Origin of the sequence: Pseudomonas sp. NPDC088885, from assembly GCF_044750025.1 — a bacterium.
GTDB lineage: Bacteria > Pseudomonadota > Gammaproteobacteria > Pseudomonadales > Pseudomonadaceae > Aquipseudomonas > Aquipseudomonas rustica.
In genome coordinates this window covers 1-57270 of the sequence record NZ_JBIVJB010000023.1, presented here as the reverse complement: position 1 = coordinate 57270, position 57270 = coordinate 1, and the positions used below count along the sequence as shown (strand labels likewise).

The 57270-nt window shown below is 58.8% G+C and carries 53 protein-coding genes (1 of these 53 only partly in view); 33 read left to right on the top strand and 20 right to left on the bottom strand.

Annotation, left to right across the window (positions count from 1 at the left end; genetic code table 11):
- The 3 genes from ACIP1X_RS12725 to ACIP1X_RS12715 form a co-directional block, all read left to right on the top strand.
- Positions 1-837: the 3' portion of an acyl-CoA dehydrogenase family protein gene (locus tag ACIP1X_RS12725; RefSeq protein WP_400752521.1), read on the top strand. The gene continues 813 nt to the left of window position 1, outside the view; the window shows 837 of its 1650 coding nt (coding positions 814-1650); its start codon lies beyond the left edge, outside the window; it ends in the stop codon at positions 835-837.
- A gap of 169 nt (positions 838-1006) precedes the next feature.
- Positions 1007-2506, top strand: coding sequence for an AMP nucleosidase (gene amn / locus ACIP1X_RS12720; RefSeq protein ID WP_162130776.1), 1500 nt, complete (start codon positions 1007-1009; stop codon positions 2504-2506).
- Positions 2507-2579: 73 nt separating this feature from the next.
- Positions 2580-3215, top strand: coding sequence for a pseudouridine synthase (locus ACIP1X_RS12715; protein ID WP_400752518.1), 636 nt, complete (start codon positions 2580-2582; stop codon positions 3213-3215).
- On the opposite strand, the gene ACIP1X_RS12710 is transcribed toward ACIP1X_RS12715, so the two are convergent.
- Both ACIP1X_RS12710 and ACIP1X_RS12705 read right to left on the bottom strand, forming a co-directional pair.
- Positions 3210-3419: a DUF2788 domain-containing protein gene (locus ACIP1X_RS12710; protein ID WP_003228500.1), complete on the bottom strand. Its 210-nt coding sequence runs from the start codon at positions 3417-3419 to the stop codon at positions 3210-3212. The two genes, ACIP1X_RS12715 and ACIP1X_RS12710, sit on opposite strands and share 6 nt — an antisense overlap.
- Positions 3420-3684: 265 nt before the next feature.
- Positions 3685-4164, bottom strand: a complete 480-nt coding sequence (locus ACIP1X_RS12705; RefSeq protein WP_008081091.1) for an Lrp/AsnC family transcriptional regulator — start codon at positions 4162-4164, stop codon at positions 3685-3687.
- Positions 4165-4611: 447 nt separating this feature from the next.
- On the opposite strand from ACIP1X_RS12705, the gene ACIP1X_RS12700 reads away from it, so the two are divergent.
- Complete coding sequence (locus ACIP1X_RS12700) at positions 4612-5724, top strand: DUF6515 family protein (protein ID WP_400752515.1); 1113 nt, start codon at positions 4612-4614, stop codon at positions 5722-5724.
- On the opposite strand, the gene ACIP1X_RS12695 is transcribed toward ACIP1X_RS12700, so the two are convergent.
- Together ACIP1X_RS12695 and ACIP1X_RS12690 are read right to left on the bottom strand one after the other, a co-directional pair.
- Positions 5718-6614, bottom strand: a complete 897-nt coding sequence (locus tag ACIP1X_RS12695; protein ID WP_400752513.1) for a cation diffusion facilitator family transporter — start codon at positions 6612-6614, stop codon at positions 5718-5720. The two genes, ACIP1X_RS12700 and ACIP1X_RS12695, sit on opposite strands and share 7 nt — an antisense overlap.
- Positions 6615-6626: 12 nt before the next feature.
- The gene (locus ACIP1X_RS12690; RefSeq protein ID WP_034153788.1) at positions 6627-7046 is read right to left on the bottom strand and encodes a hypothetical protein; all 420 of its coding nucleotides are present in this window, start codon (positions 7044-7046) and stop codon (positions 6627-6629) included.
- A 362-nt stretch (positions 7047-7408) separates the two neighbouring features.
- Here ACIP1X_RS12690 and hrpB point away from each other — a divergent pair, with 362 nt between their 5' ends.
- Positions 7409-9925, top strand: a complete 2517-nt coding sequence (gene hrpB, locus ACIP1X_RS12685) for an ATP-dependent helicase HrpB (protein ID WP_400752510.1) — start codon at positions 7409-7411, stop codon at positions 9923-9925.
- A 44-nt stretch (positions 9926-9969) separates the two neighbouring features.
- On the opposite strand, the gene ACIP1X_RS12680 is transcribed toward hrpB, so the two are convergent.
- The gene (locus ACIP1X_RS12680; RefSeq protein ID WP_400752507.1) at positions 9970-11379 is read right to left on the bottom strand and encodes an amino acid permease; all 1410 of its coding nucleotides are present in this window, start codon (positions 11377-11379) and stop codon (positions 9970-9972) included.
- A 328-nt stretch (positions 11380-11707) separates the two neighbouring features.
- Between ACIP1X_RS12680 and ACIP1X_RS12675 the strand changes: the two genes are divergently transcribed.
- The 8 genes from ACIP1X_RS12675 to ACIP1X_RS12640 all read left to right on the top strand — a co-directional run bounded on the left by ACIP1X_RS12675 (position 11708) and on the right by ACIP1X_RS12640 (position 21104).
- Entirely contained in the window at positions 11708-12721 is a 1014-nt protein-coding gene (locus tag ACIP1X_RS12675; RefSeq protein ID WP_400752504.1) for a TauD/TfdA family dioxygenase, read from the top strand.
- A 4-nt stretch (positions 12722-12725) separates the two neighbouring features.
- Positions 12726-14309 (top strand): phenylalanine aminomutase (D-beta-phenylalanine forming), encoded by a 1584-nt coding sequence (locus ACIP1X_RS12670; RefSeq protein ID WP_400752501.1) that lies wholly within the window; start codon positions 12726-12728, stop codon positions 14307-14309.
- Positions 14306-15436, top strand: coding sequence for a pyridoxal phosphate-dependent aminotransferase (locus ACIP1X_RS12665; RefSeq protein ID WP_400752498.1), 1131 nt, complete (start codon positions 14306-14308; stop codon positions 15434-15436). Before ACIP1X_RS12670 ends, ACIP1X_RS12665 begins: the two co-directional genes overlap by 4 nt.
- A gap of 23 nt (positions 15437-15459) precedes the next feature.
- On the top strand, positions 15460-16200 hold the full coding sequence (locus ACIP1X_RS12660; protein ID WP_400752495.1) for an alanyl-tRNA editing protein: 741 nt from the start codon (positions 15460-15462) through the stop codon (positions 16198-16200).
- A complete protein-coding gene (locus tag ACIP1X_RS12655; RefSeq protein ID WP_400752493.1) occupies positions 16193-17125 on the top strand; it encodes a hypothetical protein in 933 nt (310 codons plus the stop codon). Before ACIP1X_RS12660 ends, ACIP1X_RS12655 begins: the two co-directional genes overlap by 8 nt.
- 141 nt (positions 17126-17266) lie before the next feature.
- The gene (locus ACIP1X_RS12650) at positions 17267-18649 is read left to right on the top strand and encodes an FAD-binding oxidoreductase (RefSeq protein ID WP_400752490.1); all 1383 of its coding nucleotides are present in this window, start codon (positions 17267-17269) and stop codon (positions 18647-18649) included.
- 38 nt (positions 18650-18687) lie between these two features.
- Positions 18688-19923: an acetyl-CoA carboxylase biotin carboxylase subunit family protein gene (locus ACIP1X_RS12645; protein WP_400752487.1), complete on the top strand. Its 1236-nt coding sequence runs from the start codon at positions 18688-18690 to the stop codon at positions 19921-19923.
- Entirely contained in the window at positions 19920-21104 is a 1185-nt protein-coding gene (locus ACIP1X_RS12640; protein WP_400752484.1) for an MFS transporter, read from the top strand. The genes ACIP1X_RS12645 and ACIP1X_RS12640 overlap by 4 nt, the downstream gene beginning before the upstream one ends.
- Positions 21105-21119: 15 nt before the next feature.
- Here ACIP1X_RS12640 and ACIP1X_RS12635 read toward each other — a convergent pair whose 3' ends face one another.
- On the bottom strand, positions 21120-22034 hold the full coding sequence (locus ACIP1X_RS12635) for a LysR family transcriptional regulator (protein WP_400752481.1): 915 nt from the start codon (positions 22032-22034) through the stop codon (positions 21120-21122).
- A 221-nt stretch (positions 22035-22255) separates the two neighbouring features.
- On the opposite strand from ACIP1X_RS12635, the gene ACIP1X_RS12630 reads away from it, so the two are divergent.
- The 4 genes from ACIP1X_RS12630 to ACIP1X_RS12615 all read left to right on the top strand — a co-directional run bounded on the left by ACIP1X_RS12630 (position 22256) and on the right by ACIP1X_RS12615 (position 26871).
- Positions 22256-23746 (top strand): aldehyde dehydrogenase, encoded by a 1491-nt coding sequence (locus ACIP1X_RS12630; protein WP_400752478.1) that lies wholly within the window; start codon positions 22256-22258, stop codon positions 23744-23746.
- A 500-nt stretch (positions 23747-24246) separates the two neighbouring features.
- The gene (locus tag ACIP1X_RS12625) at positions 24247-25233 is read left to right on the top strand and encodes an ABC transporter substrate-binding protein (RefSeq protein WP_400752475.1); all 987 of its coding nucleotides are present in this window, start codon (positions 24247-24249) and stop codon (positions 25231-25233) included.
- A gap of 10 nt (positions 25234-25243) precedes the next feature.
- Entirely contained in the window at positions 25244-26047 is an 804-nt protein-coding gene (locus tag ACIP1X_RS12620) for an ABC transporter permease (RefSeq protein ID WP_400752472.1), read from the top strand.
- On the top strand, positions 26035-26871 hold the full coding sequence (locus tag ACIP1X_RS12615) for an ABC transporter ATP-binding protein (protein WP_400752469.1): 837 nt from the start codon (positions 26035-26037) through the stop codon (positions 26869-26871). Before ACIP1X_RS12620 ends, ACIP1X_RS12615 begins: the two co-directional genes overlap by 13 nt.
- Before the next feature lie 134 nt (positions 26872-27005).
- Here ACIP1X_RS12615 and ACIP1X_RS12610 read toward each other — a convergent pair whose 3' ends face one another.
- Positions 27006-28085: an endonuclease/exonuclease/phosphatase family protein gene (locus ACIP1X_RS12610; protein ID WP_400752467.1), complete on the bottom strand. Its 1080-nt coding sequence runs from the start codon at positions 28083-28085 to the stop codon at positions 27006-27008.
- Between the two features lie 75 nt (positions 28086-28160).
- Positions 28161-28835 (bottom strand): YciC family protein, encoded by a 675-nt coding sequence (locus ACIP1X_RS12605; RefSeq protein ID WP_212545766.1) that lies wholly within the window; start codon positions 28833-28835, stop codon positions 28161-28163.
- A gap of 178 nt (positions 28836-29013) precedes the next feature.
- On the opposite strand from ACIP1X_RS12605, the gene ACIP1X_RS12600 reads away from it, so the two are divergent.
- From ACIP1X_RS12600 to ACIP1X_RS12580, 5 genes are all read left to right on the top strand, one after another.
- Positions 29014-29760 (top strand): DUF2076 domain-containing protein, encoded by a 747-nt coding sequence (locus ACIP1X_RS12600; protein WP_400752465.1) that lies wholly within the window; start codon positions 29014-29016, stop codon positions 29758-29760.
- 263 nt (positions 29761-30023) lie between these two features.
- The gene (locus ACIP1X_RS12595; RefSeq protein WP_007949802.1) at positions 30024-30503 is read left to right on the top strand and encodes an NYN domain-containing protein; all 480 of its coding nucleotides are present in this window, start codon (positions 30024-30026) and stop codon (positions 30501-30503) included.
- A gap of 24 nt (positions 30504-30527) precedes the next feature.
- On the top strand, positions 30528-31133 hold the full coding sequence (locus tag ACIP1X_RS12590) for a PolC-type DNA polymerase III (protein WP_212550836.1): 606 nt from the start codon (positions 30528-30530) through the stop codon (positions 31131-31133).
- Between the two features lie 231 nt (positions 31134-31364).
- Positions 31365-32300, top strand: a complete 936-nt coding sequence (gene yedA, locus ACIP1X_RS12585; protein ID WP_400752462.1) for a drug/metabolite exporter YedA — start codon at positions 31365-31367, stop codon at positions 32298-32300.
- 52 nt (positions 32301-32352) lie between these two features.
- Positions 32353-33690, top strand: a complete 1338-nt coding sequence (locus ACIP1X_RS12580) for a DEAD/DEAH box helicase (RefSeq protein WP_007909704.1) — start codon at positions 32353-32355, stop codon at positions 33688-33690.
- A 187-nt stretch (positions 33691-33877) separates the two neighbouring features.
- Here ACIP1X_RS12580 and ACIP1X_RS12575 read toward each other — a convergent pair whose 3' ends face one another.
- Together ACIP1X_RS12575 and ACIP1X_RS12570 are read right to left on the bottom strand one after the other, a co-directional pair.
- Positions 33878-35113 carry a TIGR03862 family flavoprotein gene (locus ACIP1X_RS12575; protein ID WP_400752460.1) on the bottom strand — a complete coding sequence of 412 codons (1236 nt, stop codon included), beginning with the start codon at positions 35111-35113 and terminating at the stop codon, positions 33878-33880.
- Positions 35114-35393: 280 nt separating this feature from the next.
- Positions 35394-36314 carry a histone deacetylase gene (locus ACIP1X_RS12570; RefSeq protein WP_400752457.1) on the bottom strand — a complete coding sequence of 307 codons (921 nt, stop codon included), beginning with the start codon at positions 36312-36314 and terminating at the stop codon, positions 35394-35396.
- An 83-nt stretch (positions 36315-36397) separates the two neighbouring features.
- Between ACIP1X_RS12570 and ACIP1X_RS12565 the strand changes: the two genes are divergently transcribed.
- The 3 genes from ACIP1X_RS12565 (at position 36398) to ACIP1X_RS12555 (ending at position 38532) form a co-directional block, all read left to right on the top strand.
- The gene (locus ACIP1X_RS12565; RefSeq protein ID WP_053124084.1) at positions 36398-36967 is read left to right on the top strand and encodes a GNAT family N-acetyltransferase; all 570 of its coding nucleotides are present in this window, start codon (positions 36398-36400) and stop codon (positions 36965-36967) included.
- A gap of 105 nt (positions 36968-37072) precedes the next feature.
- Positions 37073-37942, top strand: coding sequence for an acyl-CoA thioesterase II (tesB, locus tag ACIP1X_RS12560; protein ID WP_053124082.1), 870 nt, complete (start codon positions 37073-37075; stop codon positions 37940-37942).
- A complete protein-coding gene (locus tag ACIP1X_RS12555) occupies positions 37939-38532 on the top strand; it encodes an HAD family hydrolase (RefSeq protein WP_400752455.1) in 594 nt (197 codons plus the stop codon). Before tesB ends, ACIP1X_RS12555 begins: the two co-directional genes overlap by 4 nt.
- Before the next feature lie 143 nt (positions 38533-38675).
- Here ACIP1X_RS12555 and ACIP1X_RS12550 read toward each other — a convergent pair whose 3' ends face one another.
- From ACIP1X_RS12550 to ACIP1X_RS12530, 5 genes are all read right to left on the bottom strand, one after another.
- Positions 38676-39626 (bottom strand): alpha/beta hydrolase family protein, encoded by a 951-nt coding sequence (locus ACIP1X_RS12550; RefSeq protein ID WP_400752452.1) that lies wholly within the window; start codon positions 39624-39626, stop codon positions 38676-38678.
- Positions 39627-40517 carry a neutral zinc metallopeptidase gene (locus ACIP1X_RS12545; protein WP_400752449.1) on the bottom strand — a complete coding sequence of 297 codons (891 nt, stop codon included), beginning with the start codon at positions 40515-40517 and terminating at the stop codon, positions 39627-39629.
- A 120-nt stretch (positions 40518-40637) separates the two neighbouring features.
- Positions 40638-41486, bottom strand: a complete 849-nt coding sequence (locus ACIP1X_RS12540) for a neutral zinc metallopeptidase (RefSeq protein ID WP_400752446.1) — start codon at positions 41484-41486, stop codon at positions 40638-40640.
- A 146-nt stretch (positions 41487-41632) separates the two neighbouring features.
- Positions 41633-42466: an aldo/keto reductase gene (locus ACIP1X_RS12535; RefSeq protein ID WP_400752443.1), complete on the bottom strand. Its 834-nt coding sequence runs from the start codon at positions 42464-42466 to the stop codon at positions 41633-41635.
- Positions 42450-44189 (bottom strand): FAD-dependent oxidoreductase, encoded by a 1740-nt coding sequence (locus ACIP1X_RS12530; RefSeq protein ID WP_400752441.1) that lies wholly within the window; start codon positions 44187-44189, stop codon positions 42450-42452. Before ACIP1X_RS12530 ends, ACIP1X_RS12535 begins: the two co-directional genes overlap by 17 nt.
- 177 nt (positions 44190-44366) lie before the next feature.
- On the opposite strand from ACIP1X_RS12530, the gene ACIP1X_RS12525 reads away from it, so the two are divergent.
- The 4 genes from ACIP1X_RS12525 (at position 44367) to ACIP1X_RS12510 (ending at position 48275) form a co-directional block, all read left to right on the top strand.
- A complete protein-coding gene (locus tag ACIP1X_RS12525; RefSeq protein WP_400752438.1) occupies positions 44367-45143 on the top strand; it encodes an IclR family transcriptional regulator in 777 nt (258 codons plus the stop codon).
- A gap of 243 nt (positions 45144-45386) precedes the next feature.
- Complete coding sequence (locus ACIP1X_RS12520; RefSeq protein WP_400752435.1) at positions 45387-46448, top strand: Gfo/Idh/MocA family protein; 1062 nt, start codon at positions 45387-45389, stop codon at positions 46446-46448.
- Positions 46449-46450: 2 nt separating this feature from the next.
- A complete protein-coding gene (locus tag ACIP1X_RS12515; protein ID WP_400752432.1) occupies positions 46451-47266 on the top strand; it encodes a sugar phosphate isomerase/epimerase family protein in 816 nt (271 codons plus the stop codon).
- A 118-nt stretch (positions 47267-47384) separates the two neighbouring features.
- Positions 47385-48275 (top strand): DMT family transporter, encoded by an 891-nt coding sequence (locus tag ACIP1X_RS12510; protein ID WP_159813620.1) that lies wholly within the window; start codon positions 47385-47387, stop codon positions 48273-48275.
- An 87-nt stretch (positions 48276-48362) separates the two neighbouring features.
- On the opposite strand, the gene ACIP1X_RS12505 is transcribed toward ACIP1X_RS12510, so the two are convergent.
- Positions 48363-49700, bottom strand: coding sequence for an MFS transporter (locus ACIP1X_RS12505; RefSeq protein ID WP_212550823.1), 1338 nt, complete (start codon positions 49698-49700; stop codon positions 48363-48365).
- Positions 49701-50059: 359 nt separating this feature from the next.
- On the opposite strand from ACIP1X_RS12505, the gene quiC reads away from it, so the two are divergent.
- Positions 50060-51961, top strand: a complete 1902-nt coding sequence (quiC, locus tag ACIP1X_RS12500) for a 3-dehydroshikimate dehydratase QuiC (RefSeq protein WP_400752429.1) — start codon at positions 50060-50062, stop codon at positions 51959-51961.
- Positions 51962-52062: 101 nt separating this feature from the next.
- Positions 52063-52740, top strand: a complete 678-nt coding sequence (locus ACIP1X_RS12495; protein ID WP_400752427.1) for a TetR family transcriptional regulator — start codon at positions 52063-52065, stop codon at positions 52738-52740.
- Between the two features lie 78 nt (positions 52741-52818).
- On the opposite strand, the gene ACIP1X_RS12490 is transcribed toward ACIP1X_RS12495, so the two are convergent.
- On the bottom strand, positions 52819-53673 hold the full coding sequence (locus ACIP1X_RS12490; RefSeq protein ID WP_400752425.1) for a shikimate dehydrogenase: 855 nt from the start codon (positions 53671-53673) through the stop codon (positions 52819-52821).
- A gap of 5 nt (positions 53674-53678) precedes the next feature.
- Positions 53679-54119 (bottom strand): type II 3-dehydroquinate dehydratase, encoded by a 441-nt coding sequence (aroQ, locus tag ACIP1X_RS12485; protein ID WP_400752422.1) that lies wholly within the window; start codon positions 54117-54119, stop codon positions 53679-53681.
- Positions 54120-54433: 314 nt separating this feature from the next.
- Between aroQ and ACIP1X_RS12480 the strand changes: the two genes are divergently transcribed.
- Positions 54434-54862 carry a DUF4160 domain-containing protein gene (locus ACIP1X_RS12480; protein WP_400752419.1) on the top strand — a complete coding sequence of 143 codons (429 nt, stop codon included), beginning with the start codon at positions 54434-54436 and terminating at the stop codon, positions 54860-54862.
- Positions 54859-55305, top strand: coding sequence for a DUF2442 domain-containing protein (locus ACIP1X_RS12475; RefSeq protein WP_400752416.1), 447 nt, complete (start codon positions 54859-54861; stop codon positions 55303-55305). The genes ACIP1X_RS12480 and ACIP1X_RS12475 overlap by 4 nt, the downstream gene beginning before the upstream one ends.
- Positions 55306-55360: 55 nt before the next feature.
- Here the strand turns inward: ACIP1X_RS12475 and trmA are convergent, their stop codons facing one another.
- Positions 55361-56440 (bottom strand): tRNA (uridine(54)-C5)-methyltransferase TrmA, encoded by a 1080-nt coding sequence (gene trmA / locus ACIP1X_RS12470; protein WP_141126443.1) that lies wholly within the window; start codon positions 56438-56440, stop codon positions 55361-55363.
- Positions 56437-57270 (bottom strand): NCS2 family permease (locus ACIP1X_RS12465; protein ID WP_400752413.1); only part of this gene is annotated, 834 nt, incomplete at its 5' end. The genes ACIP1X_RS12465 and trmA, both read right to left, overlap by 4 nt.

The window sequence follows — 57270 nt, the reverse complement described above, 5'->3', positions numbered from 1 at the left end:
GCCTCCAGCGAAGTGGAGTTCCGTGGCGCGCTGGCGTGGATGGTCGGCGAAGAAGGGCGCGGCGTACCGACCATTATTGAGATGGTTGCGATGACCCGCTTCGATTGCATGGTCGGTTCCAGCTCGCTGATGCGTCAGGCACTGACCCAGGCCAGCCACCACTGCGCGCACCGCAAGGTTGGCGGCAAACTGCTCAGCGAACAGCCATTGATGCAAAACGTGCTGGCCGATCTGGCCCTGGAAAGCGAAGCCGCGCTGGCGCTGAGCTTGCGCATGGGTAAGGCGCTGGATCATCTGGACGATCGCCACGAAGCGCAATTCGCGCGACTGGTAACGGCGGTGGGCAAATATTGGATCTGCAAACGCGCGCCGGGGATGATCAACGAAGCGGCGGAATGCATGGGCGGCGCCGGGTATGTTGAAGAGAGCATCCTGCCGCGTTTGTACCGCGAGGCGCCGGTGAACTCGACGTGGGAAGGTTCGGGGAATGTGCAGTGTCTGGATGTGCTGCGCGCGTTGTCGAAAGAACCGGGTGTGCTGGATGTGTTGTTTAGCGAACTCGGTGATGGCCACGGCGACAAACGCCTGGCCGCGCATATTCAACAGTTGCAGGCGCAGTTCAAGGATACGAGCGACATTCAGTATCGGGCGCGGCAGTTGACTGAGGACATCGCGCTCGGTTTGCAGGCCAAGCTATTGCTGGAGGCCGGGAACTCAGCCGTCAGCGATGCCTTCATCGCCAGCCGCCTGAGCGGTGGTGGCCGCGCCTACGGCGCCTTGCCACGCGGCCTCGACATCGAGTCCCTCGTCGCCCGCTCAACCCCCCAAGCCCTCTGACCCCCACAAATCCCCTGTAGGAGCTGCCGAAGGCTGCGATCTTTTGATCTTGTTGTTTATAAGATCAAAAGATCGCAGCCTTCGGCAGCTCCTACAAGGATTGGGGTGGCCCATATATTGTGCGGTTGCCAACATGCCACTGTTCCCGTGACGCCACGATGCAGGCAAGATGAAGCTCTGCAAGTCAGAACACAGGAAGCTGATCGTGACCGAAGCGTTTATTGTTGTTCAAACCGCCGAACAAGCCGTGGATCGTCTCGCCGAGTTGCATGAGCGGGCCACCACTGCGCTGAACTCGGCGCTCAAGCGTTACCTGAAAGATCGCGTCGAACCCGACGCTGCGCAACGCGCCCTGTTTCGTTATCCCGAATTGCGTCTGACCTATCACTGCCAGGGCGAAGTGCCGCAGACCACCCGCGCGTACGCCAAGGTGCAATTGCCGGGTACTTACAGCGTCACCGTCACCCACCCGGCGGCGTTTCGCAAATACCTGCTCGAACAACTGGTGCCGTTGATGCACGACTTCACGGTGACCGTGGAAGTCGGCGTCAGCCAGCAAAACATTCCGTATCCGTACGTGGTCGAGCAGGGCGATGAACTCGCCGGTTCCGGCGTTACCGCTGCCGTGCTGGCGAGGGTGTTCCCGAGTACCGACCTGTCCGCCGCCACCGATGGCATCGCCGACGGTCTCTACGATTGGGAAAACACCGATCCGCTGCCGCTGGCCTTGTTCGATGCGGCGCGCGTGGATTTCTCCCTGCGTCGTCTGGTGCATTACACCGGCAGCGACTGGCGCCATGTGCAGCCGTGGATCCTGCTGACCAACTATCACCGCTACGTCGACCAGTTCATCGTCCATGGTCTGGAGCAATTGCGCAGTGACCCGCGTTTCGTGCGCATGGTCTTGCCGGGCAACGTGATCATCGAAAAGAGCATGGATCACGGCGAAGCCTCGGCAATCGCCGCGGGTGTGGTTTGGCACCGTTATCAGATGCCGGCGTATCACCTGATCGCCAACGATGGCCACGGCGTGACGCTGGTGAACATCGGTGTCGGCCCGTCCAACGCCAAGAACATCACCGATCATTTGGCGGTTTTGCGTCCGCATTGCTGGTTGATGATCGGTCACTGCGGTGGCCTGCGTCAGTCGCAGACCATTGGCGACTACGTGCTGGCCCACGCTTATATGCGTCGCGATGGCATTCTCGACCGCGTCGTACCGCCGAATATTCCGATCCCGGCGCTGGCCGAAGTGCAAATGGCGCTGCAACAGGCAGCGGCGAATGTCACCGGCGAGAAGGGCGACGATCTGAAAAAACGCCTGCGTACCGGCACCGTGCTGACCTACGACGACCGTAACTGGGAATTGCGTTGGGCGCAGGAACGACCGTTGATCAACCTGTCCCGCGCCGTCGCGGTGGACATGGAAAGCGGCACGATTGCCGCGCAGGGCTATCGCTTGCGGGTGCCGTACGGCACGTTGCTCTGCGTTTCCGACAAACCGCTGCACAGCGAAATCAAGCTGCCCGGTTCGGCCAACGCTTTCTATGAACGCGCGGTCAGCCAGCACTTGAAGATCGGCATCGAAGCGGTCGATCTGCTGCGCACCGAACTCAACTCGCTGCACTCACGCAAACTGCGCAGCTTCGACGAACCGCCGTTCCGTTAACGGTTAGTCGTGGTCATTTGGCGGTCAGGGCACTAGCATTGTCAGCCCTGATCGCTAAATGTTTGCTCTCCCTATGTCTCGTCCCCCGCGTCCACCTTCCCGCCGCCCTGGCGCGAAGCCTCAGTCGTCTTCACCGCGCCGTGTTGCCAAGGCACCTCCGGCTGAGCCGAAACTGATCCTGTTCAACAAACCGTTCGATGTGCTGACGCAATTCAGCGACGGCGAAGGGCGGGCGACGCTCAAGGATTACATTGATGTGCCGGGCATTTATCCGGCCGGACGTCTGGATCGCGACAGTGAAGGATTGCTGCTGCTGACCAACGACGGGCAGTTGCAGGCGCGCATCGCTGATCCGAAACACAAGTTGGCAAAGACGTATTGGGTACAAGTTGAGGGCGTGCCGAGCGCCGAGCAGTTGCAGCGTCTGCGTGACGGCGTTGAGTTGAACGACGGCATGACCTTGCCCGCCGAAACTCGGCAACTGGATGAGCCCGAGTTGTGGCCGCGCAATCCACCTGTACGCTTTCGCGCGACCATACCGACTTCATGGCTGGAACTGGTGATTCGCGAAGGGCGCAACCGTCAGGTGCGGCGCATGACCGCGGCGGTCGGGCTGCCGACGTTGCGGCTGGTGCGGGTGAAGATCGGTGACTGGTCGATCGAAGGGCTCGATCAGGGCCAGTGGAAGGAAGTGCCGGCGCGCTTATAGAGCGCCGGATTCGATCAGGCCGATCACCACACTTTTGATGATGAATGCGGCCACGCCCAGGCCCAGCACGAAGAACAAAATGAACGAACCAAAGCGCCCGGCCTTGGACTTCTTCGCCAGATCCCAGACGATAAAACCCATGAAAATGATCAGGATGCTGACCAGGCCGGTCATCATCCACTCTTCAAATACGGCTGGATCCATTGGGGTTCTCCGGCATGGGCGCGGCTAAAAGGGCGCGGCGAGTATACGCCAAGGGCGGATGGCGGGGCATTGACCTGCGTCGGTGTGCCGCAGTCATTGGTCTGCAACACCAATCCTGCCAGTGCTGCGCACTGGAACGGGGATAAATCCCCTCGCCACAAAAGCGATTTGTAGGAGCTGCCGAAGGCTGCGATCTTTTGATCTGGATTTGAAAGATCAAAAGATCGCAGCCTCGTTTCACTCGTCAGCTCCTACAGGGGCGGTATCAGTTGCGCAGGTGGGTGAGGGGCAGTTCGGTGCTGTTTAGGACTTGGTTCAGCACAAAACTCGAGCGCACGCTGGTCACGCCTTCAATGCGTGTGAGGTGCCCCAGCAACAACTTCTGATAGTGATCCATATCCGGCACCACCACTTTCAACTGGTAATCCGCATCCACACCGGTCACCAGGCTGCACTCCAACACCTGCGGCAACGTGCGAATCGCCGCTTCGAAATTCTCGAAACGCTCCGGCGTATGCCGATCCATGCCGATCAGCACATAGGCAGTCAAACTCAGCCCAAGCATCTTGCGATCGAGCAACGCGACCTGACGCGAGATATAGCCGTCGTCTTCCAGTTGCTTGACCCGGCGCGAGCAAGGCGAGGGTGACAGACCGATGCGCTCGGCCAACTCCTGGTTGGAGATGCGGGCGTCGCGCTGCAATTCCGCCAAAATGCTCAGGTCGTAACGGTCGAGTTTGCTCATCAATCTGTCCTTGGTTGTAACTATTGCGGCGGATTATCTATCCAGGGTTAAAAATTGCGCAAGTGGTGTTTATTTCAGCAATCTTCGCAATCCTCTGTCGCGGCCTCAGGCCTATTCTTATTACCAGAATCACTGCTCGGTAACACAGTCCACGCGGCCCGCCCTATAAGGCCTGCCGCGGCCGCCACCCCCACCGGGGTTGTGCCGGCCCCCGAGCTGCACACTGTCCAGAAGACGGCGTGAGGTGAGCCGACGTCATAAGCGTCGAGCCAGGACGAAGTTCTCTAAAGGGAGGCCGACGGGTCTCCCTTTTTTCTTGCCTGCGATTTCATCTTGCGGCGCTCAATAAATAAGTTGCGCGACTGATAACCTGTTGCAGAACCGGATGTTCCCGACCCGGTCTTAGTTACAGGCCGCCCTTAATTACAGGCCTCAGTGAGGAAAAGCATGAAGTCGCGCATCTGGCGTCTGGCCGGTGTTGGTGTGTTGTGTGTGAGTGTCAGTGTGCAAGCGCTGGCCGATGATCCGGAAAGCCGCAGCCCGAATGGCGGGCAGCACGGGCAGGGGCATCAAGGCAATAACCAAGGGCATGGCGGCGAAAATCAGCCGCGTCCACAGAATAATCCACAGCAAAACCAGGCGCGTCCGCAAAATCAGCCGCCGCAGAATCAACCGCGCCCGCAGAACAACGAAGTCATTCGTGGCGACAACAGCCGCCAGTTCGAACACAACGGCCAGCCGCACAATAACAATGGTCAATGGCAAAACCATGACCAGAACCGGCCGGGCTACAACCCCAACCCGGTGCGCCAGCCGCCACCGCCGCCGCAAATGCCGGCCAACAGTTTGCCGATTCAGTCGCGGCCCGACACCGTGCGCCAGACTCAGGAACCGCGTCAGGGTTACTACCGCGACGAGCGTCCGCAAAATGGTTACAACAATAACAACCCACATTGGCAGACCAACAACCGGCCCAATGACTACCGGCCCAACGACAATCGCTGGCCGGGACGTCCCGACGGACATGGCAACGGTTGGGGCCCGGGCCCGCAATATCGGCCGGGGCATGTGATCGACCGCTTCCCGGATCGCGACTATCGCGTGCCGTATCGCGGTCAGGATTATTTCTATTCCGGTGGTTACTGGTATCGCCCGCAAGGCCCGCGTTACATCGTCGTGCAGCCGCCGCGCGGGATCCGCATTCATTACTTGCCTGACTACTCGCGAGAAGTGTGGATCGGTGGTTCGCTGCTGTTCCTCGCCGCCGGTTCCTACTACGCGTATCAGGAAGCGACGCAGGATTACGTAGTCGTCGAGCCGCCCGTGCAGCAACAGCCGCAGCCGCAATCCCAGGGCTATGACGTCGAGGCCTATCCGGCCAACGGCCAATCGCCAGAGCAGGTGCAGCAGGATGGTTATCAGTGCTATCAGTACGCCGTGCAGCAAAGCGGTTTCGACCCGCGCACCGCGACCTATCAACCGGCGCCCGAAGTGGTTCAGGCGTACCGTCAGGCTCAGGGCAATTGCCTGAGCAGTCGCGGTTATCAGGTCAGTTACTGAGCCCGAGCGGCCTGCACCACTTCTTGCGGATCGGCGTGCACCAGCACTTCGGCGCGCGGGTAGGCATTGTGGATGGCATCGGCGGCTTGATCGCTGATGCCGTGGGCCACTGACAGCGTCAACTCTCCCGGCAATTCCAGGTGCAACTGCACAAACCAGTGGTTGCCGGAAATTCGCGTGCGCAAGTCATGCGCGCCCAGCACCCCCGGCACACTGCACGCGAGTTCGAGCATGTGCTGACTGACATCCGTCGGCAGCTCTTCATCCATCAACACCGAAAAACTTTCCCGGGCGATCTGGATCGCGCTCCACAGAATGTACGCAGCAATGCCCAGACCGAACCACGCATCCAGTTGATCAAAACCAAACCCGGCCAACATCAGCGCAATCAGAATGCTGCCGTTGAGCAACATGTCCGAGCGATAGTGCAGCGAATCCGCGCGCACGGCATTAGAGCCAGTCTGCTTGATCACCCGATGCTGCAACACCAGCAGCGCCGCCGTCAGCAGCAGCGAAAAAACAATCACGCCGATGCTCAGCCATGGCGCGCCAAGCGGCTGCGGATCGTGCAGCCGCTCGTACGCCTGAAACGCGATCAACACCGCACTGCCGCCGATGAACAGCGCCTGCGCCATGCCCGCCAGCGACTCTGCCTTGCCGTGGCCATAACGGTGATCGTCATCCGCCGGACGCAGTGCGTAATGCACCGCCAGCAGATTGAGCATCGAGGTGATGCCATCCAGCGCCGAGTCGGTGAGCCCGGCGAGCATGGCCACCGAACCGCTCAGCCACCAGGCGATGGCTTTGGCGACGATCAGCGTGCAGGCGACCGCCACCGAGGCGCGGGTCGCCAGCCGTAGCAGGCGAGCGTGTTCGGGGCTGGAGGTCATTGCATTTCCTTTTTAAGCGGCAGGTTGCAGGCCGAACATCGCCAGTTGCTGCGTGCTGCCCTTGTGTTGAATCAGGCGCGGGTCATCCAGAGGGAAGTCACGTCCCAATTCACTTTCGAGAATAGCCTGCAACTTGTGATTATCGACCTGACCGTCCGGGCCGATGGCTTGTTTGAGTTTGGCCGGATCGATCTGCGCGGTGTGGCCCGGTTCGAAATAAATCGCGCCAGTGGCGAAGTCGACGGCAAACGCGATCAGCCCGGGGATGATGTAGAAGAGCAGGCCCACGGCATCGAGCACGGCAATCGCCGGGTCGACTTTGCCGTCAATCTGACCGCGACGATCCGGGTAGAAAATCGAACCGCACGCCGTGATTTGCGTGAGCAGGGTGGCGACCAGTACACCGCCGATCAGGCGAAAAGGTAAGCGCATGGGAAATCTCCTGATTGATCTAAGAACGAAGCGTCATCGTGTGAAGTTAAGACCCTGACGAATGCCTTGCAGTTCGCCGTTATACTCGGCCTGGCAGGGCGTGCCCACAGTAAATTGCGGCCTCGTCTCACCCCTACCGAAATACGTTGAGGATTGAAGTTGTTTTCTCCAGATCGACACCGCGTGAAGGCTAATGAATCCTATCGGGGTTCGGCCCTCCGGGCTAAAGCTGTGAGCGCGCCATGCTGCGTTGCGGGACTTGGCAAGGAAACGACCCTTACCTGCGTCCCGCGCCTTGCCTGGCACGCTCACAGCTTTAACGCGACTCGCAATTTACTGTGGGCACGCCCTGGGGAGCCAGCATGAATTCTTTGCCGATCGATGAAGTTTTACCCGCCCTGCGTGAAGCCTTGGCGACTCGCCATGAAGCCGTGCTCGAAGCACCGCCCGGCGCCGGTAAAACCACCCGCGTGCCGTTGGCCTTGCTCAATGAAGCGTGGCTGGCCGGGCAGACCATTCTGATGCTCGAACCGCGCCGCCTCGCCGCGCGTGCAGCCGCAGAACGGCTGGCCAGCGAGTTGGGCGAGAAGGTCGGGGAAACCGTCGGTTATCGCATTCGTCTCGACAGCAAGGTTGGCCCCAATACGCGTATCGAAGTGGTCACCGAAGGCATTCTCACCCGGCGTTTGCAAGATGATCCTGCGCTGGAAGGCGTCGGCCTGCTGATCTTCGACGAATTCCACGAACGCAGTCTTGATGCCGATCTGGCGCTGGCCCTGAGTCTGAACGGTCGCGAGCTGTTTCGAGCTGAACAGCCGCTGAAGATTCTGCTGATGTCGGCCACCCTCGAAGGCGAGCGTCTGGCCGGGTTGCTCGACGACGCGCCGATCCTGCGCAGCGAAGGCCGCATGTACCCGGTGACGATGCGCTGGGGCCGGCCGTTTCAGCCCGGCGAATACATTGATCAGCGTGTTACGCAAACCGTGCTCGAAGCGCTACACGATGAAACCGGCAGCGTCTTGGTGTTTCTGCCGGGGCAGGCGGAAATCCGTCGCGTGCATCAACAATTGGTCGACGCGATGGGTGAGCGCAGCGATGTGTTGCTCTGCCCGTTGCATGGCGAACTCGACCTCAATGCGCAACGCGCGGCGATCGATCCGGCGCCGCCCGGCCAGCGCAAAGTGGTGCTGGCGACCAACATTGCCGAAACCAGTCTGACCATCAACGGCGTGCGCGTGGTGATCGATGCCGGGCTGGCGCGGGTGCCGCGTTTCGATCCGGGCAGCGGCATGACGCGCCTCGACACTCAGCGGATTTCCAAGGCCAGCGCCACTCAGCGTGCGGGCCGGGCAGGGCGTCTGGAACCGGGTGTTTGTTATCGCTTGTGGTCGCAGGATCAGCACGAACAGCTCGCCGCTTATGGCAGTGCGGAAATTCTTTCGGCGGATCTCGCCAGCCTCGCGCTGCAACTGGGACGTTGGGGCGTGACGCCGGGCGAACTGGTGTGGCTCGACGTTCCGCCAGCGGCAGCTTATGCACAGGCGCAGGATTTGTTGCAGCGGCTCGGCGCGCTGGAAGGTGAGGTGCTGACGACCCACGGTCAGGCCATGGCTGAGTTACCGGCGCATCCGCGCATCGGTCATTTGTTGTTGCGCGGTCAGGCGTTGGGTTTGGCCAACATGGCGTGCGATGTGGCTGCGTTGCTCGGCGAGCGCGATATCTTGCGTGGCGCCGGGGCGGATTTGCACAGTCGTCTGGTGTTGCTGTCCGGCGAAGAACGCGCCGCCCGTGGTGCTCAGGGCGGTGTGCAGCGTGCCCGGCAACTGGCGCGGCAATATCACGGTTATCTGCGCGGCAAAGCGAGCGAGCCGGTCAGCGATCCCGATCATCCGCGCTGGCTCGGTGCGTTGCTGGCGCTGGCCTATCCCGATCGCGTCGCGCAACAACGGCGTGCCGGTGGCGCCGAATATCGTCTGGCCAATGGTCGTGCGGCGCTGTTCGCCGAAGCCGACAGCCTGATGAAAGAACCGTGGATCGTCATCGCCGACCTCGGCAGCCGGCAGGGCCAGCGTGAAGAACGTATTTATCTGGCGGCGGATTTTGATCCGGCGCTGTTCGATTCCGTGCTCGCCGAACAAGTGCGCAATGTCGATCAACTCGACTGGGACGAGCGCGAAGGCGTGCTGCGCGCCGAGCGTCAGCGCAAGGTCGGCGAGCTGATTCTCAGCCGTGAACCGCTGACCGGTCTCGACGAAAATGCGCGCAGTCAGGCGCTGGTGAATCTGGTGCGACGCAAAGGTCTGGAGCTGCTGCCGTGGACGCCGGAGCTGCGTCAGTGGCAGGCGCGAGTGGCGCTGTTGCGGCAACTTGATCTGACTAATCAGAACGACAGTCTGTGGCCAGACGTCAGCGATGCAACCTTGCTCAACACCCTCGAAGATTGGCTGATGCCTTATCTGGGCAAGGTCTCGCGGCTCAGCCATTTTGCCAATCTGGATCTGTCGAGCATCGTCCGTAATCTGCTGCCGTGGCCGTTGCCGCAGAAGCTTGACGAGCTGGCGCCGCATCATCTGAGCGTGCCATCGGGGTCGTCGATTCGGCTGGATTACAGCGAGTTTCCGCCGATTCTCGCGGTGCGTTTACAGGAACTGTTCGGGCTGGCGGATACGCCACGGATTGCCGGCGGACGGCAGGTGGTCAAGTTGCATCTGCTGTCGCCAGCACGACGTCCGGTGCAGGTGACGCAGGATCTGGCCAACTTCTGGCGCAGCACCTATGCCGAGGTGAAGAAGGATTTGAAGGGGCGGTATCCGAAGCATTACTGGCCGGATGATCCGTTGGTGGCGGAGGCTACTGCGCGGATCAAGCCGCGCAAGTAAGAGCACTGGCGTGGCTTGATCGGTTTAACCGGTGTTGTTGTGATTCAGGCCTCTCCGTAGAGGCCTTGGGAAACACTGCGTTTGTGCTTGATGCCATAAAAAATCCACATCAACCCGATCCATACGGGAATTGCATACACAGCGATCCTAAAGACGGAATCCATCAACATCACGCCCAATATGAAGACCAGAAATGCCAGGCAGATATAGTTGCCGTAGGGATACCACAACGCCCTGAACAGCGGTATCTGGCGGGTCTTGTTCAAATGTTGCCGAAATTTGAAATGCGACAGACTGATCATCACCCAATTGATCACCAGCGTTGCAACCACCAGTGATAGCAGCAGTTCCAGTGCATATTGCGGGATGATGTAGTTCATAAGTACCGCAAATAGAGTTACGGCCGCCGACGCGAGGATCGAGCGTACGGGAACACCGCGTTTGTCTATTCTGGCCAGGCTTTGTGGTGCATCACCTTGCTCGGCCAGGCCCAACAATATGCGGCTGTTGCAGTAAGTCCCGCTGTTATAGACGGACAGTGCAGCAGTCAGTACCACGAAGTTAAGAATGTGCGCCGCGGTAGCGCTGTCGAGCATTGACGACACCATGACGAAAGGGCTGGCACTGTAAGTATCGCCAGACGCGTTTAGTGAAGTCAGAAGACTGTCCCAAGGCATCAGTGATAGCAAAACCACAAGTACGCCAATGTAAAAAATCAGAATGCGGTAGATCACCTGGTTGATTGCTTTGGGGATCACGGTGCGCGGGTTGTCGGCCTCGGCCGCAGTGAAGCCGAGCATTTCCAGGCCGCCAAAGGACAGCATGATCACCGCCATGGACATTGCCAGCCCGCCTACCCCATAGGGGAAAAACCCACCTCGCTCCCACAAATTGCTTACTGCCGCTTGTGGCCCTCCAGTACCGCTGACTAGCAGATAACTGCCCATGGCAATCATGCCTATGACGGCCAGTACCTTGATGATGGCAAACCAGAATTCCGCTTCACCAAACATTTTCACATTGATCAGGTTGATGGCATTGATCAGCACAAAGAAGGCCGCAGCGGATACCCATGTCGGGATCTCTGGCCACCAGTAGTGCACGTACTTGCCGATGGCGGTCAGTTCCGACATGCCGACCAGGATGTATAGCATCCAGCAGTTCCAGCCCGACAGGAACCCGGCGAATCCGCCCCAGTACTTGTGAGCGAAATGGCTGAAAGAACCCGCTACCGGCTCTTCCACGATCATTTCCCCTAGCTGTCGCATGATCAGGAAGGCGATGAAACCGCAAATCGCGTAGCCGAGGATCATTGATGGGCCCGCCGACTTCAGTGCTCCTGCCGAACCCAAAAACAGTCCGGTTCCCACTGCCCCACCCAAGGCGATCAGTTGGATGTGTCGATTTTTCAGGCTGCGCTTCAGCACGCCTGAGCGCGCGTTGAATCCGCTCATTGGAATCGGCTCACGTAAGTTTTGGTGAAAAGCGTTACAGAGAGTTTCGCGAGATTACTTTCGCGCTCGTGCCGAAGCGGTTGTTGGCACAGGAATGGTGGGCCGTTTTTTACTGTCATATTTCGTCTCGTCCTTGAAATTATTTTTCATCTATATCAATCGGTTGAGGGCTTTTTATGTCACCAATCGCAATGATTTCTTAACTGATTCTACTTAAAACTATTGGAAGAAACATATTTCTATCTGTTGAATTTGTAAATGGGGAGTGATATCTAATGCATCGCAGACGGAGATGCCGACGATTCCATGGACTTAAGGAGTGATGAAGGTGAAGGGCAGTGATGCAGAAGGAGTATTCGATTTTTCGGCCAGCGGATGCGCTGATCCGGGGCTTTATTTTTCTAATGCTGCGCACGACATCCGCGAACGGTTGCTTAGTGACGGTGCCGTGATCATTCGCGCCGCTGATCGGTGCAAGGATCCTGGTGAGTTTGAAAAGGCCATTGTCGCTATGGGCTTTGAAACCCGCGATTACGTTGGCGGAAGCTCTCCACGCTCGACCATACAGGGCAAGGTTATGGAGGCGACTCGCACCCCTCCCGACTGGTCCGTCATCCTTCATCAAGAAATGGCCTACGTAAAACGTCCACCCGAGATCATTGCGTTCGTTTGCGTGGAACCGGCCGGAAAAGGCGGCGAATCTGTCATCGGCGACATGCGCAAGCTGGAGCAACTGGTTGATCAAGGGACCATGAAGCAGCTAACGGATCGCGGACTTAAATTGCGCAGAACCTTACCCAGCGAGGCGCGGGTCGATCTCAAACCGGGCGTCAAAAAAAGCTGGCAAGAGACCTTCTCTAGCGCCAGGAAATCCGAAGCAGAGTTGCTATGCCGATCGCGTGGGTGGGACTTCGAATGGAACGGCGAAGACCTCGTTCTCTGGCAGGACTGTATTTCCCCGATGCGTCAGCATCCCCTTAAAGATGCAAACATCTGGTGCAATCAAGCGCATTTCTGGGGCGCGGCAGCCATGATCGAATGGGCGCGTATCGATGGTCGAGAGCAGGACGCCAGCGAGCTGATAAACGCGCATCGTAAAACCCCGCTACTGCTGGAAGCCATGTGTTTTGGTAATGGCGAGCCGCTTGCGGAAGAACTCACCCTGGAGCTTTTTCACGCCGTCAGGGGGCTGGAACGAGATGTCGATTTGGCTGAGGGCGATATTTTACTGCTCGATAATTTTCAGTTTGCACATGGTCGGCGCGCCTTTTCGGGCAGCCGAACAATCAACGTGATCATCGCCGATTGGGCGGGTCAACAGTCACACGTAGTTCAGGGATGAAAAAATGACGATTCAGGAAAAGAATTTCACGTCGGATAGCACCTATGTGCTGACCCCCGGTGTCGATGTATGCCTAAAGGATCTGATCCGGTTTGCCCGACCCGGCAAGACAGTAGTCGCATCCCAAGCCACGCGACAAAGGGTTCAGGCATCGAGAGATGCCTTGGAAAACCTCGTTGCGCAGGGGGCGGTCATCTATGGCGTGAATACCGGCATGGGCGGCTTCGTTGACCACCTCGTGCCTATCGAGAAAGCCCACGAGCTTCAATCCAATCTGATTCAGGGCGTATCGACAAACGTCGGTGAGCGATTCCCGGACAGTGTCGCCCGGGCCACAATGTTTGCGCGAATTGTTTCATTATCACGCGGTAACTCGGCGATCTCTCTGGAGAACTTTGATCGGTACATCGCCATCTACAACGCAGGCCTTATCCCTGAAATTCCGAGTAAAGGTTCTCTTGGCACCAGTGGTGATCTGGGGCCATTGGCAGCGGTTGCGCGGATGTTAACCGGTGATGGTTACGCCTATCTTGATGGTGTGCGCATTCCGGCGACACAAGCGCTTGAGCAATTGGGCTTGGCACCGCTACACCTGAGCTACAAAGAAGGGTTGGCACTGATCAATGGCACGTCCTGCATGGTAGCGGTCGCGGCAATGAATGTGGTCGAGGCCCGAGAACTGCTTGAACAATACACCTCGATTTCCGCTTTCTCCTTCGAGGCGTTGCAGGCCCGGGTACGTCCTTTTCATCCTGACGTTCACAAGTTGAAACCGCACTTGGGGCAGCAAAAAATTGCCGAGGCCATTTGGGACGATCTTCAAGGCTCGGAGTTGGCGATTGATGACATTGAACTCTCGTCGCAACTGAGTGCGCTGCGAACTGACGAGGTACGTCAGGAGGCCATGCCCATTGAAGATGCCTACTCGATTCGCTGCACACCCCAGATTCTGGGGCCGGTGCTGGAAACCATCGAGTTCGTCGAGCGCATCGTCACCAACGAACTGAACTCATCCAACGACAATCCGTTGATCACTCCCGAGAATGGTGAGGTTTTTCACAATGGCCACTTTCATGGGCAGTACATTGCCTCGGCCATGGATTACCTGACGATCTCCATGATCACGATGTGCAACCTTTCTGATCGGCGCATAGATCGCTTCCTGACGAAGGCCAACAGCAATGGTCTGCCGTCTTTCCTCTGCGCTGAAAATGGCGGTCTGCGTTTCGGTCTTATGGGTGGGCAGTTCATGTCGGCCTCTCTGACGGCGGAAAACCGATCGCTCGCCACGCCGGTTTCGATCCAGACCCTGACCACCACCGCCGACTTCCAGGACGTGGTTTCGTTTGGTCTTATTGCCGCGCGTCGTGTGGCTGAAGTGTTGCAGAACACGCGGTATGTCATTGCCTTCGAACTGATATGCGCAGCCCAGGCTGCCGATATTCGCGGTTGCACAAAGTTAGGCCAGCAGGGCCGTGCCTGGCATGCCCGAGTGCGTGAACTGATCCCTTATCTGGATCGGGATATTGCGTTGACCGGGTATCTGGAAAGCATCGTTGCCCACATTCTTGGGGGGCACAGTCGATGAGTTCGTCAGGCAACAAGAGCGCAGTGGCAGGCGCTGAGTCGCTGGAAGCGGATTGCCGTAATGCCCGGCTGCACGCTAACGAAAATCCGCTGGGAGCATCGGGTCTGGCACTGCACCTGTGCATGTCGATGCCGTCACTGCTCAGCGAATACCCTGAGGTGACTTACAAGTCGCTTCGCACGGCTATCGGTGAACGTTGGAACGTTGATCCCGAGCGTGTGGTGGTCGGGGCAGGTTCTGATGAGTTGATTGATATTTCATTGCGTAGTTTGTTGCAGGCTGGCAGCCGGATCGTGGCACTGCATCACAGCTTCAAAATGTACAAAATCAGATCCGAGCTTCTGGGGGCTGACTATAGTGAGATCTTTCCCGCCAGCGGAGAAGGTTACGACACTACACTCAATATTGCCCTTCAAAAGAATCCGGATGTGGTTGTGCTGGTAAACCCGTCGAACCCTTTGGGCGACTATCTCTCTCCATCCGCACTGCTAAAACTTGTTGCTGCCATTCCGGAAAGAACGACGGTCATCATTGATGAAGCGTATGCAGAGTTCGCCCCGGATCGCGAGAACTCGCCTGGCGTGCAGATCGTAAGCGCTCGGAAAAACTCGATATGCCTGCGTACGTTTTCAAAGGCGTATGGCATTGCGGGGTTACGTTTGGGTTGGGCTTATGCTAGCGCTGATCTGGTTCCGGTTCTGCAGGCACGGCGCGCGCCATACAACGTCAGCTCATTCTCTGCCCTCGCCGGTGAGTACGCACTTTGGGATGCTGATCATCTGGAAAAGACAGCGGCGCATTGCCTTGAGTGGGGGCAGGAGATTGTCAGTCTGTTCCAGGGCTATGGCGTTCAAGCCAGAAGTCGCTATGTCAACTTTGTATTCGTCGAGTTCAACAGCCTCCACGACTGTAAGTCGTTACATGACTACCTGGCGCGTGAAGGATTCCTGACATCGCCATTGACTGATTATGGCCTTGATAACTGCCTCAGAATCTCGATAGGCAGCCAGGTGCAGATGACCCGTTTGTGCGATGTTCTCAGAAAAGAGCTGGACGCGGTTGAGCGCCAAAAAGGCCCAGAGATGTGGATGCCCTCAACCATTCGCACAGGCTCCCAACCACACTGAGCGAGAACTGACTCGAGGTAAAAATGAGCGGAACACTGCCTTTATTTCATGAAAATCCGTATCTAAAGCAACTGGAATGTCGAGTCGATCTGCTTGAGCGCGACGATGCCGGTCTTCCTTTTGCACTCCTTGGCGAAACGGTTTTCTACCCGCAGGGAGGCGGCCAGCTCGGAGATCGAGGCGTGTTGCACATTCAGGGGACGAAGGCGGGTGAGACTTTAAAACGGCTGGAAGTTATCGCCACGAAAAAAAGGGATGACCAGATTCGGCATTACCTAAAGGTCGACGATGAAACATTCGCGCTGCTGAGCGAGCCTAAGAATGCACAGCAGGCGACAGCCACTCTCGACTGGTCATTACGCTATCATCAGATGCGTGTTCATTCGGCCATGCATTTGATCCACTGCATGCTTGAGCAAACGCTGGGGCGCTCCATTCAACACCCGGTGCGCTCGCCGCTGAGTGACGACGGAGGGGAAAATCAATACGAGTTTGTCGAAGAGTTCGACGAAGACAGTTTGAGGCAGGCGACTGATGCCCTGAACGAGTTTTGCTCTGCAAGTCATGAGATTCGTACGGAAGCGGATACCAGCCAAGGACAAGGATTTCGTTGGTGGAAATGCGAAAACTGGTCAATCCCTTGCGGGGGAGTTCATGTACGTAATACGCAAGAAATAGGCTTGGTGACTTCCAGTATGAAAATCAAGAAGAACACGACCAGAGTGGTCATCACTCTGTCGGCAGAGGCTGAAGAGCTTGGATAACAAACGAGCGTTTGGTGCGTTTCTCATGCAATTGCGGATTGATGCCGGGCATCTGAAGATTTCGACGTTTCTCGAAGAGGTCAACATCCCGTTTTCGGCCAATTACTACCGTGACGTAGAGGCCGGAAGAAAGTACCTGAGTATCGATGCTGCCGTCGAACTGCATAACCATTTGGATATCGATGCTTCCAGTAAGGTCAGCTTCGATTATTACTGGCATTACTTCAGAGACTTGTTGCCGGCCAATGTCCACGAGATGTTGTTTGGCAAAGGGGTCGAGGTCACGGACCTTTCGTCCAGGCTGGAGCTTCGAGAGCATGATTCGAAGATACTGCGTCGGGCGCTGAGTTTGAGTCGGTATGAGCGTGAGTTCATCATAACCGAGGAAGTCGTCAAGGCATTCGAGGACAACTTCGAATTGCTGCCATTGATGACTTATCTCTATATGGTCGACAGTGCGTCCGTTGCGGAGATGCAGTTGGTTTGCCAACAGCTAGCCCTTGCCTACGACGAACGAACTGAAGCGTTTCTGAACCTCGTCTCGAAGGAACGAAGCACCACTGATGACCCTTTTGTTCGTCATGCACCTACGCTGAGAATGCCAAGAACAGCTGATGCGTTGCGGCTAAAGGATATGTTCCTGCGTCATGAAGTGGAACGATCGCTGACCAAACCTGAAAAAAGTGAATATTTTGATGTTTCAGGTTCTTTTAAATACAGCTCGATGGTGACACTCAAAGACGCAGAAATAGAGCAAATTCAGGATCGTCTTGTCGATCTCTTCTCCTTGATCGAAGTGCACAACAAATCCGGCACCCAGCTAGAGGATAAGGATGCTCAACCTTATTTCTTTGGGATGATAGTTTCTGGCCGTCCTGAATACGATGGACGTGGAGCCCGAACCGGCAAAAAAAACAAAAAGTGAAAACAGAGAAGACGGGAGTCACCGCGTTCTCTGTTCGATGATCTGTGTCAGTCAACCGCTCACAGGAATGCGCGGGTTGGCACAGTGATGGACCGATAAAAACAAATCTGGCCGTGATCAGTTAGCACAAGGATGAGACTAATGAATGCTTTGGTTGTTGAAAAACTTCGGCTGTTGTTTGGCGAACGCTTGAGGCTTGAAAAAAGCATCCGGAAACAATTCTGCCAAGCGCCGCCCGGTATTGAATTGAGCCCGCCCGACGCGGTAATCACCGTTCGAAGTGAAGAAGAAATCGTTCAGGTTGTGCGGCTTTGTCACGAACATGGCGTAGCGATGATTCCGGCCGGAGCCCGCTCATCGCTTGAAGGACAAATCAATGCGCCACGTGGTGGAGTGTGTGTCGACTGTTCTGAGATGAACGCGATTCTTAGCATAAACGCGATGGACATGACTGCGACCGTTCAGCCAGGAGTTACCCGCGAACAACTAAACAGTTACTTGCGCGACACTGGTCTGTTTTTTTCAGTTGATCCTGGCGCTAACGCGTCGATGGGCGGAATGGCTGCGACGCGAGCCTCGGGCACCAACTCCGTTCGTTACGGGACGATGGCAGCCAACGTCAAAGCTGCACGCTGGGTCATGGCTGATGGGGCAGTTGCGCAAATCGGCTGTAGAGCACCTAAATCTGCCATGGGCCTGGATTTGCTGGCTATCGCTGTAGGTTCAGAAGGAACTCTCGGTATCTTCAGTGAGCTGGAAGTCAGATTACACCCTGTGCCTGACACAATTGTCGCGGGCGTCTGCTCGTTTGACTCTGTCGACAACGCCGTACAGACAGTTGCCACTGCTCTCGGACAAGGCCTGTCAATTGCTCGGATCGAGTTGTTGGATGTTAACGCTGTCCGCGCGTGCAATGCCTATTCTCCTGCGCTGGATTTGCCGGAAGTGCCTCATCTTTTTCTTGAGTTTCACGGAGATAGATCGACGGTCGCCAGCAACGTTGAAATATTCACCGATTGTGCACATGAGTTCGGCGGTCAACTAAAGATCTCTCAACGTGTTGAAGAGCGAACGGCCCTGTGGAAAGCGAGGCATGACGCTTGGTGGGCATTTCACGCGTTCTATAACGGCCGCATGGGGCTGGCCACTGATGTATGTGTGCCGTTGTCATCGCTCAGTGCCTGTATCAGCGCCACTGCTGCAGACATTATCGCTTCCGGGCTCGACGCGCCGCTGATTGGCCATGTCGGCGACGGTAATTTCCACTTGTTGATCATGCTTCAGGAAGGGCAGGACGAGAGTGTGGAGATTCAGGCGTTTCTAAGTCGACTGTCGAGTCGTGCATTGTCGTTCGGCGGGACGGTCAGCGGAGAGCACGGCGTCGGTCAGGGCAAAGTGAAATGGATGTCGGCCCAGCACGGTACGGCGCTGCCGATTATGCGGGCAATCAAAAAGGCCTTGGATCCGGCGAATATCCTCAACCCCGGCAAGATGTATCACCCGCTTACCGTTGATGCTCTGTAAGCGTCGATTTTTCATTTTTATGGATGGATGTGAAAGATATGCGACACATTTTGATAGTCGGAATTAACAAGGTATCCATCAAGTACGTTTGCGAGGCAATTCGCAGTGCGGGGTTTGAGCCAATACTGTCGGTCGACCCTGCAGGTTTTCACGGCGCAGCCAAGGCAGTATTCGATGGGGTCACCTGCATTCCCGCATTTAGCGATACCGACGCGCTATCTGCTTACTTGCAGGCCAATAAAGAACTGGTGAGTGCGATCCACAGCATCACAACTTTTTTTGACGAGCTCTTTCCAATGGTGTCGGCAGTCGCCAAAGCGTTTGGATTTAATGCACCGCCTGCTGAATTCGCCAAGCTCTCATCCAAGGAGTTTGTCGGTGGCCTGGTACCTGAACATGTTCCAGCAGAGACCTGTGTCTTGCTCGATGATGGAGACTTCGAGATATCGTGGCTGACGCCTGGTATCAAAAATGATGTTGTGCTGAAACCCTCGGTCGGCTCCGGCGCAGTGGCGACGATGTTGCTTACCATCGGGGCAAATGATGATCCTTCCAGCGTGATCAAGTCGGCGATTCTGGGGAGTGGAATTGATCAGCCTGAAAGCACTGCGTGGATCGTTCAGGCGCACTGTGAGGGTGATCTCGTCAGCATGGAAGGTTTCGCTCAAGATGGGCAGGTAGTTTTTCTTGGCTTGTCCAAGCGCAACCGTGTCGGTTTCACCGAAGTCGCTAATCAGTTTCCAGCCAACGAGATGATCGGTTTAACCGTTCGTTCGAAAATCGAGACGGCCGTGTGCGATCTGATCGCACGTGCAGAATTCGATAACGGTTTTTTCCATTGCGAGTTCATTGCTACACCGTCTACGGCTTACCTTATCGACGCCAATATGGGCCGTCTCGGCGGTGCGAGTATTGTCGAGCAAATTGCCTTGGCCTATGACTTGGCGCCTGCCACTGTTCTGCAACACGTTGCTCTGCTGCCGCTGGGACTACTCGAGACCACACTCCACTACAAACCTGTCGAGCAGTGTCGCCAAACTTTGAGTTACTGGTATTGCCTGGATCACGAGGCCATTGTGCATGACTGGGAAATTCCGCTCCTGTCGTCCATTCATACACCGATCGCCAATGTTGGCAGCCTGATCGTGCCTATCGGTACGTCTGATTACGCCTGGATCGGCATGCTTACCGGTTACGCAGACGTTGTCGTACGCGAGATAGGGCAAGTGCTCATTCATACGGATCGCGGCACTAGAAGGCCGGTCTTCCAATGATCTACTTCGTCCGGTTTCTATCGTCCGCCGCATGGAGTTGTTTCTATCCGTTCATGGCCATTTGGCTGAATTCGGCTGTAGGTCTGAGCACCAGCGCAGCCGGCATCGTCGTCGGCTTCGCCATTGTCTCAAACCGGGTGGGCGCGCTGGCCTTTCAAGGCGTGATGGACAAGATTGATCGCCGACGTGAAATTGCCCTCGCTTTACTGTGTGTGGCAGTGGCCGCGTGTTTAATGCTGGCGACGGCTGCGGCGGGAGTTACCCACGTACTGATCTGGATCGTTTTGGTGGTGGTGTTTGGCGTGGCCAATTCGATCGCGACGATTTCGCAGATCTCATACATTGTTCAGTACTTTCGCGAGGGCGAGCACGAGCGAGTGCTTTCCTATGAGAATGTCGCTGCGAACGCGGGCGCTGGAATAGCACCGTTCGTTGCATCGTTGATATTGGCAGGAACGGGTTATTGGTTTGTTGCTCTGCCATTACTGTTAGGTGTTCTGGCAACTGCGTCTACTACGCTGATTCCTCACCTGACAAGGTCAACAATCGCGGCGTCAGACAGTCTCGCGTCTTCGGCGAGCATCTCCGACGCGTCGCCTAAAGTTGTTGCGTTCATGATCATCAACTTTTTGACCATGATCGGTTATGCGCAGTTTTATTATGTATTCCCAACCTATGCGACGGAGCGTTTCTCCAGTGAGTTGGTCGGTGTGCTGTTTCTGGTGGCCAGCGGCATCATTATTTTCAGTCAGGTCTATATAACGTCGCTCTCGCAGCGGGTTTCACGGTTGTGGCGGGTCATAGTTTCAAACCTGTTGATCGGCGCGGGTTGCCTGCTATTAATGGTTTCGTCTCAAGTGCAGGCAATTCTGTTCCTCGTCGTGGTTTTTATTGTGATTGGCGAGATGATCTGCGGCCCGTTGTATCAGGCCCAAGCCGTAAAAATATGGAGAGGGCGTAGTTCTGTAGCGATGTCCGTGCAGACTTGTGTGTGGGGGGCTGCCGAGGCGACGGCTGCTGTACTCGGACTTCTGGCTGTCGCCAATGAGCTCAGCTTCTTGTCTTTCCTGCTGGGATTTGCTGCCTGCGTAATCGCCGCTGTTGGCGGGTGGATATCGATTGCCATGAAGCGCCCGTTGATCGGCATAGAAATCGAACAGCGATCACCGCAGGTTTCCTGAAGGGTAGGGGAGTATTCAATTACCGGTCTTGGCCGTCAGTTGTTCGCGGCAATAATCCGCGAACAACTGTGCCGGTTTGGTCAGTTGCCCACGCTTGAGCCACGCGGCAACCAACCCCGAGCCGGTGACGTCCTCGGCGATCTCGACACACGCGACTTTCTTGCCGTCATAGGTGCATTCCGAATGCGGCCTCGTCACCAGAATCGAAAAGCCAAACCCCTGACCCACCATCCCGCGCACCATTTCAATTGACGGTGAGCTGAACTCGATGCGCGGTGTCAGCCCCAGCTCTTCAAACAAACTGACGAAGTAAGTCCGGCTCGGTTGCACATCGAGCAAGATCATCGGATCGAGGCACAAATCCCGCAGCGACACCTGCTTGTACTCGGCAAAGCGATGATCCGCCGGCAGCAGCGCATACGGCCGTTGCGCGGGCATCAGCGGTTCGGTCTGAATGGTCGCGTCGAGTTCATGTTCATAGAGAATCACCAAGTCGAACGCGCCCGACGTCAGGCCTTGCACCAATTCCTGCTGCTCACCATCGCGAATGCGGATTTTCACTCCCGGATACAGTGCAGAAAACCCGGCGATCAATTGCGGTAGATACAACGGCGCGACGGTTTCAAAGCAGCCGATGTCGATCTGTCCTGAAACCACATCGTTGTCGGCCAGTGCGTTCTGTTCGAACTCCTTGGCCATGCGCAGCAGTTCTTGTGCCTTGCGAAAAAACCGCGCGCCGCTGGGCGTCAGTGACACGCCTTGGGCGTGATGACGGATCAGCAGTTGCACGCCGAAGCTGTCTTCCAGGCCTTTGATCGCGGTGGAGATCGCCGGTTGCGCGATGTAAAGCTTGCGCGAGGCTTCGGCAACGCTGCCGCATTCGACGGTGGTGATGAAGTATTTCAACTGACGCAAATTGTAGGCGGCCACGGCAAACCTCAGGACGAGCGGACTCGACTTCAAAGCAATTTGTGCGCCGCCACGTCCATGGCGCGACGATGTTTTTATCCTTCAACCATAGCCACCTGCGCAGCGATTGGGGGAAGTCATTGCCCAGTGTTTTTATTGCCTGCGAAGATATTTTTACTATTTTTAGCCCGCGCGGGCCTGAGCGACCATCGATTCACAATAACGTCTCAGGAGCATCCGTCGTGTTCGAGCTTGCAGAGTGGCAGCGCCGTGCCGTTGCGTTGAATTTTCCCGATCAAGCCGTGATCGACGGCCAACATTGCGCCGCGCAGTCGGGGCAGACCTTCGCCGCAATCAATCCGGCGACCGGGCAGTGCCTGGCGAATGTCGCTGCGTGTGGCGAGGCAGATGTCGATGCGGCCGTGCGCAATGCGCGGCAAGTGTTTGAGGCGGGCACCTGGTCGCAACGCCCGCCTGCCGAGCGCAAGCAAGTGTTGCTGCGCTTGGCGGATTTGCTGATGAGGCATCGCGAAGAACTGGCCTTGCTCGACTCGCTGAACATGGGCAAACCGGTGATGGACGCCTACAACATCGACGTGCCGGGCGCCGCCGGGGTGTTCCGTTGGTACGCCGAAGCCATCGACAAGCTCTACGACCAAGTCGCACCCAGTGCGCCGAATGTATTGGCGACGATTACTCGCGAAGCGCTAGGTGTGGTTGCGGCGGTAGTGCCGTGGAATTTCCCGTTGGACATGGCCGCTTGGAAACTCGCCCCGGCGTTGGCGGCGGGTAATTCGGTGATATTAAAACCGGCCGAGCAGTCGCCGTTTTCGGCGTTGCGCCTTGCCGAACTGGCCCTGGAAGCAGGGTTGCCGGCGGGTGTGCTCAACGTGTTACCGGGGCTCGGCGAGCAGACGGGCAAGGCGTTGGGTTTGCACCCTGATGTCGATTGTCTGGTGTTCACCGGCTCGACCCAGGTCGGCAAATATTTCATGGAGTATTCCGCGCAGTCGAACCTCAAGCAGGTGTGGCTGGAGTGCGGCGGCAAGAGCGCCAATCTGGTGTTCGCCGATTGCCAGGATCTCGATCTGGCGGCGGAAAAAGCCGCGTTCGGGATCTTCTTCAATCAGGGCGAAGTCTGCTCGGCCAACTCGCGGTTGCTGGTGGAGCGTTCGATTCATGATGAGTTTGTTGAACGGCTGAAAGCGCAGGCTGAACGCTGGTTGCCGGGCGATCCGCTGGATCCGCAGAGCAGCGCGGGGGCGATTGTCGATAGCAAGCAGACGGCGAGCATCATGGGTTTTATTCGCAGTGCCGAGCAGTCTGGGGCGACGCGGATTTGCGGCGGGCAGCAGCGGCGGTTTAACGGGTCGGACAATTTTATTGAGCCGACGATTTTTACCGGTGTGACGGCGGATATGCCGCTGTTTCGTGAAGAGGTGTTTGGCCCGGTGTTGGCGGTGGTGCCGTTTGACACTGAGGAAGAGGCGCTGCGCTTGGCCAATGACAGTGTTTACGGATTGGCTGCTTCGTTGTGGACGGATGACCTGAACCGGGCGCATCGCGTAGCGCGGCAGTTGCGCGCGGGTACGGTGTCGGTGAATACCGTTGATGCGCTGGATGTGACGGTGCCGTTTGGCGGCGGTAAACAGTCGGGGTTTGGTCGCGATTTGTCGCTGCATTCCTTCGATAAGTACACCCAGCTGAAAACCACCTGGTTTCAGTTGCGCTGATACCGAGTCGACCCCTTCGCGAGCAGGCTCGCTCCCACACTGGATCTATGTCACACCGAAGATCCCCTGTAGGAGTGAGCCTGCTCGCGATAGCTGTCTTTCAGTTAATACATCTGTGTCTGACACCCCGCCATCGCGAGCAGGCTCACTCCTACAGGTTCAGTGGCGTCTACAAATCCAGGGTTCGCTCGAGATCATTGTGGGAGCGAGCCTGCTCGCGAATGCGGTGGGTCAGCCACCGAAAATCCCCGATCTGCACCCCCTTTGAGCATCCCGGCCAACACCGCCCCTTGGCAGTGCGCACTACCCAGTTTTTTCATCATTTGCAGCCAACAATTTCCTGATTTTCCTCACCGCGCACATGGGCCACCATCGATCTTGCCCGCCAGCCGAATGTTGTCCGCCCAAGCGTCCGCGAGAGACCAACGGCGGCAACTGCACAACGGCCGGCGACCGTACTGCCCATGACAAAACTAAATCAACAGCGTCGGGAGTGCTCCATGATCAAGTCCTTGTGTCTCCGTCTCACTCACCCTCTGGCAATCACCGCCCTTGCCGCCACGGTCGCGACCAGCGCCCAGGCCGGCACCCTGTCCATCGGCCACACCACGTGGGTCGGTTACGGCACGCTTTATCTGGCTCAGGATCTGGGCTACTTCAAGGAAAACGGGTTGACCGTCGAATTGCCGGTGGTCGAAGAGGCGTCGATGTACATGGCCGCGCAGGCGTCCGGGCAATTGTCCGGCTCAGCGTCGACCATCGATGAAGTGCTCAAGTACCGTCCGCAGTTCTGCTTCAAAGCGGTCGCGGCGCTGGATGACAGCCATGGCGGCGACGGCGTGCTGGTCGGCAAAGACGTGAAGAGCCTGCAAGAACTCAAGGGCAAATCCGTGGCGGTCAACGAAGGTTCGACCTCGCAGTTCTGGCTCTCGTACCTGCTGAAAAAGAACGGCATGAGCATGAGCGACATCACCGTGCAGAACATGACCGCTGACGATGCCGCCACCGCGTTCATCGCCGGTCGCGTACCCGCCGCCGTGACCTGGGAACCGCACCTGTCGATGGTGCGCGACAAGCAGCAGGGCAAAGTGCTGATCGACAGCAGCAGCACTCCCGGCGTGATCGTCGATGTGGTCGCGCTCAATTGCAGCGTGATCGACAAGCAACCGGAAGACGTCAAGGCGCTGGTCGCCGGTTTGTACAAAGCCGTGCAATACACCAAGGATCATCCGGAGGACGCCTACAAAATCATGGCCAAAGGCGTCGGCGGCTACCTCTCCGATCCGAAGGAACTGGCCGCCGCTGCACAAGGCGTGCGTTTCTACGATCAGGCGATGAGCGAGAAACTGCTCGGCTCACCGGGCAAACCGGGCGACAGCGCCGCGCTGATCAAACTGGCCAACGAAACCGCCAGCGAATTGCAGGGCAAACCGTACAACGTCAGCAACGACGAGCTGGTCGACAACCGTTTCGTCAGCCCGCTTTAGGAGGTCTGCAATGTTCAAGCGCAATTCGTGGCTGAGCCGCAGCCTCACGCCGAAAACCGCATTGCCGGTGCAAGTGGTGTGGAGCGCCAGCGCTCTGGCCTGGGTGTTGTTGGTCGGTCTGTGGGCCGGACTTTCTTATGGCGGCATCGTGCCGGGAATGTTTTTGCCGACACCGGGCGCGGTGGTTGAAGCCGCCGTGCGCCTGAGCCGCGATGGCACGCTCGGCACACATGTGTGGGCCAGTGTCGAAGTGGTGATGGTCGGCTTCATCGTGTCGTCGTTGGTGGCAGTGCCGTTGGGGTTGCTGATGGGCAGCTTCCGCATCGTCCAGGCATTCCTTGAGCCGCTGGTGAACTTCATTCGTTACCTGCCGGTGACCTCGTTTGTACCGCTGTTTATTTTGTGGATCGGCATCGGTCTGGAGCAGCGGGTTTCGGTGATTATCTTCGGCGTGTTCTTTCAGCAACTGGTGATGATCGCTGATGTGTCGAAGGGCATTTCCAAGGATCTGATCAACGCCTCGTACACCTTGGGTTCGACCCGCCGCGATGCGGTGTTGCATGTGATCGCGCCGGCCTCGGTGCCGGGCGTGCTCGACACTTTGCGCGTGACCATGGGCTGGGCCTGGACGTATCTGGTGGTGGCTGAACTGGTCGCCGCGTCCAGCGGTTTGGGTTACTTGAGCCTGAAAGCCATGCGCGGCTTTCAGGTGGATGTGATTTTCCTCGCCATCGCGATCATTGGCCTGCTCGGTCTGGTCACCGATCAACTGTTCCGTTTTCTCCGACTGAGGGTTGCCGCATGGGCTCAGTGACTGCTGCCAATCATCGTTTTATCGAACCCGTTGCCACCCCTGCGCAAGCCGCGCCGCGTTTGCAGGTGGACAAGGTCAGCCTGCGTTACAAGAAGCCCGACGGCGGCACATTTACCGCGCTGGAAGAGGTCTCGTTTGAAGTGCCGGATCAGCAGTTTGCGGTGCTGGTCGGGCCATCGGGTTGCGGTAAATCCAGCCTGCTGTATTTGACCGCAGGCCTGGCCGAACCGACCTCCGGCGAAATCTATGTCGGCGGCCAGCAAGTGCAGGGGCCGGGCGCCGATCGCGGCATGGTCTTTCAGAGTTACACGCTGTTCCCGTGGCTGACGGTGCGGCAGAACGTCGAGTTCGGGTTGAAACGTCGCGGCATGCCGGCGGCGCGGCGCAAGGAGATTGTTGATTACTACGTCAACGAAGTCGGTCTCGCCGGGTTCGCCGACAACTACGCCAAACAGCTGTCAGGCGGGATGATGCAGCGCGTGGCGATTGCCCGTGCACTGGCCAATGATCCGCAGATTCTGTTGATGGATGAACCGTTTGGTGCGCTGGACAGCCAGACGCGCTTGCAGATGCAGCAGTTGTTGCTGCGGGTCTGGGGCAACACGAAGAAGACTGTGTTGTTCGTCACCCATGACATCGATGAGGCGATTTTGCTGGGGGATCGGGTCTATGTGATGGGCGCGAAACCGGGGCGGATCAAACAGATTCTCGACGTGCCGATCGAACGCCCGCGTTCACTGGACATGTTGATGGAGCGCTCGTTTATCGACATGAAACGGCAGATCTTCGGGTTGCTGCATGACGACCTCGAAGAAGTGCATTGATCACCAATTCAACGCGTCCCCCTGTGGGAGCGGGCTTGCTCGCGAATGCGGTGTGTCATTCAACTTTTGTGTGACTGATCCACCGCCTTCGCGAGCAAGCCCGCTCCCACAGGGATCCGTAGTGTGCCAATGATTTATGGAGTGGCGGGGAGCAGGAAGCGGGCGATTACTGGCAGGTGGTCGGAGATGCGCAACGTGTCGTCCTGTCGTACCGTCGCTTCCACCCGTTTGATTTTCGGGCTGTAGAACAGGTAATCGACCGTGCGATCCGGGCCTCTGAGGCCAGGGTCGTTGGGGTAGTGGGTCAGCCACTGCGCGCGGTCGATGCCGCTGGCTTCGTTGTTGTTCGGGATCATCGGGTACTTGTCCCACAGCAGGTGCAGTTCGCTATCGGCGGAGTAGGGCGTGCGTTGCTCGGCGGGCAGGCGCCGGTATTGTCCGAGCGGCAACAGATTGAAGTCGCCGCCGATGACCCACGGCAAACCCTGACTTTCGTACTTGTCGAGCACCTTGGTCATCGCTGTCACCTGCGCCTGCAAGGTTTCGTCCGGTTGGCTGGCGCGTTCCAGATGGGTATTGAATACCGTCAGTTGCCCGCCATCGCTGAGCGGCAGTTTGGTCGCGAGCAAGGCATCTTTCGGTTGAAACTGACGGCTGATGAAATTGGCCGGGGCCACTGGCAGTTGCAGGCGTTCGGCGTGTTCGATGCGGTAGCGGCTCAGGGTCGCCAGTTGCCGGCCAACGCTGCCAAAGATGTGCGGATCGGGGACGAAATCGGCCTTCCAGTCAAAGGCATGGGCGCTGCACGGGTACAGGTCGGCGACGCGCTCCTGCAACAGCTTGAACTGGTTCTGATAGTCGCTGGCCTTGGCGCCGTCATCGAGTTCCTGCAACAGCACCACATCGGGCTGCTCGTCGCGAATCACCCGCGCCACTTCGTCGAGGCTGAAGGCCATGTCTTCCGTGGTCGGCGCTTCATCATTGCCTTGCGCCAGATCATTCCAGAACACGTAACGCTTGCCGGCCAGGTATTGCACGTTCCAGGTCATGACCTTCAAGGCTTGGCCCGGCACCAGCGTCGGCGGCGTTCCGGTGCAACTGACCGGCAAGGTTTCGCGGGCGTCGGGGCGCCAGGTCAGGCTGTAGATCAGCCCGCCGACAAGGACGAGGGCGAGCAGGGCAAGCGCAACGGTGTAGCGCAGTAGGCGGGTCATGGCTCGGCTTATAGCGTTACAGAAAGTGGCCCCGAGCATACCTGACGGCAGGCGCGAAGCCCAAGGGCTGCCGTGTCAGACCGCTCTGTCACTTTTGTCAGGCGATTCGCTGATCAGCATGAAAAGCCGGAACAAGACCACACTGGTGAACAGTTGCAGGAAGCTGTGAGCGCTGTCGATCAGCACGGCGATCGCCGGGTTCTGCGGCTCTGGATACACCGCCAGTGTCGCGCCTTTGAGCAGCCACAGCGGCGTCATCACACAGAGAATGCACAACAGAATCCGCCAGAAGTGCCCACGGGTCAGGCGCAGGCTTTCTTTCATCGCCTGCAACGGGCCGAGGCCGCGCAGCACCAGCAGGTACTCGCCGAACGCGAGCATCACCATCAACATCAGGCCCGGCAGGAAATACAGCGACAGGCCGAGCAGGATCAGCAAGGTGTTGAGTGCCGTGAGCAGGGCGAAACGCGGCCACAGGCGCGCCGACATCGCCAGCAGATCAAGGGTGCGCGGCGACTCGCCACGGGTGCGCGCGTCGAGAAACAAAATCAGGGCTGCGGTGTACAACGGATACACCAGCAGGCCGACGACCACGCTGACCGAGGAAAAACTGTCCGGATCGGTGTTGTGATCGACCACTTGTTGCAGCAGCGCTTCGAAGATCACCAACGGCAGGCACAGCTGCACGATGCTGGCCAAATGGCGTTTGAAGAAATACAGGGAGTCGCGCAGCACTTCGAAGGCATTCATCAGTCGGTATCGCAGGTCGAAAACAGTGGCTCACTTTAACCGATGCTGCGCGGGGCGACACAAACGTAAACATTCGGTAAAGGTCGTTGAAACATCCTGTCACTGTCTCCATTACAGGAGAGCACCTTGTCCGTCGTGGACGAGGGCAACGTTATCCCCGGCAATCTACGAGGTCGCCATGAACAGCGAAGAGCAAACCCTGATCGATGGACTGTTTTCCCGGCTGCAACAGGCCGAAACGGAGGCAGCCCCGCGCGACGCCCAGGCTGAAACGCGGATCAAGGAACACCTGACACGCCAACCGGCGGCAGGTTATTTCATGACCCAGGCGATTCTGGTGCAAGAGGCTGCGCTGAAGAGCCTTGATGAGCAGAACAAGCAACTGACCCAGCAAGTCCAGCGTTTGCAGGCTGAATTGCAATCGGCCAAGGCGCAGAGTGCTGCGCCTGCTTCGAGCGGTGGCGGTGGTTTTCTGTCGAGCATCTTTGGTGGCAGCTCGCGTCCGGCGCCGACCCAGAGTGCAGCCCCATCGTCGACTGGCGGCTGGCGCGAACCGGCACCGCAGCAGAATTATGCGGCGCCCGCGCCACAACAGCATGTCGGTGCACCACCACCAAACTACGCGCAACAAGCGGCGCCGGCGGCCGGCAGCAGCTTCCTCGGCGGCGCCATGAAAACCGCCGCCGGTGTGGCGGGTGGCGTGATGCTGGCGCAAGGCATCAGCAGTCTGTTCCACCACAACCAGCAACCGGAAGAAATCGTTGAAGTGATCAAGGAAGAACCGGCGCAGGTGGCCGACCAGAGCAACAGTGGCTGGGGCGATGATCAGCGCATGGCCGGCAACGATCAGGGCGGATTCACCGACACTGATTACAGCAGCGACGACAGCTCATCGTTCTTCGATGACGACGATTCCTTCGTCTGACACCTACATTTCTCAGATTTGACACCAAACCTGTGGTGAGGGGATTTATCCCCGATGGGCTGCGGAGCAGTCCCAAAAAACTGGGGCCGCTCCACAGCCCATCGGGGAAAAATCCCCTCACCACATTCACCACTCGTCAGTAGCACCTCGGCGCCTGCCGGTGATTATTCGCTGAACCTTCCTCTTGGCTGGCATACTGAGCGCCTTTTTCGGGCCACGCGCCTGATCCCGCTTCGTGCGCTCGCGCGCTCACAGGAACTCCGGTGAAAAAAATCGCAGTGTTCGCCGACGTGCAGAACCTCTACTACACCGTACGTCAGGCCTATGGTTGCCATTTCAACTATGCCGCGCTGTGGGCCGATATCAGCAAGGACGGGCAGATCGTCGAGGCCTACGCCTACGCGATCGACCGTGGCGACAGCAAACAGCAGCAGTTCCAGCAGATCCTGCGCAACCTCGGCTTCACCGTGAAGCTCAAGCCCTACATCCAGCGCAGCGACGGCTCGGCCAAAGGCGATTGGGACGTCGGCATCACCCTCGACATCATGGACGCCGCCGACCACGTCGACGAAATCGTCCTGGCCTCGGGTGACGGCGATTTCGACATGCTGCTCGAACGCATCATCAGCAAACACGGCGTGCAAGCGGTTGCCTATGGTGTGCCCGGCCTGACCGCCAACTCGCTGATCCGCGCTGCCAGCCGCTACGTGCCGATCGAAGGCGCGCTGTTGCTCAAGAATTGATTTTTGTACGGAGTTGAACCCGGTTTGGAACGCATTGCAGTCATCGACTTTGAAACCACTGGCCTCTCGCCGAACAGCAGCTGTCGCGCCACGGAAATCGCCGTGGTCATGCTGGAAAACGGCCGCATCGTCGAGCGTTACCAGAGCCTGATGAACGCCGGCGTGCGCGTCCCGGCGTTTATCGAACAACTGACCGGCATCAGCAACGCCATGCTGCGCACCGCACCGCCGGCGGAGCAGGTGATGAACGAAGTCAACGAGTTTGTCGGCTGCACGCCGCTGCTCGCGCACAACGCCTCGTTCGACCAGAAGTTCTGGGACTTTGAGCTGGGCCGGATCAAGCGCACGCGGTTGCAGAATTTTGCCTGCTCGTTGCTCTTGGCCCGTCGCTTGATGCCGGCAGCGCCGAATCACAAGCTCGGCACGCTCACCACCTTCGCGCGCCTGCCGCACACCGGCCAGGCTCACCGGGCCATGGCCGATGCCGAGATGGCGGCCAACCTGATGGCGCATCTGGCTGAAGAATTGCGCGGCAAGCATGGCGTGCGCGAGCTATCGCACGACCTACTGTGCAAACTACAGAAAGTCCCCGCCGCCAAAGTCAGCGAACACCTGCTGCGCTACCGCTAATCCCCAGCCCAACACGCAACCCCTGTGGGAGCGGGCTTGCTCGCGAATGCGGTGTGTCATTCAACTTTTTTGTGACTGACCCACCGCATTCGCGAGCAAGCCCGCTCACACATTGATTCGGTGTCGGCTTCTGAAAAGTGTACTGGCGTGTTTCGCTGGTTTTGTAACTTATTTTTGCCCGCCAGCCTTTCTAGAATATCCAATCCCAAGACTCTGACTGTCGAGCTGCTCATGCCCGCCCTGCGCCGTTTTTCCCTACCGCTGATCGCCGCTTTTTTTGCGCTGTACGTGATTTGGGGATCGACCTATCTGGTGATCCGCATCGGCGTTGAATACTGGCCGCCGCTGATGCTCGGTGGTGTGCGCTTCGTGATTGCTGGCACATTGATGTACGCATTCCTGCGTTGGCGTGGGGCGCCGGCGCCGACCTGGGCGCAGTGGAAAGCGGCGGGGATCATCGGGATTTTGCTGCTCAGTTTTGGTAACGGCGCGGTGAGTGTGGCCGAACACACCGGTGTGGCTTCGGGCGTGGCGGCATTGGCGGTGGCGACGGTGCCGTTGTTCACTTTGCTGTTTGGTTATTTCTGGGGCGCACGCAATACGCGTCTGGAATGGGCCGGGGTCGCGTTGGGGATTATCGGCATCGCCATGCTCAACATGGGCTCCAACCTGCAATCGAGTCCGCTGGGCGCGGCGTTGCTGATTTTTGCGGCGGCGACCTGGGCGTTCGGTTCGGTGTGGAGCAGACATTTGCCGTTGCCGCAGGGCGCGATGGCCAGTGCGGTGGAGATGTTGGTCGGCGGCGTGGTGCTGCTGATCGGTAGCGCGATGACCGGTGAACGCCTGCAAGCCGTGCCGCCGATGGAAGGCTGGCTGGCGCTGGCGTACTTGATCTTCTTCGGCTCGATCATCGCCTTCAATTCTTATATGTACCTGCTCAAGCACGTGCGTCCGGCGGCGGCGACCAGTTATGCCTACGTCAACCCGGCGGTGGCGGTGTTGCTCGGGATCGTGTTTGTCGGCGAGACCATCGGCATCGAAGAAGCGCTGGCGATGCTGGTGATCATCAGCGCCGTGGTGCTGATTGGTCTGCCGCAGTGGCGTCGTCCGGTGCAGCCGCCAGTCGTGGCGCCGACAGCCGTTCCCGCAGAAACGCGTACGAATTAGGGTAAACTGCGCGGCATTGCATGCCTGCGTTATTTTTTCCTACGGTACTTCCATGACTTTCGCCACCCTTGGCCTGATCGAACCCTTGCTGCGCTCCCTCGAGAAGCTCGGCTACCAGACCCCGACGCCGGTTCAGGCGCAAGCCATTCCGGCCGTGCTGGCCGGTCGTGACCTGATGGCAGCGGCCCAGACCGGCACCGGCAAAACCGCCGGTTTCGCCTTGCCACTGCTGCAGTTGCTGGCCATGGAAGGGCCGAAAGTCGCCGCCAACTCGGTGCGCGCACTGATTCTGGTGCCGACCCGCGAACTGGCCGAGCAGGTTCACGAAGCCGTGCGCCAGTACGCCGAAAACCTGCCGCTGCGCACCTACGCGGTGTACGGCGGCGTCAGCATCAACCCGCAAATGATGAAGCTGCGCGGCGGTGTTGACCTGCTGGTGGCGACGCCGGGCCGTCTGCTCGACCTGTTCCGCCAGAAGGCGCTGAAATTCAATCAACTGCAAACCCTGGTGCTCGACGAAGCCGATCGCATGCTCGACCTCGGTTTCTCCGAAGAACTGTCGAACATCTACCGCGCACTGCCGAAGAAGCGTCAGACGCTGCTGTTCTCCGCGACTTTCTCCGACGACATCCGCCTGCTCGCCGGGCAGATGCTCGATGATCCACTGACCGTGGAAGTCAGCCCGCGCAATGTCGCCGCCAACACCGTCAAGCAGTGGATCGTCACGGTCGACAAGAAGCGCAAGGCCGAACTGTTCGTGCACCTGATGCGCAAGAACAAGTGGAAGCAGGTGCTGGTGTTCGCCAAGACCCGTAATGGTGTTGATGCGCTGGTGGAAAAACTCCAGGGCCTGGGTGTGAATGCCGACGGTATCCACGGCGACAAGCCGCAGGCGACCCGTCAGCGTGCACTGGATCGGTTCAAGCTCAGTGAAGTGCAGATTCTGGTCGCGACCGACGTAGCTGCGCGGGGTCTGGATATTGAAGATTTGCCGTTGGTGATCAACTTCGACCTTCCAATCGTGGCTGAGGATTACATCCACCGTATCGGCCGGACTGGCCGTGCAGGTGCGACCGGTGAGGCGATCTCGCTGGTGTGCGCGGATGAAGTGAACATGTTGTCGGCGATTGAAATGCTCACGCGCCAGACCTTGAAGCGTCAGAACGAGCCGGATTTTGAGCCTGAACACCGTGTGCCGGACACCGATGCCAGCGGTCAGGTGATCAAGAAGCCGAAAAAACCGAAGAAGCCGAAAGCTTCTGGCGGTGGCGGCAAGCGTAATTTGGGCAAATGGGTGGACAGCGGCGAGACGCAGGCGCCGGAACCATCGGTCAAGCCTGTGCGCAAGGTGCCGGTGTTCAACACTGGGCCGCGTAAGCGTAAGCCTTAAGGTCAAAAGCCCCTCACCCTAGCCCTCTCCCGGAGGGAGAGGGGACTGATTGGGGGATGCTTTGAAGTTACGCCGACCTGAGAGAGCTTTACCGAATCCATAATCGACTCGGTCTTTCAGGTCGATGTATAGCGCCAGACACACCGGTCGGCCCCCTCTCCCTCTGGGAGAGGGCTGGGGTGAGGGTTCAGCTGTTAAGCCACTGCACAATCCCCAACCCTGCCGCCCGCCCGCTGGCAAAACACCCTGTCAGCAAATAGCCCCCCGTCGGCGCTTCCCAATCGAGCATCTCCCCCGCGCAGAAAACCCCCGGCAACGCCTTGAGCATCAAACGCTCATCCATCGCTTCAAACGTCACGCCCCCGGCACTGCTGATCGCTTCGTCCAACGGCCGCGTTTTCACCAATGTCAGCGGCAACGCCTTGATCGCCCGCGCCAACAACGCCGGATCAGCGAACGTCGCCGCATCCGTCAGCTCCCGCAGCAACGCCGCTTTCACCCCATCAATTCCGACCTGACTGTGCAGATGCTTGGCCATCGAGCGCGAACCGCGTGGCTTGCTCAACGCCGCTTGTAATTTATCCACAGGCCGGCCGGGCAGCAGATCGATGTGGATAACCGCCGCGCCGTATTGATTGATCGCCTCACGAATCGGCGCCGACAGCGCATAAATCAGACTGCCTTCAATCCCGGTCGCGGTGATCACGCATTCGCCCAAGCGCGGAACATCATCGTTCAAACCAATGGCGATATTTTTCAGCGGCGCGCCGGCGAATTTGCTGACCATCAATTCGCTCCAGGCCTGCACCTCGAAGCCACAATTACTCGGCTGCAACGGTGCAAGTCCTACACCGCGTTGCTCCAGTGCCAGCATCCACGCACCGTCGGAACCGAGGCGCGACCAGCTGCCGCCGCCGAGGGCGAGCAGGGTGGCGTCGGGGTTGACGGTGATTTCGCCTTCGGGGCTGTCGATGCGCAGTGCGCCGTGTTCATCCCAGCCGAGCCAGCGATGGCGGGTGTGGATAACCACGCCGCTGTCGCGCAGACGTTTGAGCCAGGCGCGCAGCAGCGGCGCGGCTTTCATGTCGGTGGGGAACACGCGGCCGGAGCTGCCGATAAAGGTTTCGATACCCAGATCATGAATCCATGTGCACAACGCGTCGGCGTCGAAGCCGCGCAGCAGCGGGGCGATTTGCGGTGCGCGTTCGGCGTAGCGCGAGAGGAACGCCGGGTAGGCTTCGGAGTGGGTAATGTTCATGCCGCCGACGCCGGCGAGAAGGAATTTGCGGCCGACCGAGGGCATGCCGTCGTAAAGATCGACGCGAACTCCAGCCTGGCTCAGCACTTCGGCGGCCATCAGGCCGGCGGGGCCACCGCCGATGATGGCGACGTGAGCGGGGGAGGAGGCGGAATTCTGGGTCATGGCGTGCGCTGCGGTATGGCGGGATAAGGCGCGCATTCTAACAGCCGGAGCCTTTGTGGGAGCGGGCTTGCTCGCGAAAGCGGTGTGTCAGTCAACGAGATGTCGGATGTGCCGACGCTTTCGCGAGCAAGCCCGCTCCCACATGGGGATTTTGGTGGATTCGAAATCTGGTTAAAAATTAGCCAGTATTCTGTAGGCCCCGGGCGGTATGGGCTGTAGGCCCTTTCACTCAGCTTATCCACAGGCAGTTCCACAGCGATTGTGGGTAACGCAGCACAGCTCAATGACAGCCGTGTGTCTGCCAGACCCGCTGCGCGCTGTGATGGAGGATGCCGTGGCGGCGGGCGAGGGCGTGGCGATCCTTGCTGTAGCCGCCGCCAATCACGCCCATCACCGGAATGTCGCGACCCAGGCAATGGCGCATCACACTTTCATCACGGGCGGCGACGCCTGCGTCGGTCAGTTGCAGATAACCGAGGGCGTCGTCCTTGTGCACGTCGACACCGGCGTCGTACAGCACCAGATCCGGTTGATACAGCGGCAGCAAATAGTTGAGCGTGTCATCGACCACCTTCAAATAATCGGCATCGCCCATGCCTTTCGGCAGCGGTATGTCCCAGTCACTTTCCGCTTTGCGTGCAGGAAAATTCTTCTCGCAGTGCAGGGAGACGGTAATCGCCTCCGGCGTGTCGTGAAGAATCCGTGCCGTGCCGTCGCCCTGATGCACGTCGCAATCGAAAATCAGCACGCGATTCACCCGGCCACTTTGCAGCAGGTAATGGCTGATGATCGCCAGGTCATTGAAGATGCAGAAACCCGCCGGGTAATCGTAATGCGCGTGATGCGTGCCGCCAGCCAGATGACATGCCAGACCATGTTCCAAGGCTTTTTCCGCCGCCAGAATCGAACCGCCAACCGCGCGCACCGTGCGTCGCGCCAAGGCTTCGTTCCATGGCAGACCGAGGCGCCGTTGGTCTTCGCGGGACAACTCGCCGCTCATGTAGCGTTCGATATACGCACGGTCATGGGCGAAGGCGAGGATGTCGTTGGGGCAGATCTCGGGGCGCAGCAGGTCGGCATCGCGGGTCAGCCCGCTGTCGACCAGGTGATCGCGCAGCAAACGGAACTTGTCCATCGGAAAGCGGTGATCCGCCGGAAACTCGGGGCTGTAGTCTTCGTGGTAGATCAGCGGCAGTGGCATGGCGTATTCATGTAGGAAATGTTGGAAAGAGTGAAGGATCCTACCAGCGATGTAGACTTGCGGCATGGAAACGGAGGGGCACGATGGAGCCGATACTGGAACTGCAAAGCGCACGCTTGTTGATGCGCCAGTGGCAGGACGAAGATTTGCCGGCATTTGCGGCGATGTGTGCCGATCCTCAGGTCATGCGTTATTTTCCGGCAGCGTTGAGCCGACTGGAAAGCGCCTCGCTGATCGGGCGGATTCGCGGGCATTTCGCCGAGCACGGTTTCGGCCTGTGGGCGCTGGAGCGCAAGGACAGCGGCGAATTTATCGGTTTCACCGGGCTCGGTGTGGTCGGTTTCGACGCGCCGTTTACTCCGGCGGTGGAAATCGGCTGGCGTCTGGCCAAGGAACATTGGGGATTGGGCTATGCCAGTGAAGCGGCGTGGACGGCTCTGCGCTGCGGCTTTGACCGGATGGCCCTGAAAGAAATCGTCTCGTTCACCGCGCAAATCAATCTGCCGTCGGAGAAAGTCATGCAGGCGATTGGCATGCATCACGCCCCTGACGATGATTTCGATCACCCCAAGCTCGCCGTCGATCACCCGCTGCGCCGCCACGTGCTGTACCGCATCACGCGGGAGCAGTGGCTGGAAACCTTGCATGGATAAGCAGACACAGACGTTTACAATGGCGCGATAGTGGCTCGCGCCAGAACCTGAATCGACCGTCGCAGCCAAGACTGCGCGGCATTGCTTTGTGTGAGGAGAGTCTGAATGAGCCAAGTGTTGGAAGATCTGGTCGACCTGCTGACCCTGGAACCGATCGAAGAAAACCTCTTCCGTGGCCGCAGCCAGGACTTGGGTTTCCGTCAGTTGTTCGGTGGTCAGGTGCTCGGTCAGTCGTTGTCGGCGGCCAGTCAGACGGTTGAAGAAGCGCGTCACGTGCATTCGATGCACGGTTATTTCCTGCGTCCGGGCGACGCCAAGTTGCCGGTGGTGTATTCGGTTGATCGCGTGCGTGACGGCGGCAGTTTCAGTACGCGCCGGGTGACCGCGATCCAGAAGGGCCATCCGATTTTCACCTGCAGCGCGTCGTTTCAGTACGACGAAGAAGGTTTTCAACACCAGAGCCAGATGCCGGTTGTGGTCGGCCCGGAAAATTTGCCGTCGGAACTGGAATTGTTCCAGCAACGTGCGCAACTGATCCCCGAGCACATGCGTGAAAAGCTGCTGTGCCCGAAACCGATCGAAGTGCGCCCGGTCACCGAAAAAGACCCGTACAACCCGCAACCGGCCGATCCGGTGAAGTACGTGTGGTTCCGTGCTGACGGTGCGTTGGCCGATATTCCGGCGCTGCACAAATACTTGCTGGCCTACGCGTCCGACTTCGGTCTGCTGACCACTTCGATGCTGCCCCACGGCAAATCGGTCTGGCAGAAAGACATGCAGGTCGCCAGCCTCGATCACGCGTTGTGGTTCCACAATGATCTGCGTGCCGATGACTGGTTGCTCTACGCGATGGACAGCCCTTGGGCCGGCAATTCCCGTGGCTTCTCCCGTGGCAGCGTGTACAACCGCGCCGGCCAATTGGTCGCTTCGGTGACGCAGGAAGGCTTGATTCGTCATCGCAAGGATTGGGCATGAGCCTGAAAAATGTGAAGCACTGGGTGTTCGACATGGATGGCACGCTGACCGTGGCCGTGCATGATTTTGCGGCGATTCGCGTGGCGCTGGCGATTCCGCCGGAGGACGACATCCTCACGCATCTTGCGGCGTTGCCGGCGGATGAAGCGGCGGCGAAACATGCTTGGTTGTTGGAACATGAGCGCGATCTGGCGCTGGGTTCGACCCCGGCCACCGGCGCGGTTGAGCTGGTGCGTGATCTGCATGCGCGCGGTTATCGCCTCGGCATTCTGACCCGCAATGCGCGGGAGCTGGCGCATGTGACGCTGGAGGCGATTGGCCTGGCTGACTGCTTTGCCGTCGAAGACGTTTTGGGCCGCGACGAAGCGCCGCCTAAGCCGCACCCGGGTGGGTTGCTGAAACTGGCAGACGCCTGGGATGTACCGGCCAGCGAGATGGTGATGGTCGGTGATTATCGCTTTGATCTGGATTGCGGAAGAGCGGCAGGGGCGCGGACGGTGTTGGTGAATTTGCCGGATAACCCGTGGCCGGAGTTGACCGATTGGCATGCGCGCGATTGTGTTGAGTTGCGGCGGATGCTCTTGGCTTGAAATCCTCAGTGCCCGAGCGGGCCTCTTCGCGAGCAGGCTCGCTCCCACATTAGATCTTCAGTGCACAGAGATTTTGTGCCATGCATAAGCCCAATGTGGGAGCGAGCCTGCTCGCGAAGGCGGCAGATCATTCAATACACGACTTAATCAAACAGGGCTTTCTGCCCCTCCGGCGACGTCAGCATCCCATCGCCGTTATGCCCAACCCCCGGCACTTCAACCAGCCGCTGATTGACCCCTTCCGGATGTCGGCGTAGCAAATAGCCGAAGTAAGATTTCCCACGCTCAAGACGGTACGCACCCTGCGCTTGCGCCGCGCAACTCTTGTCCAGCGCCGGGTGCTGCGGATCAATATCCTGCTGCCCGAGCAGATAGATCACCTCGCGTTTGACGTAACTGCTTTCAAGCTGCAGCGGCGTTTGCCCACCGGCGTAAACCGGCATGTCTGCCAGCCCGTACTTCCAGCGATTGAAACCCGGGCACTTGGCGTGATCGAACGCCGCCGGGCGCTGTTCATTGAAGTACGCGTAGGAGGACGGATTCGCCACCACATAACGCAGACGAATGCCGTTGGCCTTCAGCGCCGGTTGATCCTTGGCCAGCAGGGCATAGCGCTGCACCACCTGGCCGCCGCCGGAGTGGCCGAAAATCACGATCTGCTTCACGTCGGGAAACTGTTTGCGATCGGTGATCCGCGCGACGATTTCATCCAGTGCCGCGTACGAACTCAACGGATTCGGCCCTGTGGATAAGCCGCCACCCATCCATTCATTGTCTTGCCAACGCAGCAGCGTGGCGGGCAACGAGTACAGGGCGACATCGCTTTCATTGAGAAACTGCGGGGCGATCACCAGCGTGTGTGCGGTCTGTCCGGCCAGTTCGGCGGCGCTTTCGGCACTTTTGCGATAGGTCTCGGCGTTGCGCAAACGGCCATGAATGACGATCAGCACACGCTCGATTTTTTCCGGCGCCGGGCCAATGCCCACCGCCATTTCCCCGGCCTTGAGTTGCAAGCGACCGGGGCTGATCGCATCGACACCTGCGGCGTGCGCGGTGCTGCCAACGATCAGTAACGCCAAAAGCCATTTATGCATTTACAGGTTTTTCGCCGCGAAGGTGTCGCACTGGCCGACCTGGCCCTGCGCGAATCCGGTTTTAAACCAGCGCACCCTTTGCGCCGACGTGCCGTGGGTAAACGAGTCCGGCACCACACGGCCCTGACCCTGTTGTTGCAAGCGATCATCACCGATGGCGTTAGCCGCGTTCAAGGCTTCTTCGATGTCGCCCGGTTCCAGCCAGTTCAAACGCTTCTGCGCACTGTAAGCCCAGACACCGGCGAGGCAATCGGCCTGCAATTCCTGACGCACCAGCAAACCGCCGTCGCCTTCCATCTGCCGACCTTGCTGGCGCGCTGTCTGAATTTTCGCCGAGACGCCGAGAAGCGTCTGCACATGGTGTCCGACTTCGTGCGCAATCACGTAGGCCTGAGCGAAATCGCCGGCCGCCTTGAAGCGTTGCGACATTTCCTGGAAGAACGCCATGTCCAGATAGACCTTCTGGTCGGCCGGGCAATAGAACGGGCCGGTGGCGGAGGTCGCCAGACCGCACGCCGAACTGACCCGGTTGCTGAACAGCACCAGGGTCGGATCCTTATATTGGCGACCGGCCTGTTGGAAAATCGAACCCCAGGTGTCTTCGGTGTCGCCAAGGATCGAGCGGACGAACTCAGCCTGTTCATCGTTGGCCGGCGGCGCCTGACGGGTCTGCGAAGTCGGCGCCGCTTGCTGGGTAGATTGCCCGGCGAGCTGGCCGAGGATCTGCAACGGATCCTGGCCGGTGATCCAGCCGATCCCGACGATCAGCAGAATCGCCCCCAGGCTCAGGCCTTTGCCGCCACCAAAGCGCATGCCGCCACCGCCACCGCCTGCATCATCACCCCGGGCGTCGACGACGTTGTCACTGCGTCGGCCTTTTTTCCATAGCATGTGGGAATCCTCTGTTGTACGTGGTGATGAGTGTTGCTGGTGCACGACGGTGGCGCCAGTCCGGTCGTCAGACCATCGTGATCGACGCCGGTTCTAAAGCAGATGCCGATATTGCCAAGCTTACAACTGCGCGGCGTTGAAGGTATCGCACGCTTCGACGCGGCCGCTATCGAATCCTGCGCTGAACCAGGCACTGCGCTGATGTGATGTGCCGTGGCTGAAGGTCTCGGGACGTACTGTCTGGTTTCGCGCACGTTGCAGCGCATCATCCCCGAGCACGCTGGCAGCGTTCAGTGCTTCGTCGATGTCGCCCGGTTCCAGCCACGCATGGCGCTGTTGCGCATGGTGAGCCCAGACCCCGGCCAGACAATCGGCCTGCAGTTCGACGCGCACCTCCAGTCCTGAGTCGCCGGTCACAGGCTGCCTGGCGGACAGCGCGCTTTCAAACGGTGCGGAAATACCCAAGGCAATTTGCACGTGATGGCCGACTTCGTGGGCGAGGATGTAAGCCTGAGCGAAGTCACCGACCACCGAAAAGCGCTCGGCCATCTGTTCGAAGAACGCCGGATCCATGTAGATGTTTTGGTTGGTGGGGCAATAAAAGGGGCCGCTTGACGCACTGGCAAAGCCGCAGCCCGACGCGATGCCATCGCTGAACAGGGTCAATGTGGGCGCCGGGTAGTGTTGCCCGGTACTGGCAAATACCTGTTCCCAGGTGTCTTCGGTGTCGCCGAGTATCGATTCGATGAATTTGAGTTGGGGGTCGTCGACCGGCGCGATTTCCTGACTGATGTAGTCCTCAACGGCAGGCGACTGTGGTGCGGTGTTGTAGCTCGAATAGAGCGCCACGCCTGTCAGCGCGGCGGCGGCCAGCCCGGCGCCGAGTTTTTTCCCTGTCAGTGTGCGGGCGTCCTTGCCCTCTCGCGTGTCGTTGACGTTGTCGCTGCGTCTTGCCTTGTTCCATAGCATGGTGCGGTCTCTCATAGATTGATGGGGCGTTTTCGCCTCGCCTATGAATAACCGCACAGCTCAGGTTGTGCAGGGCAGATGTGTAAGAGCGCGTAAGACCGATCCTGCAACTGGCGTCTCGAACCGGGCAAACGCTGTTTTCCTACTCACCGATCAAACGCGTCCCACACCGGCGCGAAGTCCGGGCTGACCTGACGCTCGCGCTTCGACAGACTGGCAATCAGCGCCCGGTCTTCATCGTCGAGATTGACCTCAAGTGCCGCGAGATTGGCCAGTTGATTGGCTTTGCTGCTCGCCTTGGGAATCGCTGCAACGTTGTCTTGATCAAGCAGCCATTTCAGCGCGACCTGCGTCGGCAGCACGCCATGCTTGGCGGCAATCTGCTGGATCTCGGCAATGTGTGAAACCTTGTTACGCGCCAGCGGTGTGTAGGCCGTCAGTGCCAGATCGTGTTGGCGAGCGTAGTCGAGCAGGGCGTTTTGTCCGAGCAAGACGTGGTACTCGACCTGAATGGCGGACAGATCGATGCCGTATTCCTCGACGACTGTGCGCAGCAGCGGCAGCGGAAAATTCGCCACGCCGATGTTGCGCGCCAGGCCTTGCTCCTTGAACGAAGCCAAGGTTTCGAGGGTGCGCGGCAAGTCCCAATCGGTGGTGGGCCAGTGCAGCATGAACAGGTCGACGTAATCGCTGCGCAAGGCTTTGAGGCTGCGATCGATGGAATGGCGCATGGCGTCGGGTTGCAGCTGATCCCACCAGACCTTGGTGGTGACGTGAATCTGCTCGCGCGGTGTCGGCGTATTCGACAAGGCTTGTCCGACCGCGTCCTCATTGTTGTAGGCCGCAGCCGTGTCGATGTGTCGATAACCGAGTTCCAGCGCTTGCTCCACGGCCTGGGTGCATTCGTCGCCGAGCATCGGCCACGTGCCGAGACCGAGTTTCGGCATGTTCAAACCCTGGGCATTAACGATGTGCTGCATGGTCGATCTCCTGTTCGAAAGCAGTGATGCCGGCGATATGCCGAGCGGCGATGTAGCCGAACGTCAGCGCCGGGCCGAGGTTGATTCCGCCCGCCGGGTAGTGGCCGCCCATGATGCTGGCCATGTCGCCGCCCGCTGCGTAGAGCCCGGCGATAGGGTGTTGGTTGGCGTCGAGCACTTGCGCGTGAGGGTTGACCTTGAGCCCGGCAAAAGTGCCGAAGCATCCCGGTTGTACTTTCACGGCATAGAACGGGCCGGTTTCTATTGGGGCAACGCAGGGGTTGGGAAGGTTCGCCGGATCGCCCTGTTTGCGGTTGTAGGGCGTTGCGCCGCGCCCGAATTGCGGGTCTTCGCCGTTGTGGGCATGGCGGTTGTAGTCGTCGAGGGTTTGGCGCAAACCGTTCGAGTCGACGCCGCAAGCGTTGGCTAATTCCTCAACGGTGTTACCGGTTTTCAGATAACCACTGCGGATAAATTCTGACAACGGAACCGGAAACGGCCGTGACATGCCGAGGCCATAACGGCGTTGAAAGGCGTGGGTGCAGATCAGCCATGAGGCGACTTCTTCACCTGGCGGCGCCGCATTGACCATCGCGCTGACGTAGTCGAAATAGCCGTTGGCTTCGTTGACGAAACGCTGGCCGTTGCTCAGTACGCCGATGATGCCGGGTTTGCCACGCTCAATGATGTGTGGGAAATGGCCGATGCGGCCGTCGGAATGAGGCACTTGCGAGACGGGTGCCCACGCGACGGGGGACGCAACGTCGGTGTTGACCCGCGCGCCGACGCTTTCGCCCAGGCGCAAGCCATCGCCATTCACGGCCAGCGGCGGCAACGCCCAATGTTCGTGGCCGGTGGGCGTGCGTGGGAACAGGGCTTTGCGCCGTTCGATGTCGTTGGCGAAACCACCTGCTGCGAGCACCACGGCTTTGCGTGCGTGGATGCGGATCGGGCCTTTTTTGCTGTTGATCACTGCACCGCAAACGCGGTTTTCGTCACGCAGCAACTCAGTCACCGGCGCCGATTCCCACAGCAACACGCCGTGGTCTTCGGCCGATTTCGCCAGTCGAGCGACCAGTGCCACGCCGTTGACCAGTTGCAGTGCGCGGCCATGCGTCGCGAGGTCAAACAGGTGCCGGGTGAAACGTCGCGTCACGTGCCATGCGGCTTTCAGTGAGCGGGTCAGATTGAGGAATGCCGAGAGATCCGCGCCCGCCATGATCGGCATGCCCATGAAGGACGTTTCGCGCATGGTCGTACGAAGTCGCTTGAGCAAGCGTCCGACCTTGCGCCCGTTGTAGGGCGCGGCAATCACTGAGCGCCCGCCGGTGCCCGCGCCCGGGGTGTCGCCATGGATGTCGGCAATCGCGTTGCCGTCGGCGAATTGCAGTGCGGTGTGTTGCTCGAAAAACGCCACCATATTTGGCCCGGCTTCGAGGAAGGCATCGATCATCGCCGAGTCAAAATGCTCGCCCAGTTCATGGCGCAAATAGGTGCGCGGTTGTTCGACGTCTTCGATGATGCCGGCGCGTCGGGCCAGCGGATTGCACGGCACCCACGCCCAGCCACCCGACCATGCGGTGGCGCCGCCGAATACCGAATCCTTTTCGACGACGATGACCTTCAGGCCATGCCACGCAGCAGTGACGGCTGCCGACAATCCGGCGGCGCCGGAGCCGACGATCAAAACGTCGCAGTCGATAGCGGGAAGTTCGGCAGGCATCAAACAAGGCTCCAGCGCAGAATTGTTTTTGGAATTTGATTCCAGAAAATAACCATTGCTCCTGTCGGCCTACAAGCCTTGATACGACAAACCGGGCGGTTATCGAACAACCAGTTCCAGATTTCGCTTTGCAGCAGATGTCTTCTAGAATCGGCAAAATTTCATTTGGATTTCCCCATGGCCGGCAGTCAGATTGAACGGGTTTTCAGCGTGCTGGAAAGCCTCACCAGTGATCCGCGCGGGCTGCCGATGCAGACGCTTGCCGAGCAATTGGACATTCCGAAAAGCGCGACCCACCGCTTGCTCGCCGAGCTGATTCGCCTCGGCTACGTGCGGCAGAATCCTGAGACCTTGCGCTATCACCTGTCGACCAAACTGGTCGCGATGGGCTTTCAATACCTGTCGAGCAGTGGCGCCGATATTGTTCAGCCCGTGCTGGATCGGCTGGCGCAGGAAACCGGCGAACTGGTGCGTCTCGGTGTGATCGATGGCGAGCGACAGACCTGGATCGCCAAGGCGCAGGGCGCGCGTACCGGTCTGCGTTATGACCCGGACATGGGCCGCGATGCGCCGTTGTTTTACACCGCTTCCGGGCATGCGTGGCTGGCGTGCATGAGCGATGCCGAGGCGTTGTCACTGGTTGAGCGGCAAGCGGCGGAGGTGCCGGTGGGTATCGGGCCGAATGCGCCGCGCTCTAATATTGAGTTATTGGAGCGCCTGCGTCTGGCCCGTGAGCAAGGCTATGCGTGGGTCGAGGAAAGCTCGGCGGTCGGTACGTCGGCAATTGCGGCGGTGGTGAAACATCCGGCGGATGGTCGGGTGATTGGTGTGCTCAGCATTGCCGGGCCGAGTGCGCGGATGCCGGGGGCGCGGTTGCATGAGTTGGCGCCGTTGTTGTTGAGGTTTGCTGAAGAATTATCCGCCGCCAGCCTGGCTTCTGAATTGTTCATGTAATCGGAATACACACAGATCCCCTGTGGGAGCGGGCTTGCTCGCGAAGGCGGTGCGTCAGTCTAAATAGATGTTGGCTGACCCTCCGCTTTCGCGAGCAAGCCCGCTCCCACATTTGGATTTTGGTGATTCAGAAAGGGTGCGGTGTTCGCACGGTTTTGCGCTTGATGGGTATTTGATTCTGGAACTCGGTTCTAAATTGTTGCTGGAGTGTTTTTCCGACAACAATCACAAAAGGATCGCGCCTTGAATTCGCCCCTTCGAATCGCTCTGATCGGCGCTGGCAATATGGGTCAACAACATTACCGGCACCTGCAAACCCTCAGCGAAGCCAGCCTGTGTGCAGTGGCTGATCCCGGGCCGCAAGCCGCCACTCTTGCGGCTGAGTGGGGTGTCAGACATTTCGCCAATCACCGTCAGATGCTTGATCAGATCAAGCCAGACGCAGTCATCGTCGCCAATCCTAATAACCAACACGTCAGCACGGCGCTCGATTGTCTGGCGGCCGGTGTACCGGTGCTGCTGGAAAAACCAGTCGGCGTGCATCTGGATGAAGTGCGCGATCTGGTCGCGGCGGTTAAACGCAGCGGCGTGCCGGTATTGGTCGGCCATCATCGACGCCACAATCCGCTGATCGTCCGTGCCCATGAGCTGGTGCAAAGCGGTGCGCTCGGGCGTTTGACCACGGTCACTGCGCTGTTTCAGGTACGTAAACCGGACAGCTATTTCGAGATCCCGTGGCGCCGTGAGGCGGGGGCGGGGATGTTGCTGACCAACCTGATTCACGACCTCGATTTGTTGCGTCACCTGTGCGGTGAAGTGCATTCGGTGCAAGCGTTCACCGACAACTCGGTGCGCGGTTTCGCCAACGAGGACAGCGCGGCGGTGTTGCTGCAATTTGCCGGCGGCACATTGGGCACGTTGAGCGGTTCCGATGCGGTGGCGGCACCGTGGAGTTGGGAGCTGGCCTCCGGTGAAAACCCGGCGTATCCGCGTCAGGCGGATCAACCGTGTTATCTGCTGGCGGGTACCGCCGGGGCGTTGAGCATTCCGCAGCTCAAACGTTGGCATTACGCCGCTGATCAGGTGGACGCCGGTTGGCATGAACCGTTGTTGAGTGTGGAAGAGTCCTACAGCGGTGAGGAAGCTTTACGCTTGCAGTTAGAGCATTTCGTCCGCGTGGCTCGGCGCGAAGTCGAGCCGTTGGTCAGTGCTGCTGATGCCGCACGCACCCTCGCGCTGATCGAAGCCATTCGCGAAGCCGCCTCCACCGGCCGTGCTTGCGCCCCTGCACTGATCGAGGCTTGAACATGAGCGAACGAATTTTCTCCCTGGCCAGCCTGACCGTGCTGGAGCTGTCGCCACCGCAAATGGTCGAAGTCGCTGCTCGCGCCGGATACAGCCATGTCGGATTGCGTCTGGAACCGGCAACGCCCGAGGAATATCACTACCCACTGGTAGCCGATAACGATTTGCGGCGTAGGACGATGGAGCGATTGCGCGACACTGGCATCCGCGTGCTCGACGTGGAAATCCTCCGTCTGAAACCGCAGACCGTTGTTGCCGATTTCGAGAAGCTTCTTACGGTCGGCGCGGAGTTTGGTGCGACTGAATTGCTCGTCGCCGGTAACGATCCTGACGAGCAGCGACTCACGGATAACTTTGCCGCGTTGTGCGATTTGGCGGCGCCGCTCGGGTTGCATCCGCATCTGGAGTTCATGCCCTGGACGGATGCGCGCAACCTTGAGCAAGCGCTGCGGATTGTGGAAAACGCTAGTCGGGCAAATGCTGCGGTGTTGGTCGATGCCTTCCACTTTGATCGTTCGGCGTCAAAGCTTGAGGATCTTGCGAAGGTGCCATCATCGCGCCTGCGTTATGCGCAGTTATGTGATGTCGCAGGGCCGAGGCCGTCAGACATGGCCGAAATCTTGCGTCAGGCGCGCAACGAGCGACGGTTTCCCGGCGAGGGTGATTGCGATTTGCTCGGGTTGCTGAAAGCGCTGCCGGCTAATATCCCACTGAGCCTGGAAATTCCTACGGTTAAACTGCTGGAGCAGGGCGTGAGTGGATTGGATCGGGCGCAGATGGCGATCGATAGAACGCGGGAATTGTTGGCGCGGCTGTAAGCGGTGCTGCGCACCTGTTCGCGAGCAAGCTTTGCTCCTACGGGGTTTACGCAAACCGTGTGGGAGCAAGGCTTGCCCGCGAAGGTTTTGATCTTTTTTGGCAACACAAGGAAACCCAATGACCGTCAGCACTCCGCTCTCCGGTGTCAACCAACCCTTCAAAGGGATCCTGCTGATTGTCGTGGCGACTTTCCTGTTCTCCAGCCACGACGCGTTGTCGAAATACCTCTCCGGTTTCTATCCGATCGTGATGGTGGTGTGGGCGCGTTATTTGGTGCACACCCTACTGATGGCGGGAATTTTTCTGCCGCAGTCCGGGCTGCGCGTCCTACGTACCAAGAAGCCGTTGTGGCAGTTGGTTCGAGCACTTTGCCTACTCGGCACTAGCCTGTTTTTCACCACGGCGCTGCTGTACATCCCGTTGGCGGAAGCCACGGCGGTCAACTTTCTTGCACCGGTGTTGGTCACGGCGTTGTCGGTGCCGCTGCTCAAAGAACGAGTGACACGCGGCCAATGGATCGCCGTCATTTGCGGCTTTATCGGCGTGCTGATCATCGTCCACCCGGGCGGTGAACTGTTCACGCCAGCGGTGCTGTTGCCGTTCTGCTCGGCGCTGTTTTTCTGCTTCTATCAATTGCTCACCCGCAAGCTCGCGGAGATCGACAGTCCGACCACCAGCAACTTCTTCGCCGGGTTGTGCAACACGTTGGTGATGAGTGCGCTGGTGCCGTTCTTCTGGCAGGTGCCGACGCTGACCCACGCCGGATTGATGCTGGCGCTGGGCAGTTGCGGGATGACCGCGCATTTGTTCCTGACCCAAGCGTTCCGCCATGCCGCGCCGGCGCTGCTGGCGCCGTTCGGGTATTGCCAGATCGTGTTTGCGGGGTTGTTGGGCTGGCTGCTGTTCAATCACACGCCGAGTGTGTTGACGATCATCGGTATCGCGGTGATCTGCTGCAGCGGACTGGCGGCAGCGTGGCAACAAAGCCGGAAACACAAACCCCTGTAGGAGCTGACGAGTGAAACGAGGCTGCGATCTTTTGATCTTCAACATCAAGATCAAAAGATCGCAGCGTGCCGCAGCTCCTACAGGAATTTATTCGGTGACGGTCGGAATCTTGCGCGGGGCCATGAAGTACATCCACGTCAGCGCAAGGAAGTACATCGCCGGAATCAGGGTAAACAACACGGTGTAGTTGTTGTTGGTCACGGTCAGGATATGCCCGACGATCTGGGTCATGAACATCCCGCCGATCGCCGCGCACATGCCGCCGAAACCGAACACCGTGCTCATCATGTGCTTGGGCGTGTAGTCCATCACCAGGCTCCAGATGTTCGCCGTCCAGGCCTGATGCGCGCCGATCGCCAGAGAAATCGCCGCCACCGCGACCCACAGATTGGCCGAGCCAGCTGCCATGACCACACCGATGATGCAGCAGGCGAACAGCAACATCGACAGCAGCCGCGCCTTGATCGAGTTCATGCCGCGACCGATCAGGAACGAAGACAGAATGCCGCCGCCGACGCTGCCGAAGTCAGCCGTCACGTAGATGATGATCAGCGGAATACCCATCTGGGTGACGTTGATGCCCAGGTTGTATTGCTGATTGAGAAACGGCGGCAGCCAGTACAGGTAGAACCAGAACACCGGCGCGGTCAGCGCATAAGCGATGGCGAAGGCCCAGGTGCCGCGCATGCGCAGGATTCTCGAGAACGGCACGCGGGCCTGTTCCGGTTCAACTTCCTGCTGGATGTAGTCCAGTTCGGATTGCTTGACGCTCGGGTGATCTTCCGGGTTGAAATACTTCAAACCCCAGAACAGCAACCAGATGCCGCCCAGCGCCGACATGCACAGGAACGCGGCTTGCCAGCCCCAGACGTGGAGAACCAGCGGCAGCAACATTGGCGTGAACATCGCGCCGACGTTGGTGCCGGCGTTGAAGATGCCGGTGGCGACTGCACGTTCGCCAGCGGGGAACCACAGGCGCGTGGTTTTCACGCAGGCCGGGTAGTTCGCCGCTTCGGTGAGGCCGAGGATAAATCGGCAGACCATGAAACCGACCGCCGATGTCGCCAGACCGTGGGCGCCGGTGGCCAGGCTCCAGAGCAGCACGGCGCAGAAAAACACGCGTTTGACGCCGACCCGGTCGATCAGTCGACCTTGCAGGACGAAACCGATCGCGTAGCCGACCTGAAACCAGAAGTTGATGTTGGCGTAATCCATCGCCGTCCAGCTCATTTCCTTGGCGAGGATTGGCTGCATGACGCCGAGGGCGGCGCGGTCGATGTAGTTCAGGGTGGTGGCGAAAAACACCAGCGCCAGCATGCCCCAGCGGGTTTTGCCGACCGCCATGGCGCCGCGGATCTTGTCGCCGATGCCACCTGAGGCAGTGCTCATGGCCGGAGCCATGCGGGAAGTCTGTGAAGGAATCATGTGTTCCACCCGTTTTTGGATTTGTTATTTGGTGTGCTGTGTTGCTTGCACGCTGCGACCGATGGTTCATATCCGGACTCAATGTGCGGTCGATGGTGGGCAGTGGACGAAAAATCGTCAATTCGCCAAACCGCCATTGTGTTCGATAATCGCACGCAAAACTAACCGGGTAGTACACTTTAAATTGCTGCCGCGTTCAATGCAGCCAATAATTTCCCCACTATAAAAACCCATCCCAAGTAGGAGCTGCCGAAGGCTGCGATCTGTTGATTTTGCTCTCCACGAATAAAGATCAAACGATCGCAGCCTTCGGCAGCTCCTACAGTAAAGATCAAGCGGCGCAGTCCGGGAGTTGAAACATGCAGCGTTCCATTGCCACCGTTTCCTTGAGCGGCACCCTGCCGGAAAAACTCGAAGCCATTGCCGCCGCCGGGTTCGACGGGGTGGAAATCTTCGAAAACGACCTCCTGTACTACGACGGCAGTCCGCGCGAAATTAAACAGATGTGCGCCGATCTCGGCATCGCCATCACCCTGTTTCAGCCGTTCCGCGATTTCGAAGGCTGCCGCCGCGATCGCCTGGCGCGCAATCTTGAGCGCGCCGAACGCAAGTTCGACCTGATGCAGGAACTCGGCACCGACCTGGTGCTGGTCTGCAGCAACGCCTCGGCCGACAGCGTCGGCGATCAACAAATTCTAGTCGATGACCTGCGCTTGCTGGCCGAACACGCCGGCGCGCGTGGCTTGCGCATTGGTTACGAAGCGCTGGCCTGGGGCCGTCACGTCAACACTTATCAACAGGTCTGGGACATCGTGCGTCAGGCTGATCACCCAAGCCTTGGGGTTTTGCTCGACAGCTTCCATACGCTGTCGTTGAAGGGCGATCCCCGCGCAATCGCCGACATTCCCGGCGACAAGATCTTTTTTGTACAAATGGCTGACGCGCCGATTCTGGCCATGGATGTGCTGGAGTGGAGCCGGCATTTCCGCTGCTTCCCGGGGCAGGGCGAATTCGATCTGCCGGGGTTCCTTGCACCGATCATTCAGAGCGGTTACACCGGGCCGCTGTCGCTGGAAATCTTCAATGACGGCTTCCGCGCCGCGCCGCCACGGGCCAATGCCGCTGACGGTTTGCGTTCGCTGCTGTACCTGGAGGAGAAGACTCGCCAGCGTCTGGAGCAGGACACGACGCCTGTGGCCAACCGCGAAATTCTTTTCGAAACGCCAAAGGCCAGCGAGTACAACGGCATCGAGTTTCTCGAGTTTGCCGTCGATGAAAGCCTCGGTGCCAAGCTGTCGAACTGGCTGGAGCGCTTGGGTTTCGTCAAGGCCGGGCAGCACCGCTCCAAGAGCGTGAGCCTGCTGCGTCAGGGCGACATCAACCTGATTCTCAACTCCGAGCCTTACTCTTTCGCCCACAGTTTTTTCGAGGCTCATGGCCCGTCACTGTGCGCCACCGCCGTGCGGGTCAAGGACAGCGCCAGTGCGTTGGCCCGCGCCGTAGCTTATAAAGGTCAGCCCTATCGCGGACTGGTCGGCCCTAATGAGCTGGAACTGGCGGCAGTGCGCGCGCCGGATGGCAGCCTGATTTATCTGGTCGATGAACAGGCCGACGTCTACGGCACCGATTTCAATCTGCTGGCCGACGCGCCGGCCCGTGGCGGCCTCAAGCGCATCGACCACATGGCCATGGCGCTGCCGGCCGACAGCCTCGACAGTTGGGTGCTGTTCTACAAGAGCCTGCTGGATTTCGAAGCGGATGATGAAGTGGTGCTGCCCGATCCATACGGTCTGGTGAAAAGCCGCGCACTGCGCAGTCGCGACAGCTCGATCCGCTTGCCGCTGAATATCTCAGAGAACCGCAACACCGCGATCTCTCATGCGCTGTCGAGTTACCGCGGCTCCGGTGTGCATCACATCGCCTTCGATTGTGACGACATCTTCGCCGAAGTCAGTCGCGCCAAAGAGGCCGGTGTGCCGCTGTTGGATATTCCGCTCAACTATTACGACGACCTCGCCGCACGCTTCGATTTCGACGACGAATTCCTCAGCGAGCTGGCGTATTACAACGTGCTCTACGACCGTGACGCGCAGGGCGGCGAGCTGTTTCACGTCTACACCGAGCCGTTCGAAGGACGCTTCTTCTTCGAGATCATCCAGCGCAAAAACGGTTATGCCGGTTACGGCGCAGCGAATGTCGCGGTGCGTTTGGCGGCGATGGCCAAATCACGCAGCGGCGCCGTTCGCCAGGCGAAGTTGTAGGAAATTCGTAAACGCGGGATTAAACACGGCTCGCGCGGCTTCCTTCACTGTGCGGCGCGGCCCATAATCGCCGCCTGTGCAGTGATGGCCGTGAGCCCGCAATGACGATAAATTCAGAACTTTCCGCAGCTACTGTCGTGCCCGTCGTAGAGCCGCGCAAGAGTCGCAAAAACAACCCGGAAAAGACCCGCGAGAACATCCTGCAGGAGGCGATCGTCGAGTTCGTCCAGCAAGGCTTGTCCGGTGCTCGCGTTGACGCGATCGCCGAGCGCATCCACACCTCCAAACGCATGATCTATTACTACTTCGGTAGTAAGGAGCAGTTGTACGTCGAGGTGCTGGAGAAGCTTTACGGCGATATCCGCAACACCGAAAACCGCCTGCATCTGGCCGAGTTGGCGCCGGTGGTGGCGATTCGCCGATTGGTTGAATTTACGTTTGATCACCACGATCGCAACGTCGATTTCGTGCGCATCGTCAGCATCGAAAATATCCACAACGCTGAATTCGTGAAGCGTTCCGATGCGATCAAGGCGATGAACAACACCATCCTCGATTCACTCGGCGAGATTCTGCGTCGCGGTGCTGATGAAGGTGTGTTCCGTGCGGGGCTGGATGCGCTGGATGTGCATTTGCTGATCAGTTCGTTCTGCTTCTATCGCGTGTCGAACCGGCACACGTTTGGCGAGATCTTCCAGATCGACCTGCCGGATGAAAGCATCAAGCAGCGGCATCGCGAGATGATCTGCGAATCGGTGCTGCGCTACCTGCAAGCCTGACAATCAAAAGATCGCAGCCTTCGGCAGCTCCTACACCGATCCCTGTAGGAGCTGCCGCAGGCTGCGATCTTTTGATCTTCAGCTGTTCATGCTTTGAAAATGCGCCAGCATCCGCTGCGCATCCGGCACCACGCCGCTGAACAATTCAAACGCCTTCACCGCCTGAAACACCGCCATGTTGCCGCCATCCAACGTCCGGCAACCCAATGCGCGAGCATTGCGCAGCAGCTCGGTTTCCAGCGGGAAATACACAATCTCCGCCACCCACAATTCCTTGCGCAGCAACTCGACTGGCACCGGCATGCCCGGCAGTTTGGCCATGCCCATCGGCGTGGTGTTGACCAGACCATCAGCCAGATTCAGCGTACTCGGCAAATCCCGACCCGCCACCGCACGACCGAAGCCAAAATGCTGATTCAGATTGTTCGCCAGACTTTCCGCACGCTCACTGTCGACGTCGTAAATGCTCAACTGCCGGACACCTTCGCTCAACAACGCGTGGGCCACTGCCGCGCCCGCACCGCCGGCGCCCATCTGGACGACACGTTCGCGGGCAGCGTCCTGCAAGCCACGGCGAAAACCCTCGGCGAAACCCAGACAATCGGTGTTGTGACCGACGCGCTTGCCGTCCCTCAGCACCACGGTATTCACCGCACCAATGCCTCGCGCTTCCGGCGACAACTCATCGAGCAGCGGAATAATCGCCTGCTTGCACGGAAAAGTAATGTTCAGCCCGGTGTAGTTCATCCGCTCAGCCGCCAGCAGCAGATCGGGCAGGGCGGTGCTGTCCATTTGCAATTGATCGAGATCGATCAATCGATACAGATAACGCATGCCCTGCGCATCGCCTTCGTGTTCATGCAGCGCCGGTGTGCGCGAAGCCTGAATACCGGCACCGATCAACCCGGCCAAAATTACGTTGGAATGCAACACGCGATTCACCCCTTCAGCCGCTGACTGAAATGTTCCAGCGCCAGGCGATAGCCATGACTGCCAAACCCGGCCATCACCGCCGTGGCAATTGCCGAGACAAACGAGTGATGACGAAACGGTTCGCGGGCGTGGACGTTGGACAGATGCACTTCAATCACCGGCAATTCACTGGCCACCAGCGCATCGCGAATCGCCACCGACGTGTGCGTCCACGCGGCCGGATTGATCACGATCCCGGCGCAACGACCGCGCGCCGCGTGAATCCAGTCGAGCAATTCGCCTTCGTGATTGGTCTGGCGAAACTCCACGGCCAGGCCTAATTCTTCAGCCGCACGACCGCACAGTGCCGAAATATCCGCCAGGGTTTCGTGACCATAAGTCGCCGGCTCGCGGGTGCCAAGCAGGTTCAGGTTCGGGCCGTTGAGCACCAGAACGATAGGGGGCATGAGGGGTAACTCCACTTATTGTTTTTGGCTTTGGCCAGAGGTTTCGGCCTGTGGAGATAAAATGTACTAGATGGTTACCATGGTCAATTGAACAAAAATGCACGTGGCGTTTTATGTTCGGTGATCGCACAGAAGCAATATTGATCGAGATATGACGACAGCTTTGCTTACGTTTTTTACCGGAGATTGACCGGCTCCTGACCCGTTCCGACGCTAGCCTGAAAAGAGGTGAAACGTCATGTGCCGATCACCAGTCGTCGGATTTGAAAGGAATCTCGAATCCTGAAACTTATTAACCTAACGGATGGGTTAGCATGAAGGTGTGCAGCTACAAAGGATTGTCGATTGTCATCATGCTGCGAGATGAGCATTGCCCACCGCACGTTCATGTGAATGCGGGCAGTTGGAGTGCCCGATTCCAGTTCAGTTTCTGGCACAACGATATTGAGCTTTGGGACGTCGTTCCGCTTTCTCGTCGACCACCGTTAACCGTGCTGGAAAGCTTGTGTCGATCTCTTGAGCAGCCTGCTCATCTGCGACGAGCACGCGGGATCTGGTGGTCAAGATTGCAAACTGTCTGTCTCGACAATCAATTGTGGGACAGCCATTCAAACGAAGTCCTGGGGATGAAACTCGTCACTGACGCGACATACAGAGTGGGATCAGCGCGTTATCTGCCAGGCGAGGGCAAAACTCTTCTGACATTGATAGGCGCTTTGGAAGGAGTGGAAATCGATCTATGAAAGTCATCAAAGCTAAGCCATCCACACGTCGCCCCCTGACGGAGGAGATGATCGACGCCGCCATCCTGCAAGGGGAGGCACGCCGGGCGAGTAGCTTGCAGGCGGTCTCCGTAACCTTTGAAGAATCATCTCTGGTCATCCGTTTTGAGGATGGCAGCGGTGTGTTGCTTCCGGTGAACCAGTATCCAGAGTTTGACGGGTTTGATGCAGGCGATTACGAGGGGCTGACAGTCGGGTTCGCAGGCACTGCGCTTTGCCATGAAGGCAAAGACCTTGACGTTTCCATTGCCGGGATGATTTCAGCGAGCCCGTCACTCATGAAGATGGCCGCGTCGGTGGTTGCATCGCGTAACGGTCGTCAAAGCAGTGCTGCAAAGTCCGAAGCTGCTCGAGCGAATGGCAAAAAGGGCGGGCGACCACGCAAGGCCGATCCCGCGTTGTAAACACCCACAAAAAAGCCGTCAATCACGACGGCTTTTTTGTATCTGGCATTCGCACTCAGCGCCGGGTCAGTAACACACCCGATTCCATGTGGTGCGTCCACGGGAACTGGTCGAACAACGCGCACTGGGTGATGCGGTGCGTGTCGTGCAACTGGGCGATGTTGGCCGCCAGGGTTTCCGGGTTGCAGGAGATGTAGAGGATGTTGTCGAAACGCCGGGTCAGTTCGCAGGTGTCCGGATCCATGCCGGCGCGTGGCGGGTCGACGAAGACGCTGCCGAACTCGTAGCTCTTCAGGTCGATGCCTTGCAGGCGACGGAACGGGCGCACTTCGTTGAGCGCTTCGGTCAGTTCTTCGGCGGACAAACGCACAAGGGTGACGTTATCCACAGCGTTTTCGCTGAGATTGCTCAGTGCCGCGTTGACCGAGGTCTTGCTGATTTCGGTGGCCAGCACTTTGCGCACGCGGGTGGCGAGCGGCAGGGTGAAGTTGCCGTTGCCGCAGTACAACTCCAGCAAGTCGTCAGTGCGATCACCGAGCGCTTCGTATGCCCAGTTGAGCATCTTCTGGTTCACGGTGCCGTTCGGCTGGGTGAACGCGCCTTCCGGTTGGCGATAGCTGAAGGTGCGACCGCCGACTTCGAGTTTCTCGACCACGTAATCGAGGCCGAGCACTTCGCGTTTGCCTTTCGAGCGCCCGATGATGCTGACGCCGAGATCCGCCGCCAGTTTGGTCGCCGCCGCGTGCCAGTGCTCGTCCAGCGGACGGTGATAGCACAGGGTAATCATCGCGTCGCCGGACAGCGTGGTCAGAAACTCGACCTGAAACAACTTGTGGCTCAGCGCCGAACTGGCCTGCCACGCCGCTTTCAGCTGCGGCATCAACTGATTGATGCGCAGGCTGGCGATCGGGAATTCTTCGATCAGGATCGGCGTGCGTTTGTCGTCCTGAGCGAACATCGCGTAATGCCGATCGCCGCCCTCGCGCCACAGGCGGAATTCGGCGCGCAGACGGAAGTTCTGCAGCGGCGAGTCGAACACGGTCGGCTCGGGGGCATCGAACGGCGCCAGCAGATCACGCAAGCGCGTGACCTTGGCTTCGAGTTGTTCGGCGTAAGCCTGGGAATCAAATGTCATGCGTTGAACCAACCCAACTTGATCACGAACAGAATCGACAGAATCACCAGCGCCGGGTTCAGCTCACGGGCGCGACCGGACAGCAACTTGATCACCGTCCAGGAGATGAAGCCGAAGGCGATGCCGTTGGCGATCGAGTAAGTGAACGGCATGGCCAGCGCGGTCACCACAACCGGCGCGGCGACGGTGATGTCGTCCCAGTCTATTTCCGCCAGGCCCGAAGTCATCAACACGGCGACGAACAGCAGCGCCGGTGCAGTGGCGAACGCCGGAACGCTGGCCGCCAGTGGCGAGAAGAACAACGCCAGCAGAAACAGAATCGCCACGACGATGGCCGTCAGACCGGTACGGCCGCCAGCACTGACGCCGGCGGCGGATTCGATGTAGCTGGTAGTGGTCGACGTACCCAGCAGCGAACCGGCCATGGCCGCGGTGCTGTCGGCGATCAGTGCGCGACCCATTTTCGGCATGTGGCCGTCCTTGCCCATCAGGCCGGCGCGCTTGGCGACGCCGATCAGGGTGCCGGAGTTGTCGAACAGGTCGACGAACAGGAAGGCGAAAATCACGCTGACCAGACCGATGTCCAGTGCGCCTTTGATGTCCAGTTGCAGGAAGGTCGGCGCCAGCGAAGGTGGCATCGACGTCACGCCGCCGAACGGGGTGAAGCCCATCGCGATGGAGGTGATGGTCACCGCCAGAATGCCGATCAACACCGCGCCGCGCACTTTCAGCGCTTCAAGGGCAACGATCAGGGCGAAGCCGAGGGTGGCGAGAATCGGTGCCGGTTGTTTCAGGTCACCGAGGCCGACCATGGTCGCCGGGTTGCTGAC

Bases quoted from the DNA above. Each gene is read 5' to 3' on its own strand.
- amn (WP_162130776.1), top strand. From the start codon at position 1,007: ATGAAGCTCTGCAAGTCAGAACACAGGAAGCTGATCGTGACCGAAGCG.
- ACIP1X_RS12715 (WP_400752518.1), top strand. From the start codon at position 2,580: ATGTCTCGTCCCCCGCGTCCACCTTCCCGCCGCCCTGGCGCGAAGCCT.
- ACIP1X_RS12710 (WP_003228500.1), bottom strand. From the start codon at position 3,419: ATGGATCCAGCCGTATTTGAAGAGTGGATGATGACCGGCCTGGTCAGC.
- ACIP1X_RS12705 (WP_008081091.1), bottom strand. From the start codon at position 4,164: ATGAGCAAACTCGACCGTTACGACCTGAGCATTTTGGCGGAATTGCAG.
- ACIP1X_RS12700 (WP_400752515.1), top strand. From the start codon at position 4,612: ATGAAGTCGCGCATCTGGCGTCTGGCCGGTGTTGGTGTGTTGTGTGTG.
- ACIP1X_RS12695 (WP_400752513.1), bottom strand. From the start codon at position 6,614: ATGACCTCCAGCCCCGAACACGCTCGCCTGCTACGGCTGGCGACCCGC.
- ACIP1X_RS12690 (WP_034153788.1), bottom strand. From the start codon at position 7,046: ATGCGCTTACCTTTTCGCCTGATCGGCGGTGTACTGGTCGCCACCCTG.
- hrpB (WP_400752510.1), top strand. From the start codon at position 7,409: ATGAATTCTTTGCCGATCGATGAAGTTTTACCCGCCCTGCGTGAAGCC.
- ACIP1X_RS12680 (WP_400752507.1), bottom strand. From the start codon at position 11,379: ATGAGCGGATTCAACGCGCGCTCAGGCGTGCTGAAGCGCAGCCTGAAA.
- ACIP1X_RS12670 (WP_400752501.1), top strand. From the start codon at position 12,726: ATGACGATTCAGGAAAAGAATTTCACGTCGGATAGCACCTATGTGCTG.
- ACIP1X_RS12665 (WP_400752498.1), top strand. From the start codon at position 14,306: ATGAGTTCGTCAGGCAACAAGAGCGCAGTGGCAGGCGCTGAGTCGCTG.
- ACIP1X_RS12660 (WP_400752495.1), top strand. From the start codon at position 15,460: ATGAGCGGAACACTGCCTTTATTTCATGAAAATCCGTATCTAAAGCAA.
- ACIP1X_RS12650 (WP_400752490.1), top strand. From the start codon at position 17,267: ATGAATGCTTTGGTTGTTGAAAAACTTCGGCTGTTGTTTGGCGAACGC.
- ACIP1X_RS12645 (WP_400752487.1), top strand. From the start codon at position 18,688: ATGCGACACATTTTGATAGTCGGAATTAACAAGGTATCCATCAAGTAC.
- ACIP1X_RS12640 (WP_400752484.1), top strand. From the start codon at position 19,920: ATGATCTACTTCGTCCGGTTTCTATCGTCCGCCGCATGGAGTTGTTTC.
- ACIP1X_RS12625 (WP_400752475.1), top strand. From the start codon at position 24,247: ATGATCAAGTCCTTGTGTCTCCGTCTCACTCACCCTCTGGCAATCACC.
- ACIP1X_RS12620 (WP_400752472.1), top strand. From the start codon at position 25,244: ATGTTCAAGCGCAATTCGTGGCTGAGCCGCAGCCTCACGCCGAAAACC.
- ACIP1X_RS12615 (WP_400752469.1), top strand. From the start codon at position 26,035: ATGGGCTCAGTGACTGCTGCCAATCATCGTTTTATCGAACCCGTTGCC.
- ACIP1X_RS12610 (WP_400752467.1), bottom strand. From the start codon at position 28,085: ATGACCCGCCTACTGCGCTACACCGTTGCGCTTGCCCTGCTCGCCCTC.
- ACIP1X_RS12605 (WP_212545766.1), bottom strand. From the start codon at position 28,835: ATGAATGCCTTCGAAGTGCTGCGCGACTCCCTGTATTTCTTCAAACGC.
- ACIP1X_RS12600 (WP_400752465.1), top strand. From the start codon at position 29,014: ATGAACAGCGAAGAGCAAACCCTGATCGATGGACTGTTTTCCCGGCTG.
- yedA (WP_400752462.1), top strand. From the start codon at position 31,365: ATGCCCGCCCTGCGCCGTTTTTCCCTACCGCTGATCGCCGCTTTTTTT.
- ACIP1X_RS12580 (WP_007909704.1), top strand. From the start codon at position 32,353: ATGACTTTCGCCACCCTTGGCCTGATCGAACCCTTGCTGCGCTCCCTC.
- ACIP1X_RS12575 (WP_400752460.1), bottom strand. From the start codon at position 35,113: ATGACCCAGAATTCCGCCTCCTCCCCCGCTCACGTCGCCATCATCGGC.
- ACIP1X_RS12570 (WP_400752457.1), bottom strand. From the start codon at position 36,314: ATGCCACTGCCGCTGATCTACCACGAAGACTACAGCCCCGAGTTTCCG.
- ACIP1X_RS12565 (WP_053124084.1), top strand. From the start codon at position 36,398: ATGGAGCCGATACTGGAACTGCAAAGCGCACGCTTGTTGATGCGCCAG.
- tesB (WP_053124082.1), top strand. From the start codon at position 37,073: ATGAGCCAAGTGTTGGAAGATCTGGTCGACCTGCTGACCCTGGAACCG.
- ACIP1X_RS12555 (WP_400752455.1), top strand. From the start codon at position 37,939: ATGAGCCTGAAAAATGTGAAGCACTGGGTGTTCGACATGGATGGCACG.
- ACIP1X_RS12550 (WP_400752452.1), bottom strand. From the start codon at position 39,626: ATGCATAAATGGCTTTTGGCGTTACTGATCGTTGGCAGCACCGCGCAC.
- ACIP1X_RS12545 (WP_400752449.1), bottom strand. From the start codon at position 40,517: ATGCTATGGAAAAAAGGCCGACGCAGTGACAACGTCGTCGACGCCCGG.
- ACIP1X_RS12540 (WP_400752446.1), bottom strand. From the start codon at position 41,486: ATGCTATGGAACAAGGCAAGACGCAGCGACAACGTCAACGACACGCGA.
- ACIP1X_RS12535 (WP_400752443.1), bottom strand. From the start codon at position 42,466: ATGCAGCACATCGTTAATGCCCAGGGTTTGAACATGCCGAAACTCGGT.
- ACIP1X_RS12530 (WP_400752441.1), bottom strand. From the start codon at position 44,189: ATGCCTGCCGAACTTCCCGCTATCGACTGCGACGTTTTGATCGTCGGC.
- ACIP1X_RS12525 (WP_400752438.1), top strand. From the start codon at position 44,367: ATGGCCGGCAGTCAGATTGAACGGGTTTTCAGCGTGCTGGAAAGCCTC.
- ACIP1X_RS12515 (WP_400752432.1), top strand. From the start codon at position 46,451: ATGAGCGAACGAATTTTCTCCCTGGCCAGCCTGACCGTGCTGGAGCTG.
- ACIP1X_RS12510 (WP_159813620.1), top strand. From the start codon at position 47,385: ATGACCGTCAGCACTCCGCTCTCCGGTGTCAACCAACCCTTCAAAGGG.
- ACIP1X_RS12505 (WP_212550823.1), bottom strand. From the start codon at position 49,700: ATGATTCCTTCACAGACTTCCCGCATGGCTCCGGCCATGAGCACTGCC.
- quiC (WP_400752429.1), top strand. From the start codon at position 50,060: ATGCAGCGTTCCATTGCCACCGTTTCCTTGAGCGGCACCCTGCCGGAA.
- ACIP1X_RS12495 (WP_400752427.1), top strand. From the start codon at position 52,063: ATGACGATAAATTCAGAACTTTCCGCAGCTACTGTCGTGCCCGTCGTA.
- aroQ (WP_400752422.1), bottom strand. From the start codon at position 54,119: ATGCCCCCTATCGTTCTGGTGCTCAACGGCCCGAACCTGAACCTGCTT.
- ACIP1X_RS12480 (WP_400752419.1), top strand. From the start codon at position 54,434: ATGAAGGTGTGCAGCTACAAAGGATTGTCGATTGTCATCATGCTGCGA.
- ACIP1X_RS12475 (WP_400752416.1), top strand. From the start codon at position 54,859: ATGAAAGTCATCAAAGCTAAGCCATCCACACGTCGCCCCCTGACGGAG.
- trmA (WP_141126443.1), bottom strand. From the start codon at position 56,440: ATGACATTTGATTCCCAGGCTTACGCCGAACAACTCGAAGCCAAGGTC.